Origin of the sequence: Gordonia sp. YY1, assembly GCF_009872315.1 — a bacterium.
Taxonomy (GTDB): domain Bacteria; phylum Actinomycetota; class Actinomycetes; order Mycobacteriales; family Mycobacteriaceae; genus Gordonia; species Gordonia amicalis.
The window spans coordinates 1-57544 of record NZ_WXYI01000011.1 but is presented as its reverse complement, the minus strand read 5'-3'; the positions used below and the strand labels follow the sequence as shown (position 1 = coordinate 57544).

Genomic DNA, 57544 nt, shown 5'->3' with positions numbered 1-57544 from the left:
GTGAAGAAGATCATGGACGACCGGGAGGCCGCACGCTGGACCACCTGCGCGTTCGAGGACTCGCCGAGCCGGTTCGACCAGCTCCCCGACCAGGTTCCCGACACCGTGCCGGCCGATCAGAAGCCGCAGTACCAGGCCGAACTCGACGAGCTGAAGGCGGCGGCGAAGAACGAGCGCAAGTCCCCCAAGCCCGACGACAAGGTCCTGAAGTCCGGCACCGAGCAGGCCACCTTCACGACCACCCAGGGTGTCCTGCCGGTCACACTGGAACGTGACAGCGCCCCGTGCAATGTCGCCGCGGTCACCTCGCTGATCGAGAACAAGTTCTACGACGACACGACCTGCCACCGCATGACCACCAGCGACAAGCTGAAGATCCTGCAGTGCGGCGACCCGACCGGCACCGGCATGAGCGGGCCCGGCTGGACCAGCCCCGACGAGCCACCGACCGACCTGAAGAAGGTCGGACAGCCCGACCCGATGAGCGGATCGCAGCCGGTGGTCTACCCGCGCGGCACGGTGGCGATCGCCAACAGCAGCCAGGGCGGGCAGAACCCGAACACCGGGTCCAGCCAGTTGTTCATCGTGATCAACGACAGCGAACTAGGTCCCGACTACTCCATCGTGGGCAAGGTCGACGAGCCCGGCCTCGCCGTGCTGGACAAGGTCTACGCCGGCGGCATCACCCCCGGCCCGGCCGGCAGCCAACCCGGCGACGGCAAGCCGAAGCTCCCGGTGACGATCGAGACCGCGGTCATCGACTAGCGAAACCGGCTCCGACGACACAGATCCCGTTGCGTTCTGGCCCGGCTACCGGGACAAGACGCAACGGGATCTGTGGTTTCGACACGGCTCCTCGCTGCGCTCGGTGCCGGCTCAACCAGCGGGAGGTTTCCTCGCTTCGCTCGGTGTCGGCTCAACCAGCGGGAGGGTTCCTCGCTTCGCTCGGTGCCGGCTCAACCAGCAGGGAGGTTCCTCGCTGCGCTCGGTGCCGGCTCAACCAGCAGGAGGGTTCCTCGCTGCGCTCGGTGCCGGCTCAACCAGCAGGAGGGTCCTCGCCGCGCTCGGTGCCGGCTCAGCCAGCGCCCCGCTGGCCGAGTAGCGTCGACCGAGCGTAGCGAGGACGCCGCGTATCGAGGTCACGCCGCCGAGGTGACGCGGTAGACGTCGTAGACGCCCTCCACGTTGCGGACCACGTTGAGCACGTGGCCGAGATGCTTGGGGTCGCCCATCTCGAAGGTGAACTTGCTGATGGCCACGCGGTCGCGGCTGGTGGTCACCGACGCCGAGAGGATGTTGACGCGTTCGTCGGCGAGCACCTTGGTGACGTCGGACAGCAGGCGGTGACGGTCGAGGGCCTCGACCTGGATGGCGACGAGGAAGACCGACTCCGGGGACGGCGCCCACGACACGTCGAGGATCCGTTCCGACTGCTGCTGGAGCGAGGTCGCATTGGTGCAGTCCGTGCGGTGCACGCTGATACCGCCGCCGCGGGTGACGAAGCCCATGATGTCGTCGCCTGGTACGGGCGTACAACATTTGGCGAGTTTGATCACCACGTTGTCGACGCCGTCGACGACCACGCCGGCATCCCCGCCCTGACGCGAGCGGGTCGGCATCGTCGACGGTGTGGACCGCTCGGCGAGCGCCTCCTCCGCGTCCTCGATACCACCCAGAGATGCCACGAGCCGGTTGACGACATGCCGTGCGGAGACATGATTCTCCCCCACCGCCGTGTACAGCGCGGTGACGTCGGTGTACCGCAGCTCCTTGGCGATCGCCGCCATCGACTCCGCCGACAGCAAGCGCTGCAACGGAAGTCCGCCGCGGCGGACCTCCTTGGCGATCGCATCCTTACCGGCTTCGAGGGCCTCCTCGCGGCGTTCCTTGGCGAACCACTGGCGGATCTTGGCCTTGGCCCGCGGCGACACCACGAAGGTCTGCCAGTCCTTCGACGGGCCGGCGGTGGGCGCCTTGGAGGTGAACACCTCCACCACCTCGCCGTTCTCGAGCTTGCGTTCGAGCGCGACCAGCCGGCCGTTGACGCGGGCACCGATACAGCGGTGACCGACCTCGGTGTGGACCGCGTAGGCGAAGTCGACCGGCGTCGAACCGGCCGGGAGGGTGACCACGTCGCCCTTCGGCGTGAAGACGAAGATCTCCCGGACCGCGAGGTCGTACCGCAACGATTCGAGGAACTCACCGGGGTCGGCGGCCTCACGCTGCCAGTCGAGCAGCTGGCGCATCCACGCCATGTCGTCGATCTCGGTGGTGTCGGACTTCTTGCCCGACTTCCGGTAGCCGTTCTCCTTGTAGCGCCAGTGCGCGGCGATGCCGAACTCGGCGGTCCGGTGCATCTCGTGCGTCCGGATCTGCACCTCGAGCGGCTTGCCCTCGGGCCCGATCACGGTGGTGTGCAACGACTGATAGACGCCGAAGCGCGGCTGGGCTATGTAGTCCTTGAAGCGTCCCGCCATGGGCTGCCACAGCGAGTGGACGACGCCGACCGCGGCGTAGCAGTCACGGTCCTCTTCGCACAGGATGCGCATGCCGACCAGGTCGTGGATGTCGTCGAAGTCGCGTCCCTTGACGATCATCTTCTGATAGATCGACCAGTAGTGCTTGGGACGCCCCTCGACCGTCGCGTGGATCCGCGCCGCGGACAACGCGTTGTTGATGTCGGCCCGCACCCGCGCGAGGTAGGTGTCACGCGACGGGGCGCGGTCGGCGACCAGACGCACGATCTCCTCGTAGCGCTTGGGATGCAGGATCGCGAACGAGAGGTCCTCGAGCTCCCACTTCACGGTCGCCATACCGAGCCGATGCGCAAGCGGCGCAATGACTTCCAACGTCTCGCGCGCCTTGCGCGCCTGCTTCTCCGGCGGGAGGAAGCGCATCGTCCGCATGTTGTGGAGCCGGTCGGCGACCTTGATCACGAGGACACGCGGGTCGCGGGCCATCGCGATGATCATCTTGCGGATGGTCTCGGCCTCGGCGGCACTGCCCAGCGCGACCTTGTCGAGTTTGGTCACGCCGTCGACGAGATGGGCGACCTCGGGGCCGAAGTCACGTTCGAGCGCCTGCAACGAGTAGCCGGTGTCCTCGACCGTGTCGTGCAGCAGTGCGGCGATCAGGGTGGTGGTGTCCATGCCGAGGTCGGCGAGGATCGTCGCGACCGCCAGCGGATGGGTGATGTACGGGTCGCCGGACTTGCGTTTCTGTCCGCTGTGGCGCTCCTCGGCGACGTCGTAGGCCCGCTGCAGCAGGGCGACGTCGGCCTTCGGGTAGATCTCGCGGTGCAGCGTGACCAGGGGCTCGAGGACCGGCCGGACCTGGCTGCGGGTGGCGGTCATGCGGCGGGCCAGACGGGCGCGCACGCGCCGCGAGGCGGATGGCGAGGTCGAGGTCGACGTCGCGGTGGGGACGCCGGGTCCGGTGCCCTCGCCGACCGGCGAGGCAGACGAGTCGGCCGCGGGAGTCACGGAGCGCTCAGCCGTGCCGGATTCATCGGGCATCGCTGGTCCTCCTCCGTATGGTCCGTGTCCTGTCGTGGTCTCAATCGAGTCTAGATCCTCGGTCACCCGCGACCGTCAGTCGAGCGCCACCGAGTGGACGGGCACCTCTGGGCCCAGCCCGCGAGCGATCGTGTCGCGCCCGCCGAGCCCGACGAGCTCCATGATCACCGCGACGCCGGTGACACTCGCCCCGGCCCGGCTGAGCAGACCCGCAGCGGCCACCGCGGTACCGCCGGTGGCCAGCACGTCGTCGACGAGAAGGACGCGCTGCCCGCTCAGGTCGAGACCGTTGGCGGGGATCTCCAGCGTCGCGCTGCCGTATTCGAGGCTGTAGCTGACCGCGTGCACCGGAGGCGGCAGCTTGCCGCCCTTGCGCACCGCGAGCACCCCGACCTCGAGTTCGCGGGCGACCGCACCACCGAGGAGGAAGCCGCGTGCGTCGATGCCGGCGACGAGGTCGATCGCGCCGCAGCCGTGGGTCAGGGCCGTGACGATCGCGGACAATCCCTCCGCGTCGGCCAGGACCGGTGTCAGGTCCTTGAAGGCGATCCCGGCGCTCGGGAAGTCGTCGACGAGGCGGGTGTGCCGGGCGATCGCCGCCTGGGCACGTGCCACCGCTTCCGCGGTCCGTTCGGGTACCACGCCACCCATCAGTTCTCCCCTACCGCTTGTCTGCACTGCCACTCGACCGTCATTTGCCGATCGTCCATCGATCCATGTTCCACCCGGTGCCTGCGCGACTGAGTCCGGCCGCGACGCCACCCACCTGATCCTTCCACTGCCGTATGCGCGGCGCGGCGAACAGGGGGATCGACGGCATCGACGACCAGCTCGCGTTCTCGATCGAGCGGACCAGACGGAGCCGGTCGGGTACGGACACGGTGACCGCGAACTGGTCGATCCCACGACTGACCTGAGGGCCCCCGGTGCCGGAGAGGTTGAGCGGGTCACCGCCGCGCAGCGTGTAGGCGTCCCGGCTCGGGTCCGCGGCGCCGGATGCGGCGAAGGAGTCTCCCCCGGCGGTGATCAGGGCATCGACATCCTTGCCCAGTGATTCTGGTTGCACGTCGGGCGTGGCGACATCCTCGACGACGAATCCGGCTTCCCGGCAGGACGCCGCGATGGCCGCCACCATCTGCTGCCACCGCAGGGTCGGCGCCACGTACCCGATGCGGACACGACGCGGCTGCAGACCCGAGGTCGTCGATGTCCCGTCCCCCGCGCCCTGACCGGTCGCGGCGCGCAGCAGCGTCCGTGCCCGTTCGAGATCCGGGCGCTGGTAGGCGCGGCCGAACTCGGTGTTCATCGGCCCGGCGAGGTTGTCGGCGGGTGCGAGCACGCGCAGATTCCACACCTGGGCGCCGCCGGAGAAGTCACGGGCGAGGTCGGCACGCGGAACGCAGGAGGCGAAGGCCTGCCGCATCCGCACGTCCCCGAAGACGCCTCGTCCCGCGAGCACGACCTGTTCCACGCCGAGCGCCCGGGCGGGTGAGGCCGGTCCGTCCGCGCCGGGTGTGCCGGCGATGTCACCCTCCACGATTCCCGCGGTGACGTCGACGATGTCGAACTTCCCGTCGGGAAGGCGGCGCGCCGAATCGGTGCCGCGGCCCCAGATCGCGATGCGCGAGGTCTCGGGCTTGTCGCCCCACCACGATTCGTTGGGGATCAGGACGAGTCCGCCCGACCGTGAGTAGCGGTCGATGCGGTAGGGCCCGGAGGCCGGGAACCGCGCATGGTCGACCGGACCGAAGGTCAGATCGAAGCCCGTGTTCCAGGCGGTGGCGATGCGGGCCAGCGCACCGCGGTCCATCGCCCGGATGGGGTCGACGACGTTGGCGACTCCGGCCTCGCGGGCCACCACGTGGGCGGGCAGCAACGTGCCCGCGCCGAACAGCGACAGCCAGTCGCGGTACTCACGTCCTGGCGCGAACGTCACCGTCGCCGACTTCGCGCCGGGCGCGCACTCCACCTTCTCGATGTCGCGGTACCCGGCCGTCGTCGCCGGCGTGAAACCGGGGAAGCGCCCACTCATCGCTGCCCACGCCAACACCAGGTCGTCGCAGTCGAGGGCGACGTCGTCGGTGAAGGCGGCCTCGGGGGTGAACTCGTACCGCAGCGCCGTGGCGCGTCCGGGGATCCGGGTCACGGTGCCGACGTCGCGGTCCGGGATGACCTGCCCCCGGGGTCCGAGCAGGCTGAAACTCGGCAGGAGGCGACTGGTCGCCATGATCACGCCGTCGGCGTTGCCGTCCACGGTGTTCGCGTTGTAGCTGGTCACGTGGGCGTCGACCACGTAGTCGAGGGTCGGTGGCCCGTCGTCCCCGCACGCCGTCAGGACGCCCGCGCCCGTGACGACCCCGACGAGCAGGCTCAGGACCCTGATGAACTCCCGGTGCCTGACGATCACGTCGGTGAGACTAGCGGTTGCGACGGCGTTTGCCGGTCGGTACCGCCCGGTCGGTGTCGTCCGTGTCGGCCGCGCCGCGGCGACGACGCACCGGCCGCTCGGTGTCGGTCGAGCCGGCGCCGGACGTGATCCCGGCACGACGGTTCATCACCTTCGTGGTGTGCCGGGCGACGTCCGGACGGCGTTCCTTCAACGTCACCAGCAGCGGCGCGGCGAGGAAGATCGACGAGTAGGCGCCGACCACGACGCCGACGAGCTGGATCAGGCCGAGGTCCTTCAGCGTGCCGACCCCGAGCAGCCACACCGCCACGACCATCAGGGCGATGATCGGCAGCACCGAGATGATCGTCGTGTTGATCGATCGCATCAGGGTCTGGTTGATGGCGAGGTTCGCCTGCTCGCCGTAGGTACGACGCGTCGTCTGCAGGACCGAGCGGGTGTTCTCGGCGACCTTGTCGAACACGACGACCGTGTCGTACAGCGAGAAGCCGAGGATGGTCAGCAGGCCGATCACCGTCGCCGGCGTCACCTCCCAGCCGACCAGCGAGTAGACACCCGCGGTGCACACGATGTCGAAGAACAGCGATGCCATGGCCGCGATCGACATCTCCCGGTCGAACCGGACGGCGATGTAGGCGAACACGATGACCAGGAACACCGCGAGCGCGAGAACCATCTTCTCGGTGATCTCACGGCCCCAGGTGGAACTGACGTCGGAGATGCTGACCTCGTTGGGTGCCAGCTCGGGACCGAACTCCGTGGCGAGCGCGCGCGTGACCGCCTCGGCCTGGGCGATGTCGAGGGTCTCGGTGCGCACCTGCACGGTGGCGCTGTCGCCGGCGCCCGCGGTCTGGACCGATTCGGGCTCTTCGCCGAGGGCCTCGGCGACGACCTTCTCGACCGAGTCCGCGGTGACCTCCGACGAGACGACGGGGACCGACATCTGGGTGCCGCCCTCGAAGTCGATGCCGAAGGTGAACCCGCGGATGGCGATGGACGCCAGGCAGATCAGCATGATCACGGCGGTGACGATGTACCAGGTCTTCCGCTTGCCCACGATCTCGAAGGCGCCGGTGCCGGTGTAGAGCCGGGCGAAGAACCCTCGCCGGGTGTCGGAGACGAAGTCGGCGTCGGTCCCGGTGGACGGCGCCGGCGGTTCGGCGACCGTGGTGCCGGTGGTCTCCCGCGCGTCCTTGTTCGGGTTGTCCGGACGGGTCATCGCACAGTCCCCTTCTCGCTGGTGGACGCGTCGACGCGGGCCGCTTCGGTGCCGGTGGCCTCGGCCTGGCGGCGGGCTGCGACCTTTCGCTCGCGGGCCACCTCGGTGACCGCGCCGAGGCCGTTGACGCTCGGCTTGGACAGGAACGCCGACCGGCTGGCGTAGACCACCAGTGGGTGGGTCACCAGGAAGACGACCATGACGTCGAGAATCGTGGTGAGGCCCAGCGTGAACGCGAAGCCGCGCACCTCGCCGATCGCGAGGATGTAGATCACCGCGGCGGCGATGAAGCTGACCGCGTTACCCGACCAGATGGTGCGGCGGGCGCTGGCCCAACCGCGTGGCACGGCCGAACGGAAACTCCGGCCCTCGCGCATCTCGTCCTTGATGCGTTCGAAGTAGACGACGAACGAGTCCGCGGTCATACCGATACCGATGATCAGACCGGCGATGCCGGCGAGGTCGAGCGTGAACCCGATCCAGCGTCCGAGCAGCACGATGATGCCGTAGACCATCGCACCGGCGAGCACCAGTGACAGCGTCGTCAGGAGGCCGAGCATCCGGTAGTAGGCCAGCGCGTAGATCAACACCGCGACGAGACCGATCGCGCCGGCGAGCAGACCTGCCTTCAGCGACGAGAGACCCAGTGTCGCCGAGACGGTTTCGGCATCGGAGGCATTGAACGACAGGGGCAGCGAGCCGTACTTCAGCACGTTCGCGAGCTCGTTCGACGACTTCTCGGTGAACGGGTCGGCGCTGCTGCCGCTGATGCGGGTCTGGCCACCGGGGATCGGCTCGTTGATCGCCGGCGCCGAGACGACCGCCGAGTCGAGGGTGAACGCGGTCTGCGTGCGGTTGGGGGCCTCCTGCGCGGTGTACTTGGGCCAGAAGTCCGCCGCCTTGCCCTTGAACTCGAGGGTGACGACCCACTCACCGGTCTGCGGATCGGTGCCGGCGGACGCGTCCTTGATGTCGCGACCGTCGATGATCTGCGGGCCGAGGAGGTAGACCTCCTTGCCGTCGGTGGAACAGGCCACCAGGTACTGGTCGGGCAGGTCGTTGCCCCGGAGGGGGTCGTTGGCGGTCGGCGAGCAGTCCATTTTCGCCATCTGCTCCTGCAGCGGCACCAGCTGTTCCTGCTTGGCGTCGCCGGGGGCCTGGCGGAGCTTGCGCTGTTCGGCGATCGCCGCCGCGGCCACCTCGGTGGGCATCGCGTCGGCCTGTTTCGCGGTCTGGTCCTCCGGCTTCGGCGGCTGCGGGGTCGCCGCGGTGGCGCCGACCACCGGCCGCACGTACAGCCGCGCGGTCTGACTCAGCGACTTGGCCTGCGCGCCGTCCTCGCCGGGCACCGTGATCACGAGGTTGTTGCCGGTGACGACGACCTCGGAGCCGGACACACCGAGCCCGTTCACACGCTGCTCGATGATCTGCTTGGCCTGGTCGAGCTGTTGCCGCGTCGGCTCCTTGCCGTCCTCGGTGCGCGCGGTGAGCGTCACCCGGGTTCCGCCCTGGAGGTCGATGCCCAGCTTGGGTTCGAGCGTCTGGGGACCGGTGAAGTAGATCAGCCCGTACACGACGGCGAGGAGCGCGAGGAAGGCCACGAGCGGACGCCACGGCGGGATCTCTCGACTCGGTCGCGACCGCTTGCCGGCGGGCTTGTCCGCCTTTGCAGTCGAACGAGGAGTAGTCACAGCTGTTCAGGTCTCCTTTGGGAACGTCAACCGGCCGAGGGTGCTGGGACCGCATCACCCACCGGCTCCGAAGGTCTGCGTGCGCGCGCCGAGATCACAGCGCGGCACGCAGACCTCAGCAGGACAGGCGTTGCGCGGGAGGTGGGCAGGAGGCGCCATGCCGTTGGACGGCGCGGCGCTGCGCGGGGATTACTTGTCGGTGTCGCGCGCGTCGTCGGACGACGGCTTGTCCAGGCTCACCGAGTCCGAGTGGTCGGCGTAGTCGTCGTACTCGACCTCGGGTGCAGTGTGGCCCGCGTAGGTGGCGGCGGCCTCGTCGGTGGGGATGACGCGCATGATCGCGAGGCGGTTCCAGCGGGTCATCACGCCGGTGGCGATCTCCACATCGACGAAATCCGACGACGTTGCGTCGATGACGGTGCCGTACAGGCCGGAGGTCAGCTGGATACGCGCACCCGTGGACACCGAGTTCTGCATGTCCTGCATCTCGGCCATGCGCTTCTTCTGCTTCCGCATCGACAAGAACATGAAGCCGGCGAGAAGGGCCAGCAAGAGGGGGAAGAGCAGAGCGTCCATGGGTGAGAGTCAGTCCTTTGTGTTTTCGGGGTGTACCGCGTGGACCACCGCCCCGCGCCGACGGGCGTGAGGCGGCAACGGCCACGCTGTGCTCCACACAGTGTGCCACGTCCGCCGGCAAGATCATCCCCGCAGGTGGTGCCCCGCGTCACATGCGCGGCATCACGCAGCGCGGGTGGGGGTCACAGCTCGTCGAACAGGGGGTCCGTTCCGATGTCGCGGGGCCGGGCGCCGAAGGACGCGTTCATCGCGCCGGCGGGCGGCGTCAGACCGAGGTGATGCCACGCCGCTGCGGTGGCGACCCGGCCACGCGGCGTGCGGGCGATCATCCCCGCGCGGACGAGGAAGGGCTCGCAGACCTCTTCCACGGTCGCGGGCTCCTCGCCCACCGCCACGGCGAGCGTCGACACCCCGACCGGTCCCCCGCCGAACGCCCGGATCAGAGCGTCGAGGACGGCCCGGTCGAGGCGGTCGAAGCCCAGCTCGTCCACGTCGTAGACCGCGAGCGCGGCCCGGGCGACGTCGACGGTGATCGAGCCGTCACCGCGGACCTCGGCGTAGTCACGGACACGGCGAAGCAGACGGTTGGCGATGCGGGGCGTGCCGCGCGAGCGGCGCGCGATCTCCTCCGAGGCGTCGGGACGCAGTCCCATGCCGAGGATTCCCGCGGAACGGTTCAGGACCTGGACGAGTTCGGCCGGGTCGTAGAACTCCATGTGCGCGGTGAACCCGAAGCGGTCGCGCAGCGGGCCGGTCAGCGAGCCCGAGCGGGTGGTGGCGCCGACCAGGGTGAACGGGGCGACGTCCAGCGGAATCGACGTGGCGCCCGGCCCCTTGCCGACCACCACGTCGACGCGGAAGTCCTCCATCGCGAGGTACAGCATCTCCTCGGCCGGCCGGGCGATGCGGTGGATCTCGTCGATGAACAGGACGTCACCCTCGACGAGATTCGACAGCATCGCGGCGAGGTCACCGGCGCGTTCGAGCGCCGGTCCCGACGTCACGCGGATCGCGGCGCCCATCTCCGAGGCGATGATCATGGCGAGCGAGGTCTTGCCGAGTCCCGGTGGGCCGGACAGCAGGATGTGGTCGGGGGTCCCGCCGCGTCCCTTCGCCCCGTGCAGGACGAGCTCGAGCTGTTCGCAGACGCGCGGTTGACCGATGAAGTCGGCCAGCGACCGGGGACGCAGGCCTGCGTCGAGGTCACCGTCGGAACGGACCGGTGTCGCGTTGACCTCGCGTTCCTCGAGGTCGTCGGGGTCGCCCGTCATCACGAGGCCTTGCCCAGCAGCGCCAACGAGCGGCGGAGCGCGGTGGAGGCGTCGGCGTCGGGATTCTCGGCGAGCACCGCGGTGACCGCCTTCTCGGCCGGGCCGGCGGTGAAGCCGAGGCCGACGAGCGCCTCGGCGACCTGTTCGCGGATTCCGCCGGCGACGACGGTGCCGGCCGACGTGTCGCCCGCCGGCCGGTCGACCTTGTCCCGGAGTTCGACGCAGAGTCGTTCGGCGACGCGCTTGCCGATGCCGGGCACCGACGTCAGCGCCTTGGTGTCGGAGTCGGCGAGTGCGCGACGTAACGCCTCCGGCTCGAGGACTGCGAGAGTCGCCATCGCCAGCCGCGGACCGACCCCGGTCACCGTCTGCAGCAGCGCGAACAGCGCGCGGGCGTCGGGTTCGGTGAACCCGTACAGCGTCATCGAGTCCTCGCGGACGATCATCGAGGTGAGAAGCGTCGCCTCGTCGCCGCGCCGCAGCCGCGACAACGTCACCGGGGTCGCGAGCACCCGGTAACCGACTCCGGCACAGTCGATCACGGCATGGTCGAGGGCGATCTCGAGAACCGGACCGCGGACTGACGCGATCATGCGCGACTCCCCTCTCGTGCCTGGGCGAGCCGCTGACGGTGCTTCGCGGCGGCCGCGTCGGCCTGTTTCTGCGCGGCGGCCATCCGCTCCATCATGGGCCCGCGCCAGCAGTGACAGATCGCGAGCGCGAGTGCGTCCGCGGCGTCGGCGGGTTTCGGCTTGGTCTGCATGCCGAGAATCCGGGTGACCATCGCGGTGACCTGCGCCTTGTCCGCGCGACCGCTGCCGGTGACGGCGGCCTTGACCTCCGACGGCGTGTGGAAGCGTACGGGTACGCCACGCTGGCTCGCCGCGAGCGCGATCACGCCGCCGGCCTGCGCGGTACCCATCGCGGTCGACACCTGGTTCTGCGCGAAGACCCGTTCGATGGCGACCACATCGGGCTGATGGACATCGAGCCAGTGACACGCCGAGGTGTAGACGGCCAGCAGACGCTCGGCCAGTTCCATGTCGCTCGGCGTGCGCACCACGTCCACGTCGAGTGCGGTCACCGACCTCCCACGACCCGACTCCACCAGTGCGATACCGCACCGGGTGAGACCCGGATCGACGCCCATGACGCGCACTCGTACCCTCCCAGGAATCCGAACAGTGTTACGAACAGTTGTTCGAGATCCTATCGGGGCGCGGGGACAACTCCGATGATCAACACGCCCTCGTGAAGGCGGTGGGCGATCAGTCGTTCTCGAGCTCGGCGAGGACCTCGTCGCTGATGTCGACGTTGCTGTAGACGTTCTGCACGTCGTCGGAGTCCTCGAGTGCGTCGATCAGCTTGAAGACCTTGCGCGCGCCGTCGGCATCGACGGCGACCTCCACCGATGCGCGGAAGCTGGCCTCGGCCGAGTCGTAGTCGATACCCGCGTCCTGCAGGGCGCTGCGCACCGCGACCAGGTCGGTCGGCTCGCTGACGATCTCGAAGGTGTCCCCGAGATCGGTGACCTCTTCGGCACCGGCGTCGAGCACGGCCATCAGGACGTCGTCCTCGGACTGGCCGTTCTTCTCGAGCGTGACGACGCCCTTACGGGTGAACAGGTACGACACCGAGCCCGGGTCGGCCATGTTGCCGCCGTTGCGGGTCATCGCGGTGCGGACCTCACCGGCGGCGCGGTTGCGGTTGTCGGTGAGGCACTCGATCAGGATCGCCACGCCGTTGGGGCCGTAGCCCTCGTACATGATGGTCTGCCAGTCGGCGCCGCCCGCCTCTTCACCACCGCCGCGCTTACGGGCGCGTTCGATGTTGTCGTTGGGCACCGAGGACTTCTTCGCCTTCTGGATGGCGTCGAAGAGAGTCGGGTTGCCGGCCGGGTCACCACCGCCGGTACGTGCCGCCACCTCGATGTTCTTGATGAGCTTGGCGAACATCTTGCCGCGCTTGGCATCGATGACCGCCTTCTTGTGCTTGGTGGTGGCCCATTTGGAATGGCCGCTCATGTCCGTCCTTTCCCGGTGCCGGTGCGCGGCGGGGGGGTGCCCGCGGCACGCTGCCGGGCCCACGAGCCCCACATCCGGCGTTCCTCTACCTGCCGACTCCTGCCGCAGGCGCTTGCACTATCGCTGGTTCGGCACGATCTTACCGACGCACCATCTCCACGAAGTATTCATGTACACGACGGTCGCCGGTCACTTCCGGATGGAACGACGTCGCGAGCACCTTCCCCTGGCGTACGGCGACGATCCTCCCCTCGGCCGGACCCCGTGGGACCCGGGCGAGAACCTCGACGTCGGGCGAGATCGACTCGACCCACGGCGCCCGGATGAAGACCGCGCGCATCGCCGGGGCGCCGACGCGATCGGTGATGCCGGCGAAGTCGAGATCGGTCTCGAAACTCTCCACCTGACGACCGAAGGCGTTGCGGCGCACCGTGATGTCGAGGGCGTCGAGGTGCCGCGCGTCGGGACGGGTGTCGAGGATGGTGGAGGCGAGCATGATCATGCCCGCGCAAGAACCGTAGGCCGGCAGTCCGTCGGAGAGGCGCTCGACGAGTGGATCGAAGAGATCGAAGATGCCGAGCAGCTTGCTCATCGTCGTCGACTCCCCGCCCGGGATGACGATGCCGTCGATCTCGTCGAGTTCGGCCCGCCTGCGGATGGGCAGGGCGTCGGCACCGCTGGCCTGCAGGGCGTGGACGTGCTCGCGCACGTCACCCTGTAGCGCGAGAACCCCGATCCGCGGTCGCGATCCGGCGCTCACCGATCGGTCCGGGCGTGCTGATCTTCGGGCATCTCGCGACCGGTGCGCGCGAGTCCCTCCTGCGTGACGGCCGCGACCATGCGTCCCTGCCGGTCGAAGATGCGGCCCTGCGTCAGGGCGCGGCCGCCGTCGGCAGACGGCGAGGTCTGGTCGTAGAGCAACCAGTCGTCGGCGCGGAACGGGCGCATGAACCACATCGCGTGGTCCAGGGAGGCGACCTGAGGGTTGACCTCGGGGTGGGGCACCCGCGACGACCCGAGGAGCGTCATGTCACTCATGTAGGCGAGCGTCCCCACGTGGAACACCGTGTCGGCGGGCAGCGGATGCCGATAACGGAACCAGACCCGTTGCTGCGCAGCGAAATAGGGCGAGGTCACCATTTTCTCGGGCGGCACGATGCGGAGGTCGAAGTTGCGCCACTCCTTGAACACCGCTCGCTCTTCCTCCGCGAGCTCGTCGAGGCGGTCGTTGAGTTCTTCGGGGTCCGGGACCGGTGGCATGCGGTCCTGGTGTTCATAGCCCTGGTCGGTGCGGACGTGGAAGGAGGCCGACATCGTGAAAATCGCCTCGCCGCGCTGGATTCCGGTGACCCGCCGGGTGACGAAGGAACGACCGTCGCGGACGCGGTCGACGAGGAACACGGCGGGAATGTCCGGGTCACCGGGCCGCAGGAAGTATCCGTGCAGCGAATGGACGTGGTGGTCGGCGTCGACCGTGCGCGTCGCGGACATCAGCGCCTGTCCGGCAACCTGTCCGCCGAAGGTGCGCTGGAGGTGACTCGGGAACGCACCACCCCGGTAGATGTCGGTCTCGATCCGCTCGACCTGGAGTATGTCCTCGATGGCTGCCACGCAGACCAGTATTCCGCACCGGGCGACCCGGCCGGAGGCCGGACCACAGAGTTCCCCGGTCCGGACGTCGGCGTCAGAGCTCGTCGAGCGTCATGATCCCGTCCTGGATGGCGCGGGCGACGAGCGACGCCTTGGTGGGTGCGGGACGACCGATCTCGGCGTACTTGGCGCGAATCCGGGTCAGATGGGTGTTGACCGTGCCCAGCGAGATGTAGAGCTCCTGGGCGACGGCGGGCTTGGAGTCGACGAGCATCCAGGTCCGGAGCACCTCGACCTCGCGGGAGGTGAGGTTCGGCTTGGCGCGACCGGTGGAGGTCTCCACCTTCACCGCGCTCTCCGCGACCGGCATCGGCGAGGCGACGCGGTGCAGGTGGGGGTGACCCGCGCGGTGGCCGAGTCCGGGCTGACTCTGGCGGGAGACCTGTCCGGGAAGCGGCATCCGGCGGGCTGCGAGACGGGCCAGAGCCTCCTGCCGGCGGGCCTGCGCCTCGGCGTCGCGTCGAGCGTTGATCTGGCGCAGGTGCTGGGGGGCCGGGTGGGCGATCGCAGTCATGTGTGCTTCCTCTTCACTCAATCGAACCGGATGGTCGGTGCCGGGTCGTTCCGGCGATGAGTTGAAGATTATGAGCGTTTCGCGTCCTGGTCGATGGGGAGAACTCCCCACCGCATGGGGAGAACTACCCATGCCATGACCGCAGGTCAGACGGTCGGCATCAGCCGGCGGCGTTCCTCGCCGCCTCGGCGTCGATGAGCGGGAGGTCTTCGCGGGTCACGATGCGCGAGGACACCGCGTACTCGACGAGCTTGGTCCGGCGGTTGCTGGCGAGTTTGCCACCACCGCCGCGCATTCCGCTGACGCCGAGCTGGTCGAGCTTGTCGCAGACGTTGTCGAGCTTGCGGTTGAACTTGGTCAGCGGCCAGCCCAGGCGCCGCGCCGCCTGTGCCGAGGACGGGATCGCCGAGGCGCCGGTCCCCTCGCGGCGCAGTATCTCCTCTGCCAGCACGACGATCAGCAGCTTCTGGCTCTCGGTCAGGGTCGGAACGCCCTGGGTGGTGTGGCCGCCGCTGAACTCCGGGCGCGTCACCGACTTCACCTGCGGCGCACGGGCGAACACGCTCAGCTCGTAGGTGGTGGGTCCGGCGGTGAACACGATGGTCGTCTCGCCGAACACGAGCGGCATCCGCGCGCCCGGGCCGAGCGTGGCCGAGAAGCCGACGTCGCCCGCGGAGACGCTCGCCGACAGGTGGGTGCCCAGATTGGTCAGCCACCACAGCCCGTTCTCGTTGTGCACCACCAGGAATCGGCGGTGGAGATACGGGTTGTCATCGATGGACAGATCGGCCTCGCGCCCGATGAAGAAGCGCCGCTCGGCATCGAGTGCGATCCGTTCGCCGCAGTACTCGACATAGGTTGCGCCGGCGTCCATCCCGGTGTCGGCGCCCTCGGAGGCACTCGGAGTCCCGGGGTGGTCGTGCACCGAGGGGTCGTGACCTGTATTCATCAGATCGCCGCGGTCACTCGGGGCCGGCGACCGTCGCCTCGCCGGTGGTCTCCCCGTCGAGAGCGGGCATCGTCAGGGTCGGGACCGACTCGTGCACGGTCACCACGATGACGGTGACGTTGTCGTGGGCGCCGAGCGCGAGCGCCGCGTCGACGAGACGTTCGGCGGCTTCGTCAGAGGTCGACGCGTTGGCGAGGATGTCGCCGATCTCCTCGTCGGGCAGTTCACCGGTGAGCCCGTCGGTACACAGGAGCAGGACGTCGCCCGGGAAGGCCGGCGTGTTGAAGAAGTCCGGGACAGGGTCGACCATCCCCGCACCGAGTGCGCGGGTGATGACGTTGCGGCGCGGGTCGGTTCGCGCCTCCTCCGGCGTCAGGAAGCCCGCGTCGATGAATTCCTGGACCTGCGAGTGGTCGGTCGTCAGCTGCTGCAGCGACCCGTTCTGGTACCGGTAGGTGCGCGAGTCGCCGATGTTCAGGACCAGCCAGTGCGGACTCTGTTCGTGGGTGACGAGCACGGCGCCGGTGGCGGTGGTACCCGCGCGGCGGTCGGTCTCGGTGTCGATCTCGCCGATGCGGCGCTGCGCGGCGACCAGCAGATCGTCGAGCTGGAGCCTGGTGGCGTTCAGTTCGCCGGCGCTCGTCGCCTCGGCGAGGGTGAGGAGCGCAGCCTCGCTGGCGAGTTCGCCGCTGTCGTGACCGCCCATGCCGTCGGCGATGAGGTACATGCCCGGAAGGGCGAGTGCGGCGTCCTCGTTGGTCTCGCGGACCCGTCCGACGTTGCACACCGCCGACCACTCGAGCCGCAAGTCACCCACGATGTGTGTGCCCGAGACCGAGGTGTCCCGAACGATGGTCGCCGCATCCATGATCAGCAGATCCTACCGCCGGAACACCCCCGGCTCGCTACGCATGTCGACTGTTCGGTCTCCGGCGTGTTGAACAGGGGTGTTCCGGCGGTCGGGGTCACCAGCCGCGCTCGGCCAGGCGGTGCGGCTGCGGGATGTCGTCGACGTTGATGCCGACCATGGCCTCGCCCAGACCGCGCGAGACCTTGGCCAGCACGTCGGGGTCGTCGTGGAAGGTGGTGGCCTGCACGATCGCGGCCGCACGCTGAGCCGGGTTGCCGGACTTGAAGATCCCCGAACCGACGAACACGCCCTCGGCGCCGAGCTGCATCATCATCGCCGCATCCGCCGGGGTGGCGATACCGCCGGCGGTGAACAGCGTCACCGGCAGCTTGCCGGCCTCGGCGACCTCGACCACCAGGTCGTAGGGAGCCTGCAGTTCCTTTGCCGCCACGTACAACTCGTCCTTCGGCAGCGACGTCAGGCGGCGGATCTCGTCGCGGATCTTGCGCATGTGCGTGGTGGCGTTGGACACGTCACCGGTACCGGCCTCACCCTTGGAACGGATCATCGCCGCACCCTCGGTGATACGACGCAGCGCCTCACCCAGGTTGGTCGCACCGCACACGAACGGCACGGTGAACGCCCACTTGTCGATGTGGTTGGAGTAGTCGGCCGGGGTAAGCACCTCGGACTCGTCGACGTAGTCCACGCCCAGACTCTGCAGGATCTGCGCCTCGACGAAATGCCCGATGCGCGCCTTGGCCATCACCGGGATCGACACCGCGGAGATGATCCCGTCGATCATGTCCGGGTCGCTCATCCGCGAGACCCCACCCTGGGCGCGGATGTCGGCGGGCACCCGCTCGAGAGCCATCACGGCCACCGCGCCGGCGTCCTCGGCGATCTTCGCCTGCTCGGGGGTGACCACATCCATGATCACGCCGCCCTTGAGCATCTCGGCCATCCCCCGCTTGACCCGGGCGGTGCCCTGACCGACCTCGGGAACGGTCGCGCCGTTGTGACTCACTGATTTCTCCTCATGTCGCTGTCTCGGCGTGCCGCAGCCGATCCGCTCCAGCGGACCCCGCGGCAGCGTGGAACCAGTCTAGGTCAGGCGGGCGAACGCGCTGGTACCAGGATCACTCGCCCTGACCCGGCGTGACGCGTTCGTTGATCTCGAAGTACGTCGGCGGCGACGCGCGGCCACCGAGACGCAGCCACCGGACCAGTCGCCGCTCGGCGAGCGCCCGGGTGTCGCGCACCGCATCGTTGTAGAAACGGCGGGCCATCATCACCCGCGTTTCGGCGTCGGCGAGCTCGATGACCAGGGCCGGAGACCGTCCGCGGCCGTCGGTGCGGGCCAGTGCCGCCGACACCGCGTTCTCCGCGTCCTCACGCGCCTCGGGAGCGGATCGTTCGGCACGGTCGGCCAGTGCGGCCAGCTCTCGGGCCGATGCGGACGGGCCGCCCGCCTCGGCGGCAGCCAGTTCGGCGGCGATGGCGCGGACGACGACGGCGCGACGGTCGAGACTCGCATAGAGGGACTGCCGGGCGAGGTCGACCCGTACGTTGAGGCGGTCGAGCCGGTTGGCGGTGTGATAAGCCCAGCCGACGACCAGCAGGACCAGGACGATCCCGATGACGATCCAGGTGGCCATCAGTCCGACACCACCACCGGTCCGGCACCGACCGTCACGGTGTCGTAGACGCGCAGGATCTGGTCGGCCACCCGCGACCAGTCGTATTTGTCCGCCCGGACGCGACCCGCGGCCACCAGTTGCTCACGCGCCTCGTCGTCGGAGAGCAGCGAGATGATCCCCGCGGCCAGCTCATCCGGCGACCCGGTGTCGACGAGCTTGCCCGCCCGGCCGTCGTCGAGGACGCGCCGGAAGGCGTTCAGCGAGCTGGCGATCACTGCGGCACCGGCGGCCATCGCCTCGACGAGGACGATGCCGAAGCTCTCGCCGCCGAGGTTGGGTGCGCAGTAGACGTCGGCCGATGCGAGCGCGCGCGCCTTGGTGGCGTCGTCGACCTGACCGAGGAACACGAGGTGGCCGGCGAGGGTCCCGGCCCGCCGGCGCAATGCGGCCTGGTTGCCGCCACCGACGACGAGGACGCGCACGTCGGGGAACCGGGCGACGACCGCCGGCAACGCGCGCATCAGGATGTCGATGCCCTTGCGCGGTTCGTCGAAGCGACCGAGGAACAGGATCGTGCCGCCCGCATGCGGATAGCCGTCGAGCGGTCTGGCGTTGGCGAAGCTGCCGACATCGATGCCGTTGGGGATCTCCACGGCATCCGACCCCAGCGACTCCATCTGCCAGCGCCGGGCGAGTTCGGAGACGGCGATCTTACCGGCGATGCGTTCGTGGTACGGACGTAGGATTCCCTGGAAAGCACTGAGCCACAGCGACTTCGATGTCGCGGTGTGGAAGGTCGTGACGATCGGGCCGGAGGCGACCATCAGCGAGAGCATGGAGATCGACGGCGAATTGGGCTCGTGGACGTGGAGGACGTCGAAGCCGTTCTCCGCGATCCAACGACGCAGTCGTAGATAGCCTTTCGGACTGAAGTTCACCCGCGACACCGACCCGTTGTACGGGATCGCCAGCGACGGGCCCGCACGCACGACGTACTCGGGCAGTTCGGTACGACGCGATGCCGGGGCGAGGACGCTGACCTCGTGGCCGCGGTCGATGAAGACGTGGGCGAGTTCGGTGACGTGCGCCTGCACACCTCCGGGAACGTCGAAGGAGTAGGGGCAGATCATCCCGATTCTCATGTCGCTCCCCCGGTGTCGGCCAGCCGCGCCTTCTGCTTGTCGGTCCAGTCGGCTTCCCAGAGCGGCTGCAGCATGTGCCAGTCGGCGGGATGCGCGGCGATGTTCACCGCGAATGCGTCGGCGAGCGCCTGGGTTGCCGCCTCGACACCGCCGGAGACGTCGATCTCCTCACCACAGGACATCGCGGAGTACGGCGCCTCCTCGAACCAGTGATGGACGGGGATCAGCGCTGCCCCGGTCTCGATGGCCAGGCGCGCCGACCCGGCCGGCATCCGAGTGCGTTCACCGAAGAAGGTGACCGGGACGCCCTGACGGGCGATGTCCCGCTCCCCCAGCAGACACACGATGCCGCCGGCGCGCAGCCGTTCGGCGAGTGCGCCGAACGGCGGCTGCTCACCGCCGCTGAGCGGGAAGATCTCGAAGCCCAGCGACTCGCGGTACTCGACGAACTGGGTGAACAGCGACTCCGGCTTCAGCCGCTCGGCGACCGTCGCGAACTTGCCGTAGTGATGGACGAGCCACACCCCGGCCATGTCCCAGTTGCCGGTGTGCGGCAACGCCAGCACGACGCCCTTGCCGCGGGCGACCGCGGCGTCGAGGCGGGCGTGGTCGGGGTCCGGCAGCGTGGCAGTCGACGCCGCCGTGGCCCGGTCCTGGGTGGGCAGGCGGAAGGCCTCGCACCAGTACCGGGCGTAGGACCGCACGGCGTCGGCGACGAGGTCGTCGGGGACGTTCGCCGGCTCGGTGCCGATCACGCGGGCCAGGTTGCGGCGCAGCTGTTCCGGGCCGCCGTTGCGGCGACCGGCGAACTCTCCGGCACGGTCGAAGACGGCGCGTGCGGCGCGTTCCGGCGCCCTCCGCACCGCGGCCCAGCCGGCCCGGTATCCGAGGTCGGCGGCGAGAGCGGCGACGTCGGTCATCGCGCTCCGTCGGGGGGAGTCGATCCGTTCGCGTCGTTCCCGGTGTCGTCGTTCCCGGTGTCGTCGTTCCCGGTGTCGTCGTCGGGGTCTGGCTTCAGCGGGATCAGGTCGCGGGCACCGGGCGAGTTCGAGATCGACCACATGCGCTGGCCGACGGTGATCACGCTGCCGACGGCGAGCAGCCACATCGCCACGTGGACCGCCCAGGGCAGACCCAGGCCGGTGAGGCCGGTACCGACGAGCACGATGATGAGCCGGTCGGGACGCTCGATGAGCCCTCCGTCGCCGTAGAGCCCGCTGGCCTCGGCCCGGGCCTTCGCGTACGAGATGACCTGAGAGGTGACCAGGCAGATCAGGGTCGCGACCAGGAGCAGGTGGTGCGGTTCGGTGACGGTGCACCACCACACGAGTCCGGCGAAGATCGCGCCGTCGGCGATGCGGTCACACGTGGCGTCGAGGACGGCGCCGAACCGTGTCCCGCCACCACGGGCACGCGCCATCGCGCCGTCGAGCATGTCGAACATGACGAACAGCCAGATCACCAGGGTGCCCAGGAAGAGGTACCCCATGGGGAACAGCGTGAGGGCGGCGGCCACGGTCGCGACCGTTCCGATGACGGTCATGATGTCCGGGGTCAGACCGGTCCGCAGCAGCGCCCGCCCCATCGGCAGCGTCACCTTGGAGACCGACGCCCGACCCAGAATGCTCAGCATCCGCGAGCTCCCTCCCCCTCAGTCATCGAAGCGCTGCCACGCCTCGGCGAGCAGCAACCGGGTGTCGCGCAGCAACTGCGGCATCACCTTCGTCTCGCCGACGATGGTGATGAAGTTCGCGTCGCCCATCCAGCGAGGCACGATGTGCTGATGCAAGTGCTCGGACAGCGAGCCCCCCGCGGCATAACCCAGGTTGAGTCCCACGTTGAAGGCGTTCGGGTTCGAGACCGCCTTGATCGTGCGGATCATCCGCTGCGTGAACGCCATCAGCTCGGCCGACTCGGCGGGTGTCAGGTCCTCGAGGTCGGCGACCTGGCGGTACGGGACCACCATCGTGTGACCGGGGTTGTACGGGTAGAGGTTGAGCACCGCGTACACGGCTTCGCCGCGCGCGACGATCAGACCGTCCTCGTCGGACATCGTCGGGATGTCGAGGAAGGGGTGACCGGTCTTCGCCGCCGGCTGCGGGTCGGCGATGTAGGTCATCCGGTGCGGACTCCACAGCCGCTCCAGACGATCACCGACACCGACGCCCTCGTCGCGGATCTCGCCGGATGCCTCAGCCATCGACCGCCCCCACCGGGCCGAGCTTCGCCTCCAGGAGTTCCCCGGTCGGCGACTCGTTGCGCCGGCTCGCCACCCAGTCGGTGATCGCGGCGATCGCGGGACCCACCGGGACACCGTTGATCTGGGACCCGTCGCGGAACCGGAAGCTCACCGCATGCGCTTCGACGTCGCGCTCGCCCGCGAGCAGCATGAAGGGAACCTTGCCGGTGGTGTGGTTGCGGATCTTCTTCTGCATGCGGTCGTCGGAGTGGTCGACCTCGGCACGGACACCGGCGGCCCGCAGCGCGTCGACGACGCCCTGCAGGTGGTCGGCGAACGCCTCGGCGACCGGGATGCCCATGACCTGGACCGGGGACAGCCACGCCGGAAAAGCGCCCGCGTAGTGCTCGGTGAGCACGCCGAAGAACCGCTCGATGGAACCGAACAGCGCGCGGTGGATCATCACCGGCCGCTGCTTGGTCCCGTCCGACGCGGTGTATTCGAGACCGAACAGCTCCGGCAGGTTGAAGTCGAGCTGGATCGTCGACATCTGCCAGGTGCGACCGAGCGCATCCTTGGCCTGCACCGAGATCTTCGGGCCGTAGAACGCGGCACCACCCGGATCGGGCACCAGATCCAGACCGGAGGCCTGTGCCACCTCGGCGAGCGTGTTCGTCGCCGCCTCCCACACCTCGTCGGAGCCGACGAACTTCTTCGGGTCCTTCGTCGACAGTTCGAGGTAGAAGTCGTCGAGACCGTAGTCCTTGAGCAGCCCCAGGACGAAGGTGAGGATCGACGTCAGCTCGTCGCGCATCTGGTCTTGCGTGCAGTAGATGTGCGCGTCGTCCTGCGTCATACCGCGCACTCGGGTCAGCCCGTGGATCACGCCGGACTTCTCGTACCGGTACACCGACCCGAACTCGAACATGCGCAGCGGCAGTTCCCGGTACGAACGTCCCCGACCCCGGAAGATCAGGTTGTGCATCGGGCAGTTCATCGGCTTCAGGTAGTAGTCCTGGCCGGGCTTGCGCAGCTCGCCGTTCTCGTCGTACTCGGCGTCGACGTGCATGGGCGGGAACATCCCGTCGCGGTACCAGTCGAGGTGACCGGAGACCTCGTAGAGGTGCGACTTGGTGATGTGCGGGGTGTTGACGAACTCATACCCCGCGGCGACGTGACGCGCCCGTGAGTAGTCCTCCATCTCCTTGCGGATGATGCCGCCCTTGGGGTGGAAGACCGGCAGTCCCGAGCCGAGTTCGTCGGGGAAGCTGAACAGGTCGAGTTCGGCACCCAGCTTGCGGTGGTCGCGCTTCTCCGCTTCCGCGAGCAGTTCGAGATGGGCGTCGAGCGCCTCCGCCGACTCCCATGCGGTGCCGTACACGCGCTGCAGGTCGGCGTTGTCCTGGTCACCGCGCCAGTAGGCGGCCGACGACCGGGTCAGCTTGAAGGCCGCGATGTATTTGGTGGTCGGCACGTGCGGACCGCGGCACAGATCGCACCAGATCCGTTCGCCGGTGCGCGGATTGAGGTTGTCGTAGACGGACAGCTCACCGCCGCCGACCTCCATGACCTCGGCATCGTCGGCGGCGCCCTTGTCGTCTATCAGCTCGAGCTTGAACGGCTCGTTCGCCAACTCGACGCGCGCCTCGTCCTTCGAGTCGTAGACGCGGCGCGAGAAGCGCTGGCCGGACTTGATGATCTGCTTCATCTTCTTCTCGAGGGCCTTGAGGTCCTCGGGTGTGAACGGCTCGGCGACATCGAAGTCGTAGTAGAAGCCGTCCTTGATGGGCGGTCCGATACCCAGCTTGGCCTCGGGGAACAGATCCTGGACCGCCTGCGCGAGCACGTGGGCACACGAGTGCCGGATGACGCTGCGTCCGGTCTCGGTGTCGGCCGCAACGGGTTCGACCTCGGCGTCCTCGGCCGGCGCCCAGGACAGGTCACGAAGGTCGCCGTGCGCGTCGCGGACGACGACGATCGCATCCGGCCCCTTGTTGGGGAGGTCGTGATCACGAAGTGCGGTGCCCGCGGTCGTTCCAGCCGGCACACGGATCGTGGCTGGGCTGGTCACCTGGACGTCGTCGGGCACGGGGACGCTCCTCGAATAGGTTCGGACACGCGAAGGGCGCGTCCGTGGGGGACGTTTGCGACTCTGATGGTATCCGCGTGTCATCCCGCCCGACCGAACCCCTCCTCTGCGGCGCGGCTCGGGTGAGCGATCAGGAGAAAATGGGACTCGCGAGCCACTCGTAGTGGAGGTTCACCCAACCGGCCGCCGTCTGCAGGGCCCCGAGGAGCCAGAGGGTGCCCACGACGATCGCGCAGGTACCGATCCAGAAGACGGACTGCACCGACCAGTGTTGCCGGCCGATCCATTCCATCCAGGCGTCGTACTTCGCGCGTGCGAACTTCAGCAGGCGATGAGCCCAGTCGAACTCCGACGCCAGGATTCCCAGTCCGAGGAAGACGATGAGCCAGCCGGGACCCGGGTACGGGATGGTGACGAGCCCGCACAGCAGGACGACGGTGCCGACGACGGCGACCGCGATGCGGTAGATCCGATGCCAGCGGGGATTGGAGCGAACCACGTACCGGCGATGACGCGCCCGGATCCGCAGTCGCTTCCACCACGACTCCGTCATGTCTCCCCTACTCCGCCGTCGCCCAAGCCGTGTTCAGGCTACCGGCATCTCGGCGACCATCGCCGACGCGGACATGAGGCCCGCCGCCGCGATACCTTTACCAGAAGTTCGCCCGATCACCCGGCGCCCGGGGCATGCTGGAACGATGGCGACCACGGCGGCCCCGACACGACCGGTGACGATCGACGCGCGTCTGCACGACGGCGTGATCGTCGGCTTCGGCCACCCGACCACTGAGGCGCACCCGCGGGCGATCGAGTCGACCGCCGGTCTCGTCCAGCGTCTCCGCGGGTTCGGAATCGTCTGCGGGGCCCGCTCGGTCGGGCGCACCTTGGGCCCCGAACTCGACGGCCTGTTCGCCGCGAACATGACCGACACCCCGCCCGAACAGCTCGAGGGCACCGCTCACCCCGACCCGGCCGGGTTGCTCGACATCGCCCGGCGCCTCGGCGTGTCACCTCTGCGATGCGCTGTCGTCGAATACACCCCGGAAGGCGTGGCCGCAGCTCGACGGGGCGGATTCGCGCTGGTCGTGGCGATCGGGACACCGGCGCGGGCCGAGGAACTCCGCCGTCTCGGCGCCGACGCCGTGGTCGGTGATCCCGCCGACATCCGGGTACGCCTCGGCGGCGCCCGGATCTCGACGATGCCCGACGCACTGACCTACCTCGAGCACCTGCACGCCATCGCCGCATCTCGACGCCCCGTGGTCTTCCTCGATTTCGACGGGACCCTGTCGGACATCGTCGACGATCCGTCCGCTGCGGTCCTCGTCGAGGGTGCCGCCGAGGCGCTGACCCGGTTGGCGAAGTTGTGTCCGGTCGCCGTCATCAGCGGCCGCGACCTCGACGACATCCGCGAGCGCGTGGGGCTTCCCGGCCTCTGGTACGCCGGGTGTCACGGCCTCGAACTCCTCGGACCGGGGGGCGAGCACCTCGTCAACGAGGTGGCCCGCACGTCCACGCCGACGATCGCGGCGGCATCCGAGGAACTTCGGCAGCGGTTTGCCGCTGTCGACGGAGTCCTGGTCGAGCCCAAACATTTCAGTGTCGCCGTCCACTTCCGCAACGCCTCCCCCGACGATGTCGAGGACATCATCGTGGCGGCGCGCGAGATCGGTATGCGCCAGGGATTGCGAGCCCTCCCCGGTCGCATGGTCCTCGAACTGAAACCCGACGTCGACTGGGACAAGGGGCAGGCGCTGGAGTGGGTCCGCCACCAGGTGGGCGCCGTCGACCGGGGGTGGATCACGATCTACTTCGGCGACGACCTCACCGACGAGGACGCCTTCGACCGGATCGCCACCGACGGGATCGGGATCGTGGTGCGCGCCGAGGAGAACCGCGACCGCCGCACGGCCGCCCAGTTCGCCGTGGAGTCACCCGCGGCGATCCCGGCACTGCTGGCCCAGATCGCCGATCACGTCGAGCAGGCGAGCGAGCCCCCGTCGGACTGGTCACTGACCTACGACGCCTACGATCCGCCCGCGGAGAAGCTCCGCGAAGCCCTGTGCACCGTCGGCAACGGCTACTTCGCGACGCGTGGGGCGGCCCCGGAGTGCGATGCCGGACCGGTGCACTACCCGGGCACCTACGCCGCCGGCGTGTACAACCGGCTCACCGACCGACTGCCCGCCGGGGAGGTGGAGAACGAGAGCCTGGTCAACCTGCCGAACTGGTTGCCGCTGACCTTCCGGATCGACAGCGGTGACTGGTTCAGCATCGACGATGTCGAGGTGTTGTCGTTCCGTCAGACGCTCGACCTGCGGCGCGCGATGCTGACCCGCGACCTCCGCTACCGCGATGCGCACGGCCGCACCACCACCGTCCGGCAACGCCGATTCGTGTCGATGGACCAACGTCATGTCGGCGCCCTGGACACCAGAATCCTGGCCGAGGACTGGTCGGGCAGGATCGAGGTCTCCTCGATGATCGACGGCACCGTCACCAATTCCGGGGTGGAGCGTTACCGGGAGCTGGCGAGCAGGCATCTCACCGTCCCGGAGGGGACGGCGGATTCGACAGATTCGGTTCTGTTGCGGGTGCAGACCAACCAGTCCCGCGTCATCATCGCGGTGGGCGCTCGGACCACGGTGTGGCGCGGGAACGAACAGCTGCCCGCCCACTACGACCTGATCTCCGATCAGGGTCGGATCGGGCACCGGATCGGTGTCGACATCGCCGCGGGTGAAGAGGTCATCGTGGAGAAGGTCGCGACGCTGTACACCTCACGCGACAACGGGATCTCCGAACCCGGTGTCGCCGCGTCGCGCACCCTTGCCCGGCTCGGACGGTTCCACGACCTGCTCACCGATCACGCCAGGGCGTGCGTGCGCATGTGGGATCTGTGCCGCACCGACCTCGAAGGGCACCCCGACGCGCAACGGGCGCTCCGGTTCCACATGCTCCACATTCTGCAGGTGGTCTCACCGAACACCATCGACATGGACGTCGGAATCCCGGCGCGGGGCCTGCACGGTGAGGCTTATCGCGGCCACATCTTCTGGGACGAGGTCTTCGTCCTGCCCGTGCTCACCCCCCGGCTCCCCAAACTCGCCAAGGCACTGCTCCGCTATCGGTTCCGGCGTCTCGGGGAAGCGCGGGTCGCCGCCCGCGAAGCCGGCCACCGGGGTGCGATGTACCCCTGGCAGTCCGGAAGCGACGGCCGGGAGGAGAGCCAGAAGCTGCACCTCAACCCGCGCTCGGGACGGTGGAACCCGGACCCCAGCGCCCGCCAGCACCACATCGGCCTGGCTGTGGCCTACAACGTGTGGCAGTACTTCCAGGTGACGCACGACCTCGACTTCCTCATCGAGTCCGGCGCGGAACTGCTCGTCGAGATCGCCCGGTTCTGGGCCGACATCACGACCTACGACCCGCGCCACGACCGGTACGCGATCCGGGGCGTCATCGGGCCCGACGAGTTCCACTCCGGCTACCCCGAGGCACCCTACGACGGGATCGACAACAACGCGTTCACGAATGTGATGGCGGTGTGGGTCATCCGGCGCGCTCTTGATGCCCTGGCGACCATCCCGCAGCGTGATCGGGTCAATCTGCTCGACGAGATCGGCTTGCGCGAACCAGAACTCGAGCTGTGGCGGACACTGACCTGCCGGATGTTCGTCCCCTTCCACGACGGCACGATCAGCCAGTTCGAGGGATATGACGAACTGGTCGAACTGGATTGGGACGCCTACCGCGCCGAGTACGGGAACATCCAGCGGCTGGACCGCATCCTGGAGGCCGAGAACGACGACGTGAACCGGTACAAGGTGTCCAAGCAGGCCGACGTTCTCATGCTCTTCTATCTTCTTTCTGCGGAAGAGTTGCGAGAGTTGCTGGAACGCCTGGGCTATGGGCTGCCGCCCGAGATGATCCCGCACACCATCGACTACTACATGTCCCGGACCTCGCACGGGTCGACATTGAGTTCGGTCGTCCACGCGTGGGTGCTCGCCCGCGGCGATCGCGAACACGCGGTGTCGTTCTTCGAGAGAGTCCTCGACTCCGATATCACCGACATCCAGGGCGGTACGACGTCGGAGGGTATCCACCTCGCGGCCATGTCCGGGAGCATCGACCTGTTGCAGCGCTGTTTCACGGGCCTCGAGCTCCGCGACGACCGCCTGATCCTCAACCCGCGGTGGCCGCGATCCCTGGGCGTCTTGTCCTTCCGCGTCTACTACCGTCGGCACCGTCTGCAATTGCGGGTCAGCGGCAGCGGCGTCGAGGTCACGTCTGAGAAACGCGACGTCGCTCCGATCGATGTGCAGTGTCGCGAGAAACTGGTCCAGTTGGCGCCCGGGACAACGGTCCGCTTCCGATGACTCCCCCGGACGGACGAACCAGCAGGGGGTGGGCCGGAGGCCTGATCGCCGGTGGCGCCCTGGCATCGGTCGCCGGGGTGCTCGGCATCGCCTATGTCCGACACCTCGTCGCAGCACGGAAGCGGGTCGGGGCGGTCACCCGCCATGTGATGGAATCCCGCTGTGGCGCTGTCGAATACGCGGCACACGGCGCGGGTGAGTCGGTCCTGGTGAGCCACGGCATCTTCCAGGGCTGCGACGGTGGACTGCTGTCGGTGCGCGACCTGCTGCCAGACCGAAGGATCATCGTCCCGTCCCGCTTCGGATATCTGGGATCGGTGATGCCCGCCGAGCCCTCGGTCGCCGCCCAGTCCGACGTCTTCGCCGAACTGCTCGATCACCTCGGCCACCACGAGGTCGACGTCATCGGGATCTCCGCGGGCACGAGCGCAGCGGTCCAGTTCACGCTGCGCCATCCCCGCCGGGTTCGGCACCTGATCATCCTCTCCGGGAACTTTCCGGGGAGCCGCACGGCACGCATACCACCCCGGTGGGCACGGTGGTTCTATTCCGATCACGCCCTGTGGCCCCTGAAAGCCTTCGCCCACCCGACGTTCCTCCGCCTCCTCGGTGTGCCGCCGGGGTTCCCTCGTTCGGCCGATGAGCGCCGTGTCGCCGAGGAGATCTCGGAGAGCATCTTCCCCGTCGCCTGGCGTCGGCGGGGCGCGGTGTTCGACGCCTATGTCGCCGACCCAGAGATCGGCACCTACGACCTCGAGGCGATCGAGGCGCCGACTCTGATCGTGCACGCCGCTGATGATCCGCTGGCGTCCTACGACGCGGCACGTGACGCGGCGTCGAGGATCCCCGGCGCACGACTGCTCGGCCTCGATTCCGGCGGACATCTCCTCCTCGGTCAGCGCGACCGGGTGAAGGAGGTGATCGCCGATTTCGTGGAATCCCGACCCGGATGAGGCGGTCGCCGGCCATGAAGCGAAAGTTCGCGCCGCGGAGTGGCAAACGGGTCCTTCGCGCCACGAGCGCGAGTAACGTGCGCCCACACGGCCGCGCATGGACCGAGGGCGCGACGACACCGGTTCGAGGTGATATCGAATGCCGAACCCCCATGTGGACACCGGATCGCAGACGCCAGACCACTCCCGAGCGTCGACGCTGACACCCGAGACCACCGCCGAGGTCGATGCCGTGGTCGAGAGGGCCGCGGCCGCAGCGACCGAGTTCCGCACACTCGACCAGCAACGGGTCGACGCGATCGTCGCGGCCATGGCGCGGGCCGGGGTGCGGGCCGCCGCCGAACTCGCCGCGGTGGCGATCGAGGAAACCGGTTTCGGGGTCTTCGAGGACAAGGTCGTCAAGAACTATGTCGCGACGGAGTTCCTCCACGACCACCTCAAGGACAAGAAGTCGGTGGGCGTGATCGGGGAGGACCACGAACGCGGTGTCGTGCGGGTGGCCGAGCCCATCGGCGTCGTGCTCGCGATCACTCCGGTCACCAATCCCACGTCGACGGTGCTGTACAAGGCGATCGTCGCGGCGAAGACGCGCAATGCCATCGTCTTCCGCCCCTCGCCGGTGGCGGCGCGTTCCTGTGAACGGACGGTGGCAATCCTGCGTGAGGCCGCCGAGGCGGCCGGGATGCCCCCCGGCGCTCTGCAGGTGATCCCCGACGCCGCCCACGAGGTGACCCATTATCTGTTCCGGCACCGGCTCGTCGACTTCATCTGGGTCACCGGCGGGCGGAAGATCGTCGCGCTCGCCAACGCGGCCGGCAAACCCGGACTCAGCGTCGGACCCGGCAACGCGCCGATCTACCTGCACCGGACCGCCGACATCGAAGCCGCTGTCGTCGACATCCTGATCTCCAAGACCTTCGACGCCTCCGTCATCTGCCCCGCGGAACAGACCTGCATCGTCGACGACGCGATCTACGACGCCACGGTCGAGGAGTTCCGCCGGATGGGCGCACACCTGCTCACCGACGAGCAGTCCGCGGCCATCGCCGACTTCGCGTTCGGCGACGGCGACAAGGTCAATCTCGGCGCACTCGGCCAGCCGGCTCCGGAACTGGCCGCCCGCGCCGGTTTCACCCTGGACCCTTCGGTGAAGGTGCTGCTGGCGCCGCTGCCGTCGGATCTCGACGAGCTCGCGGCACACCCGCTCGTGCAGGAGAAGCTGATGCCCGTCCTCGGACTCGTCCGCGCCCGCGACGTGCATCACGGGATCGACGCCGCGGTCCTGGTCGCCGAACACGGCGGTCTCGGCCACACCTCTGCCGTCTATGCCAACGATCAGTCGGTCGTCGACGCCTACAGTGCCGCAGTACGTACCGGACGGATCCTCGTCAACGCACCCACCGCAGTCGGAGCCCTGGGCGGGATCTACAACGATCTCCCGCCCACCTTCTCGCTGGGCTGCGGGACCTGGGGCGGGTCGAGCACCACCGAGAACGTGAACTATCTCCAGCTGCTGAACATCAAGACCGTCGCTCATCGACGTACCCCGTCCCAGTGGTTCCGCGTGCCCGCGAACACGTTCTTCAACGCCGGCGCACTGGACAATCTCCGCGACGTCCCGTGCACGGATGTCGTGGTCGTCACCGACGCCCTGAGCGCCGAACGCGGAGTGGTCGACGAAGTGCGTGCCCACTTGCACGCCCAACACGTCCGGGTCTTCGCCGAGGTCGAGCCGGAACCGGACGAGGCGACGATCCGTCGTGGCGTCGCCGTGCTGGAGGGTCAGCCGCCGGATCTGCTCATCGCCGTCGGAGGCGGGTCGGTGATCGACGCCGCCAAGGCGATCCGGCTCTTCCACGAGCACCCCGACACCGACCTGGCCGAGCTGACCCTGCCGTTCCTCGATCCCCGCAAGCGGTTGGCGGAGTACCCGCAGGACCCGCACACCCTGCGGCTGGTGGCGATTCCCACCACCGCGGGCACCGGGTCCGAGGTGTCACCGGCCGCGGTACTGACCGTCGCGGGCCGCAAGGAGACCCTCGTCGACTACTCCCTCGTCCCGGACATGGCAATCGTGGATCCGACGCTGACCCTCTCCATGCCCCGCGCACTGACCGTCGACACCGGCGTCGACGCGCTCACCCACGCATTGGAAGCCGTCGCCTCGATCTTCGCCTCCCCGTACACCGACGCGTTCTGCGTCCAGGCCGCACGACTCATCTTCGACGCGTTGCCCCGTGCGTACGACGATCCGACCGACCTCGCGGCCCGCACCGACATGGCCAACGCCGCCACTCTCGCGGGGCTCGCCTTCTCGAACGCGTTCGTGGGGACCAATCACGCGCTCGCCCACGCCGTCGGCGCTGCATTCGGTATCGCGCACGGTCGGGTGAACGGCGTGTTCCTGCCTCACACGCTGCGCTACAACGCCGCGGTGCCGACGAAGTTCATGCCCGCGCCGGGATACTCGGCGTACGTCGCGCCGGAGAAGTACGCACAGCTGGGACGGGTCATCTTCGGCGGACGCGAGCCCGACGAGAGCCGACGCCGGCTGTTCGCAGGTGTCGACGGTCTGCTGCGCCGGTTGGCAATCCCCCAGACCCTCAAGGAGATCGGCGTGGCCGAGGACGAGTTCCTCGAAGCGTTGCCCGAACTCGCGATGAATGCGTTCCAGGACCTGAGCAACCGCACCAACCCGCGGATGCCGCTCATCAGCGAGATCACCGACCTGCTCAAACTCGGCTACTACGGTGAGGATGATCATGCCCACTGACCGCGCTTCCCAGACCGTCGAGGTCGACGCCCCGCTCGAGACCGTGCTCGCGACGCTGCGCGACCTCGAGAGCCAGCCCGAGTGGATTCCGGAGATCCTCGAGGCGGAGGTACTCGAGACCGACCCGAAGACCGGACTTCCCCGCACGGCCAGGTTCAAGGCGTCCGCGACCGTCGGGACAGACAGTTACACGCTCACCTATGAGCACCGCGACGACGGCATGAGCTGGTCGATGCTCGAAGGGCGCATGCAGACCGGCCAGGAAGGCCGCTACCAACTCGACGCGACGGGCCCTGACACGACCTCGGTCACCTATGAGCTCACGATCCATCACAATCTGCCGCTGCCCGGGTTCGTGCGCAAAAGGGTGATCAAGGGACTCGTGGACAGCACACTGACCGGTTTGACGAAACGTTTCGCCAAGTGAGATCCGAACCCGCACCGACACGACGCGAAGGAGACCAGGCATGACAGATCCGTCCACCGAACCCCAGATCGTCGAGCTGACCCCGGCGCGGGTCGCGGTACATCGCGAGAAGGTCCCGATGACCGGCCTTCCCCAATTCTTCGATCGTTCGTTCCACGCGGTGGACGACGCGATGCGGAACGCGGGAGCAAGCGTTGTCGGACCGCCGCTGGGCCTCTACTACGGCATGCCCACGGACACTGTGGATGTGGCGGCCGGGTTTCCCACCGACCGCGACGTCTCGGTGGACGGAGAAGTCACTACCGAAACCCTTCCGGGCGGTCGCGCCGCGCAGATCCTGCACATCGGCTCCTACGATGCGATGGAGCAGACCTACGGCCGGCTGATGCAGTGGATGCAGGCCCAGAATCTGAGGCCGGCCGGGGTGATGTGGGAGAGCTACCTGACCGAGCCCGACGAGAACGATCTGTCGTCGATGCAGACCCTGATCGTGTGGCCGTTGGAGGACTAGACGACGCTCAGCGGGTTCCGAGAGCGATCGGCTCTCGTGAGGAGACAACAAAGGCCTCGTCGTCACGATGAGGCCTTTGTCTCTGTGGTCCCGGCTGGGATCGAACCAGCGACCTTCCCGGTGTGAACGGGACGCTCTTCCACTGAGCCACGGGACCGTGTCGGGCGCCTGATGTCGGTGACAGGGGCGCCTGCGCACGAGCCAGAAGATTACACGGGTTCCGCAGAGTTCCCAAATCACGGACGTGCGCCACGTCACAGTCATCGGTTTTGCCGGTCCGGAGTAATCACACGCTGGGAATTCGTCTTTCTCCAGCCCTCTGACCAGACGATTTGTAAAGTTCGGAATCCATCGCGTAAGTTTCTCTTCGCACCGCGAGCAGCAAGATCCACAAGATCGCTCGTGGGCATGCGGATGTAGCGCAGCTGGTAGCGCATCACCTTGCCAAGGTGAGGGTCGCGGGTTCGAATCCCGTCATCCGCTCGGCGCGAGTCGACTCGCATCTGGTGGTGTGGCCGAGTGGTGAGGCAACGGCCTGCAAAGCCGTGTACACGGGTTCGATTCCCGTCGCCACCTCCACACCACAATTTCATATCCCCGCGCGATTAGCTCAGTGGGAGAGCGCTTCCCTGACACGGAAGAGGTCACAAGTTCAATCCTTGTATCGCGCACCATTGTTAGTGCAGGTCAGCCCCGGTTTACGCCGGGGCTTTCTTGTTTCGTGCGACTAGCGTGCAATTACGGTTGGCCACTCCCCCTATATCGAGAGGCCCGACGTGATACCAGACAGAACTGCATGGATTGACCGCTGCTGCGACGCGCTCAACCGGCTGCACACTGACGACATGTCGACCGAGCAGATTGCCGCGCTGACGGTCATGCTGGAGAACATCAACGCTCTGCATCAGGCAACCGCGGCGCCGGTGCTGCGCTTGGTGTAGGTGGTCGGCCACCACCCTTTCGGTGACGCCGACGAAAAGGTCTGCACCGCTAACCGACAACAGCGAAACGACCCCGGTCCTCCACCATGCCCAGAGGAGAACCGGGGTCGTTCTGTGTGTCCTGTCCACCATTCAGGACACGTCGAGGGACACCACCTCGACAGTTCGGGCGCCCACCTGATCTGAGCGGGCGATGACCGGGCGGACGCTACCGTCAGGCAACGTGACGATGTCGCCGACGTCGGGCAGGTTCTCGCCGGGCTGCACATAGATCGTCGCGGCGGCGACGAGATCCTCACCGTTGGCGTTGCGGACCGCCTTGGCGGTGAACTGCACCCGCGCCGGAATGGTGACCGGGTCGTCGTAGATCGGGCCGAAACTGCCCCGACCGACGATCGGCCGGTAGGTCAGCCGTTGAGGGAGCAGCCGTTTCGGGATCATCGGGCACGCCGACGGTAGCGGCCGAGGATCGCCAGCTCGGGCAGCGTCCACCCGTCGATGACCTGACGCTGTACCTCGTAGTCGCCGATCTTCTCGGCGCGCAGGTTCTCAGGATTGGCGGCCAGGCGTGCGGTCGAGGTGAGGATGACCGTCTCGACGTCGGGCGCCGGCTGGTCGCCGGAGAATCCACGACCGCGGGTGTAGGCGCGCACCTGGGCGGTGACGATCGGTAGTGCCCGTTCGGCCACGGCGGCGAGTTCGGTGTCGCCGTCGCGGCCGAGCAGGGCCACCACCTGAGAGGACTCGATCACGGCGTGGCGGTGAGGATGGTGACGGCCTTGGGCTGCAGCAGTGCCAGGTCGTAGCGGGCGACGACACGCAGAGCCACTTCGTCGGTGTCGAAGTAGCGGGAGCTGTCGACGGTGACGCTCGGGCTCATGTCGCGGGCGATCGCCACCATGCTCATATCGGCCAGTGCTGCCTTGCCGGTGGGCATCTGAGCGGTCACGGTCACCGGCACACCGAACAGCACCTCTTGGCCGGCCTGGGTGAGATCAGGCTGCAGGATGTAGCGACCATCGGCGTCCTTGACCTTGCGGATCGACAGGTAATCGGCGGGGCTGAGGAACCAGCGGTTGGGCTTGACCTCGTTGGCGCGGGCGATGCCGATGCCGTCGAGCAGGCTGTCAGGCTCGTCGGCATCGAGGGTGCCGGTGGCCACGCCGCTCTGATTGAGCAGACCGCGGATGGTGTTGGAGGTGCCGGTGCCGGTGAACAGCGCGACGTCGAGCGCCTTCGCGGTATCAGTTACCAAGCGCTGCTTGAGGATTGCGTCGAGTGCCTGGGCCGACGAGCGGAGCACCTCGGAGGTGACGCGGCTGATGACCTTGAGGCTCTTGAGCGTCGAGGGCAGCATCGAGACTTCGTCGAGGCCGACGGAGCTTTCGGGGATCGCAGCACCTTCGGCGACGAATCCGACGGTCAGGCCGGAGGCGATACGCGGGATGCGGATCGGGCCGTTGGTGTCGATGACCTTCGGCCCCGACGCGAGGAACACGCTCTCGGATTCGAGGGGCTGGACGAGCAGCTGCTGGATTTGCGTGGCCTGCAGCTGGGACAGGGTTGCGGTGGTCTGGGTGGCCATAGGGGGCTCCTACGTGAGTGTTGGGGATTCACGTCGAGCGCCCGGCTCGCAACGTCTCTTAGACAGGCATCTGGCCTGCACCCATGATGACAGGATGCAGGCCAGATGACAACGGTTGTCGTTAGGCGGTGCCGCGCATGATGCCGAGCAGGTCGACACCGGTGGTGGTGCCGGACTCACCCTGCCCTACCGCACCGACAATGCGGCGGGCCTTGAGGTGCGGTTTGACGGAAAGCAACTGATCGATGGACGCGGTCAGCTTGTCGGGGTCCTCGAGGTGCTCGGCGTCGAACGGCATGTCGGTCGGGTCGGCGAGTTTGCCGGTGGCGCGGACCAGTTCGGTGTGCAGCCGCTTGGCGAGGTCGTCGGCGGCCTTGGCGCGGTTGCGGTAGTCGGCGTTCTCCTGACGAAGCTGCTGGACGTAGGCCCTCGGGAAGACGTCGGGCTCAGGCTCCGGCGTCGGCTCGTTCTCGGTTGGCTCGTCGGGTGCCGGTGTCTCGAGCGTCTCGGTCTCGGTCACGGTTGGCTCGTCGGGTTGCTGCTGCTCGTCGGGCTGCTGCGGATCGTTGGGCATCTGCGTTCTCCTTCTCGGTGGGGGTGGCTGGCTGCTGAGTGCAGGCACAACCGGTGTGGTGCCACATCGGGGTGTCGATGGGCAGGACGGTGCCGGCCAGGTTTTGGCAGGCCGGACAGGCACCGGAGTTCGGTACGCGCTTCCAGAACTTGACCTCGTGGCGGTGTAGCCCGGAGGCGTAGCACTCGCGCGCGGTCTCGAGGGTGCGGCCGCGGGCGGCGGTGTCTAGTTTGGTCCGCGGGTCGACGTCGTCGAGCGCTTCGCGAATGAGGTTGTGTAGCAGTGATTTCGGCGGGGACGGTGCCGGGACGCCGACGGGTAGCGCTACGGCGCCGAGTTGTGCGGTGAGGATGGCGGCCACGCCGACGTCGGCCAGAGTCGCCGCCCGGTGATCGTTGACCGTGAGGGCGGTGGTGGCCAGCTCGACAAACAGTTCCTCGGTCAGCTCACCGGCCAGGTATCGGTCGTAGAGCGCCTGTACCGACTCGCTGGTGGACTGAGCCAGCGTAGCCACGCGGTCGGCGTAGGCGTTCACCGCGGGGCCTCGGCGCCGGGTAGCAGGCTGGTCACGTCAGCGCCTGCGGAGTCCATCGCCTCGAGCCTTGTGGCGGTGCGGATTTCGACGACGTCGGTGTCGCTGTAACCGAGTCGCTTGAGGGCGTAGGTCGCCGGCAGTAGACCGGCCTGATGGAGCTTGACGACGGCGTCCGCCTCCTGGGCGATCGACCGGGTGCTGGGGTCGGCCCATTGCACCGACGCCTCGACCTCGGCCGGGTTGATGCCCTCACGCACCGCGACGATCAGCCGTGCCACCTGCTCCCAACTCCGACCGAACAGTGCCTGTTTGGCTTCGGCGCGCGCGGTCAGCGCGGCCTCGGCGGCACGCATGGCGTCAGCGGAGGCGGGATTCGAGCTTGTGATGCCGACGTAATGCCCCGGCAGCGCTGAGACGGCCATGATCTGCGTCAGCAACGCGTCGATGCTCGACGAGTACGCCGTCAGGCCGGACGCCTCGAGCTGACCGAACTTCGCCTCGGCCTGCTCGGCGAGCATCATCCTGTTGGTCTCTGGATACGGCGATGCCTCTTCGATGACCGGGAGTCCGTCGTCGTCGAGCACCGGGTTGCCGTTGTCGTCGAGCACGGGTTCCTCGACGAGCTCGACGCCGGTGGCCCAACGGCGCGGACGGGCGTAGAACTCCGAGCCGACCATCATGTCGGACAGAACCTTGTTCAGAGCATCGCTGAGCGGGATCAGGTCGGCGATCTCGGAGACCGGGTCGCCGAGGATGCGGTCGGTGTTGGCCAGCCGCACCACCGGCACCACGCCGAGCGGATTGTCTAGCACCTCGACGGTCTCGAATCCTGCAGTCGTCGCACCGGTGTTGTTGGCACGCAGCCGGGTCACCTTGTCGGCCTCGAAAATCGTTGCCTCGGTAGTGGTGTCAGTAGTCCACCGTTTACAGGCGGCGACGATCTGCCGGGTACCGGGGTCGACCTTGACCGACATCTGATGCGCCGACTCGATGGACACCTGCGGGCGGCCCTGGGCGTCGGCCCACACCAGGACGTAGGTGGCGCCGAGCAGCAGCGCTTCACGGTGAGCGACCGGGGCGAGCTGGTCGAGGTCGTTGCGCAGCCAGTCTCCCCAGACGTCGGCGCCGGTGAATCCGGTGACCCGCAACCGTTCGGCGATCGAGGTCACCGACAGGCGGCAGAGGTTCGATGCGATGCGACCGAACCTGTCCCCCAACGCTTTACGCGCCTCCGGGGCGAGAAACGCCAGCGGTTGTTCGCCGGCGTAGTAGCGGTCCAGCACCGCGTAGCGGGCCTGCGGGGCGTCGATGCGTTGCAGTAGATCGGTGTGCAGAGCATTGGTCATGATGGGAAACTCCTTGCCCTCTTGCGAGGTTTGTTGGTGTGAAACGCGGCCCGGTCCAGAGCCACGATTGCCGCGACCGCGGCGTCGATCTTGTTCTTGCTGCCCTTCTTGTCTTTGCTGACCAGGTCGCCCGCCGGCGTCGACTTGGCCACGCAGTTGCCCAGATGCTGGGCCAGACGCTCGTCGGCGTCGTGGGACACAGTCTTGTCGACCACCGCCTGATAGAGGCGATCGGTCGCCGGGGCCATGCGGGCGGCGTTAGCGGTGTTCCATTCCAGGACCCGACGCTGACCGTGCCGGGTGGCCCATGCCTCGATCTCCGAGCGCCACCCCCACGGGTCCGCGGCCAACTCGACCACGTCGTACCGGTCGAACGCGCGGGCCACCGCGACATCGACCTCACCGCGCGGCACACGCCACCGCGGATCGCCGGGGTTCTCCCACATGCCGACGGTGAACAGAAACGGCTTAGGGCCGATCGTGCAGCCAACGAGCGCTGTCGAGTCCCCCGAGGCCGACCCGTCGAACGCCAGCACCACCTTGTCGCGTCGGCCCACCGTGCGTTTCGCGTCGGCCAGCGGCTCCCACGCACCCCACGGCAACCACCTGTCCACCTGCCCCACCCACTGGCCGAGTCGGAGCTGACGAAACACCGGCTCACGCAACGTGCGTCGCGCCGCGGCCATACCGTCCTCGGCGAGAAACAACCCCATCGCCGGGTTCGCGATGCGCCACGCCTCGCGGTCGTCGATGTCGCACCCCTCCGGCGCCGCGAACTCTCGCAGATAGAACGCCGGGTCGTCGTTGGTGCGACCGTGCTGCACCAACCGCCACATCACCGACTCGATACTGGTCGCCGGCGTCGAGATGGCCAGCGTCGTCGACACCGGCCGCTTGCCGACCATCGAGGTGACCGCCTCCCACACTTCCTCAGTCACCACATGCAACTCGTCGACGATCAACAGCGTCGGGTCCCAACCATGCAGCGCAGCCGGATCGGCCGGCAACGGCTGCAACAGGCCTCCGTTGTGCGGGGTCTGGAGCTTGTCGGCGTAAATGTGACAACGCTCTGAGAGCGCCGGACTCATCTCCACCATGCGGCGTGCCACCCGCAACGTGATGTTGGCCTGACGCTGATCTGAGGCCACCACAAGCACCTCGGGAGACTCACCACCGACGAACAGCTCGGCCACACCCACCATCGCGGCCAAGCCGGTCTTACCGTTGGCGCGGGCGATGCTCACCAACGCCTGACGGATACCGTCAGCGAATGCGCCGTCGATGATCTCGCGCTGAAAATCCGGTAGGCATACCGGCTCACCGGCACCCACACCCTTCGGGATCACCAGGAACTCCTCGATGAACCGAGCGATACGGGCCGCCCGATCGGTGGGGTAGTCGCTCAGATCGAGCGGGTCCACCGTGATCTGCTGCTTGACGCCGGCCTTCATGCCGCACCACCCGCCATTGGGTACCCCCCGGGGGTGTGAGAGCGACATCCCGACTCCCCCCGTCGGCTCCCACCCCCCGGCGCAGGGGGCACCCCCCTGGGGTCTGAGCGGGCCGCTGACGGCCTCGCGGGGCCTCTGCGGGAGTTGCATCGGCGGCACACGACGTCGATGTCACAGAGCCGTACAGGCTTGCCGGCATCGTGGCGGCGCCATGCCTCGGGCGAATGGTCGGCGGTCAAGTCGTCGCGCGTACCGCAGTCGGAACAGAACGGTTGCAGACGTCGGGCTCGCTTGGAGAGCCGGTCCCACGCCGTCGTATAGCCCGCGCGCCGCGACGGACGGGATTCGGGCGTACGGGTGACCGCGCGGTGGCTGACGGTGTGCTCGGCGCAGCGGGTGTCCTCGGCGGGTTCGCCGCACTCGACGCACGGCCGCATGAGGCCCATCACTGGGCGCCGTCCTCGTCGGCGAGCGCCATGAGGCGCAACCACGCCGGAAGCTCCACCGGCACCTTGTGGAAGCGGCGGCAGTCGTCGGCAAAGGCGATGGTGATGGAGCAGCCTGCGAGCCACATGTCGATGCGTTCGACGTCGGTCAGGCTCTTCATGTAGGCGAATGCGTCGAGGCGTCGGCCTTCGCCGACGAGGGCACACAACGCGAGGTAGTGGTTGATCGAGTCGCGGTGGTCGAGGTCGTCGAGGTTGGTCGGCTCAGTCATCGGTCATCCCCTTGATGGCGTGGTTGTAGTGGTCGAGTACCGCAGTGAGGTAGGCGAGTTGGGCGTCGTTGAGTCGGTCGTGGTTGATGCGCGCGGCCAGGCCGTAGAGCCGGGACACCAGGCGTCGGCGGGTGCGGGGCCGTGACTCGGTCATGAGCTGCCCCTCTCGCAGCGCCGGGTGTACTCCGACTCCGACTCGGTGATGTGGTCGAGGCGGTCGCGAGTTTCGGGTGCGAGGTCGTCACGCTCGTCACGGAGGTAGATGACTGCGGTGAGGCCGTAGGGCAGGCGACGGGTCTCGATCACGATGCACACCCCCCGCACGTATCGACGAGGTCGGAGGGCAACGAAATGCCACAGACCGAACAAGTGCCTAAAAGGGTGGTGTTGTATCCGTTGTATGTGTTGAAAGTGGAGGGGTTCTGAGGCTCCGAATTCAACAATTCAACAGATACAACACCCCTATAGGTGCCCCTCTTCGGTTTCGTCAGTCGTCCCGACTCGTAGAGGCGGCTCAGGATCACCCCGGCGTGCTTGTTGTCCACGCCGAACTCCGCTGCCACCTCAGCTGGCGTTGTGGCGCCGCGCCCGTTGACGTACTCGAGCACGTCGATGCTTAGATCGCCGAGCCGCTGACGGTCCTTCCGCGTCTCGCCTTGGCTTTCGGCGGCTTCGATGCTGTCGCCGTCTAAGCGCCAACGCCCGTCCTCGGTCACCAACGCCACTTCGCGTTCGACGATGTCGCGCCCGGTCACTGCGAGGGTGGCCTCGTTGCTCTTGCGTGGTCGTTGCAGCACCAGGACGAAGTCGGCGGCACCGGCGATGCCTTGCGTACCGCTGACGCTGTCGACGAAGTCCTCACCGCTACTCTTGCGGGTGTGGTGGACGGCCAACAAGCACGCGCCCGGCACGACGTCGACAAGCGCCTTGAGCTCTGAGCCCGTCTGGTAGTCCGCCAGGTAGGCATCCTCACCCGAACGACGCTGTTTGCGCGCCTTGCCGAGGGTGTCGAGGATGACCAGTGGCTCGTCACCGCGGTGTTGATCGAGCCACGCTGCGATCGTGGGGATCACCTGACCGGGCACCACACTGGTCAGGATGTCGAGTGCCTTCGGTAGCGGGTCGGTGCCGTTGATCGCACGCAGTCGGTATTGCAGGCGCCTGTGCCCGTCCTCCAGCGCGAGGTACAGGACCGGCCGCTGCTCGACCTCGATGGTGCCGAGCGCACGACCACCGGACGCACACGCGAGCGCGATATTGCCCATCAGCCACGACTTGCCGGCCTTCGGTGGGCCGACAATGAGTCCCGATCCTTCGGTGATGATGCCGGGTACGTGCTCGACGAGGTCGGCGAAGGTCTTGCAGTCCAGCTCGGCGGCAGAGATCAAGCCCGCCAACAGGTCTGGGCCTTCCTCGACCGGCACCAGCTCGGCTACGGTGTGACCGCTTTGGATATGGTCGGTGAAGTCTTTGCCTTCGGCGGCCTGGACGATGACCACAGACGTCGCGATGGGCTCGAGGAGATCACCGACGCGGCGGGCGTGTTCGAGGCCCTTCTCGTCGCGATCAGCCACCACCACGACGGGTCGATGCTTGAGCGGTGACCAGTCGTAGCGTTCTGGCCGAGTGCTCGCGCCCTGCCGCGGCGAGACGGCCACGACCCCGTCGAGGTCCATTGCGGTGTTGGCGTCCTTTTCACCTTCAACCACGTAGACCGTTTGCGCGTGATCCTCGGGTAGATACTCGACACGGTAGAGCGACCGGTCTGCCTTGTTGCCACTCTGCGAGAAGCGTTTTCCCGATCGACGATGCACCACCGCACCGCCGGCATAGCGGTACTCGACATCGTCGTCGTAGAGGTCGTGCATATTCATTCCGAGAGCCTCGACAACCTCGGCGCGGGCACACCCGGCGAAGCAGTGGATTACCGCCCGGTCACCGGCCCGTCCGACCGACACCCTCAGCGAGGGGTTGCGGTCGTCGTGAGCGGGGCATTGCGCCATTGCATCGTTTCGACCGCGGTCCTCGACCCTGCTGCCGTTGGCTCGAAGAGCATCGATGACACGCTCGTATGCGCTGCTCATTCGCCACCACCGCCGATAGACTGTGTGGTGTCGGCTTGCTTGGTGGCGACTGACTTGGAGAGGTCCTCGTGTGGCGCGGGGGCCTCTTCGCTGTTCGGGGGCCTCAAGCTGCACCGCCGAATGGCTGCATCGAGGCGTCAACCTCGTTCAGGTCCAGACGTACGAACTTGCCGTTGCGGTAACCACGCAGGCGCCCATCGGCGATCATCTGCCTGACGGTGCGGTCGGTGACGCCGAGATAGTCGGCAGTGTGTTTGATTGTCGCCCACTGGCGACGAACAGAGGACATCGGGAAGAGACTCCAGACACAAGACAGCCATCATCGACGGCTTGTAGGTGTCCTTTTCGCCCCCGTCGGGGACCCGGCGTTTATGAACAGAACCGATCGGCGGTTGCTGCCTTCCGCGCTCAGATCGTCCTCGGCGTCCTACGGCGTACTCCGGTCTGAGTCTCTTCGAAACATGACTCTACACGGCACTTCCGCACTCTTCCCTAGAGCGACACAGCCTATCCGTCAACGAGTCTCGAGAGCATGGCCGCGATCTCGCGGTCTCGGCCGTCGATCACGTGCTGATAGCGCAGCGCCGCCGTCGGCGTCGAGTGCCCTAGTCGGTTCATCAGCTCGGCCAGCGTGGCGCCGGTCGAGGCGGCGAGCACCGCGCCGGTGTGCCGCAGGTCGTGGAATCGGAGGTCGTCACGGCCAGCCGCAGAGCGCGCCGGGTAGTAGTGCCGGTAGAACGTGCTCGGTGCGAGGTAGCCGCCGTGGTCGGCCGGGAACAGCAGCGCACCGGCACCGGAGTCGACATGCTCGGCCAGGTGCGCCTCGATGGTCGGGAGCAGGTGCGGCGGTATCGACACCGCACGCTCCCCCGCCTCTGACTTCGTCGTGTCCATTTTGCGCTCACCGGACACCCTCACCGCACCCTTGCTCACGTCCAGCTCCCCCGCGATCAGCACACCGTCGGGATCACGGACGAGCACGACGTCGCCGCGGGTGAGCGCGGTCAGCTCGCCGAAGCGCAGCGCGCACCATGCGGCGAGCAACACCATGACCTTGAACCGCTCGGGCATTGCCTCGACGATGGCCGCGAGCTGCTCGAGAGACGCCGGCCGAATCTTCTTGACCCGCTTGGAGTACCCGGCGCCGGTGATGATGCAGGGGTTGGATGGGATCACAGAGTCGCGTACCGCCGTGGCCATGATCGTCGACAGCAGGCTGTACGCCTGGGCGGTGTAGGACGGCGTCGCCGATCCTTCGTCAGCGTGCCAACGCTTCACGTCCTCGGCGGTGATCGATCCGACCGGCAGCGCCCCGAACGTCGGGAGCAGGCGGTGGGACAGCAGTGCCTCGTAGTGCTCGCGGGTGCGGGCCTTGAGCGGCCGGCCATTCACCAGACGGTGTGCGAGCCACTCGGCCGAGTACTCCGAGAACGTCGTCGACCTCGCGACCGGCGCGTCTGGCCGCGGCGGTGACCACAGCTCGCGGTCGATCTCGCGCCGCCGATCCGTCAGCCACGCCTCGGCGTCGATCTTCGCCGCGAAGGTGGACGGCGCCGCATAGACACGACCGTCTGGGCCGCTGTAGGAGGCTTGGTACCGACCGCTCGGGAGCTTGCGCAACCGGCCGAACGACCGCCGGGTGCGCGCCTTCTGTCGTGCCATAGTGACCCCCTCGTGCAACATACGTGCAATAAGAACCTACCAAAGGTTCCGCTTGCTTCCGCACCCTTCACGCGATACTGTCTCGAATACCAGCAGCTCAGAGCACCGCGCCGCTGGTCAGGGGCCACACCGCAAATGCACCATGATTCAAGTTCAATCCTTGTATCGCGCACCATCGTCATTCAGCCCCGATCTGTAGGTCGGGGCTGAATTCGTTGCGTGGCCACCCCCCAGGGCGAGTGAACAACTCCACTCCCCAATAAGTCGAGTGCTAAGTTATTTTGCATGCGAGTACTTAGGGGATGCGCGCCCGCCCACCGTCGGACGGAGCGATCATGACCTCGATCGGATTGACGCTCCCCCAGCTCGGTCCAGCCGTGTCCGCGTCACTCGTCCGCGACTTCGTCCAGCAGGCGGACGACATGGGTTTCGACTCGCTCTGGGTGCAGGACCACTTCTTGTACTCACTGAAGCAGGCCGGCGAGTACGGCGGCAGCGCCCAGTCGCAACCCGACGTCTACCGCTCGGTCTGGGCCCCGACCGAGCTGCTGGCCGCGGCGGCCACCTGGACGACTCGCATGGAGCTGGGCACGAGCATCCTGGTGGGCGGAAATCACTGGCCCGCCCAACTCGCCAATCGCCTGGCCACGATCGACCAGCTCAGCGCCGGACGGTTGACCGTCGTCGGGCTGAGTGTGGGCTGGTCGGTGGAAGAGCATGTGGCCATGGGTGTCGACCCCCGAACCCGCGGCCGGCGCATGGACGATTTCGTTCCAGCCCTGCGAGCCTGCTGGGGCGAGGATCCGGTCGAGCATCACGGGGAGTTCTTCGAGATCGGACCCGCAGTGATGCGTCCGAAACCGGTGTCCACACCCAAACTGATGTCCGGCATGTACTCCGAGCAGGGACTCGCAAGGACGGCAAGGGATTTCGACCTCTGGAATCCCGGTTCCGCCCCGATCGCCACGGTCGTGGACACCCTGGGACAGATGAACAGCCGGCGTCCGGCCTCGATGGCGCCACTCGACGCCATCTATCGCGTCGCCCAGCAATCCACGGCGGGCGTACGGCTCGACGTGGCACAGATGACCACACGCGTCAGCGAATGCGTTGCCGCCGGCCTGGAAGGCGTCATCGTCGAGACCAACTTCTGCTCGGAGATCACCGAAGCCGCCGACTGGCTCGGAGTCCTCGCGAACCTGGCCCCGCTCGTCGACGCCGCACGGGGCTGACCGGGCCGACCGCGGATCGTGGCGGCCGGCCCGGAACGCCTCAGCCCACGAGCCCGCTGTCGACGACCGAGCGTTCCAGCGCGTCGAGGAACATCGCGACGTCGTCGTCGGTCATCGGGGACGTCACCGTCCCGAGTGCCGATTTGAACATCAGGATCCCCTGGTTGTAGAGGCTGGTGGTGAGCAGGTTGGTCACCGCCTTGTCCGAGGTGAGAGCCGTCTCCAGGTCGACGACCGGCGTCGGGGTCCAGTGGATGCCGAAGACGTGGGCGAAGCCGGTGACCTGGAGCGGCGCGTGACGCCGGCGACCGATGTCGCGGACACCCTGCCGGAGCTGTTCGCCGAGCCGGTTGAGATGGTCGTGTACCTCGGGTGTCAGCGCGCGGACCTGCGCCAGCCCCGCGGCGAGGGTCGCCGGTATCCCGCCGAGAGTGGTCGCGTGCCGCATCTGCGTCATCGGATCGAGAACCGGATCGACCAGCGACATGATGTCGGCGCGGCCACCGTAGGCGGCCAGCGGCAGGCCGCCGCCGATGGCCTTGCCCAGGGTGGTCAGGTCGGGTTCGATCCCGAAATGCCCCTGCGCCCCGTGGACACCCATCGGGAACGAGACGACCTCGTCGAGGATGAGGAGCATTCCGTGCCGCCTCGTGACCTCGCGGAGTCTGGCCAGGAACTCCGGGGTCGCCGGGATCATCCCGGTTCCACCGAGGATCGGCTCGACGATGACCGCGGCGATCTCGTCGGCATGCCGGTCCAGGATCTGCTCGGACTCATCGGAGTGGTTGTACGGCAACAGCACCACGGCATCCTCGACGCCGGGGATGAGGCCGGGCGGGATCGCGCCCGGATCCGCGAAGCGGCCGTTGGCGACGAGCGACAGGTCGTGGGTGCCGTGGTAGCCACCGCGCATCTTGGCGATCTTCGGCCGGCCGGTGAAAGCACGCGCCAGACGTAGCGCCGTCATCGTCGCCTCGGTACCGGACGCGGTGAACCTGATCTGCTCCATCGACGGGAGACGACGATGGAGTTCGGCCGCCAGGTCGGCACCCAGCGATACGTGCGGCGAGCAATAGGTGGTGCCCCGCCGCAACTGAGTGATGGTCGCGTCCAACACATCCGGGTGACAGTGCCCGAGCGGCAGCAACCAGTCGCCGGACATCACATCCAGATACTTGTTGCCGTCGGCGTCCCACGCGTAGGCGCCGTCGGCGCGCTCGAAGTAGACCGGATGGGGACTCATGAAGCCGAGACCGCCGGGAACCCCGCCCGGAATGTGCTCGCGTGCCCGAGCGAACGCCTCGCGCGATGTCGCGGTCCGGGACTCGAAGACGGCCTCGACCTCCGCGCGCCACCGTTCCAAGCGGTCGGCGTCGGCGCCGGCGCCGTCCAGGTCGACGCGGTTCATCTCCACGCCCGATTCCGTTACGCCGCCTACTGTTTCGGTCATCCCGATCCCTCCTGACGCGCTGTTATATCGTGTTTTCATTAATTGAGTTATAGACTACTTACTTGTAGGCTACGTCACAATCGCCGAGGACGAAGGAGCCGTGTTGATCGAGTTGCCCCGCCCCGTCGCGGAATTCTTCGACGCCGTCAACTCCCGCGACTTCGACGCCCTCGCCTGCTGTCTCGCCGAGGACATCTCGTACCACCTGGCCGTGCCCCACCCACCGGTGACGGGCCGCACCGCCGTCGTGGATGCGTTACGTGTCTCCTTGACGGCCGCCGACCGAGTCAGCTGGGAACCGATAAGTCACCTCGCCGATCACGATCGGACATTCGTCGAGCGCGTCGACCGGTTCTGGTTCGGAGCTCACGAAGCAGCGATCGAGGTCACCGGAGTCTTCGAACTCGCCGGCGACACGATCGGTGCCATCCGCGACTACGCCGACCTCGACACCTGGCGGCAGCGAAAGGCCGCTGCACTCAACGCCGCTCGGCCGACAGACGAAGGAGACCGATGACCGTCGCCGACCGGTCCGATGGAGGCCGACTTCTCCCGCAGGCAAGGTGAGATACTGGGCCGGTGACTGCGCGTCCGAGCGGCAACCTCCCGGTGGAACTGACGAGCTTCGTCGGCCGGCGTGACGATCTGACCAGAGCACGATCCCTGCTCGGAACCGCACGACTGCTGACGCTGACCGGCGTCGGCGGAGTCGGGAAGACCCGTCTGGCCCTCGCCGTCGCCGCCAGCGTACGACGCGAGTTCCCCGACGGCGTCTGGCTCGTCGAACTCGCCGACCTCCGGCAGACCGGTCTGCTGACACAGACCCTGTGCGGACTCTTCGGCCTCCCGAGTGATTCCTCCGACGCGTTCGGCACGTTGGCCGAGCACCTGCGCGCGAAGAAGCTCCTCCTGGTGCTCGACAACTGTGAGCATCTCATCGACGCGTGCGCCGAGGTGGTCGGCCGATTGCTGTCGGTGGCCCCAGCCGTGAAGATCCTCGCGACCAGCCGCCAGGTACTCGGCGTCGAGGGCGAACAGCTGTTCCCCGTCAGTCCGCTGACCCTGGGATCGCCGGGAGGCCTGGGCGAGGCGATGCAACTGTTCGAAGAACGCGCCTCGGCCGCACAGCCCCATTTCCGTGTCACCGAGGACAATCGCGCCGCGGTCGAGGAGATCTGCCGACGACTCGAGGGACTGCCGCTGGCGATCGAACTGGCCGCCGCCAATATCAGGGTCTTCGGGCCCGCCGAGATAGCAGCGCGACTGGGCGACTCCGCGATGATGATGTCGAGCGAACGGAACCGGTCGGCACGCCACCGGACCCTGGAGTCCGTGGTGGACTGGAGTTATCAGCTGTGTTCACCACGCGAACGTCAAGTGTGGGAACAGCTCTCGGTCTTCGCAGGCGGTTTCACCGCGGAGACCGCCGATGGCGTCTGCCTACCCTCCGAGACGGGCGCAGGGGTGCTGCGGGAACTGATCGGGCTCCTCGACAAGTCGATGATCGTGCGCGTCGACGAGGACCACGAGCCGCAGGGACGCTATCGATTGTTGGAACCGATGCGCCAGTACGCCCTCGCGAAGCTCGAGTCGTCCTCCGATGCGACTGCGGTGCGAATGCGCCATCGCGACCATTTCCTACGCCTGGCCCAGACCTCGGACACCGACTACTGCAGTCCGGACGACGTCGAGTGGTTCCGGCGCACCCGCGCCGAACACGCGAACATCCGCGAGGCACTGGCGTTCAGCCTCGAGACGGGAGACGGGGCCGCGGCGGCCGAGATGGTGCGCACCCTTCGCCCGTACTGGTCGCAGTCGGGGACCCTGCGGGAAGGATTCGAGTGGGCGAACCGGGCGGTCGACCTGCTCGGCGAGCCGACGGTCGATCGGGCGAATGCACTGCTCGTCGGCAGTGTCCTCGGTTTCCTCGTCGGTGAGGTCGAGCGAGCACACACGTATCTCGCCGAGTACACCGAACTCGCCGAACGAGTGGCCGCGACCGACGAGCTCGTCTTCAGCGCGCGGTTCGCGGCAGGATTGGAAGCGTCGTTGCGTCACGACGCACCCCGGGCCTTCGACCTCGCCGAGGAAGCGATCGCGGGGAGGTCAGACCGGGTGAACGTCGGGTTCGTCGCGGATTGTCTGGCACTGTCCGCGCTGTATGCCTTCATCACCGAAGACGAGAACGCAGACCAGTACACGACTCGCTACCTCGACTATGCCGATCAGCACGGCACGCACTTGGTGAAGGCCATCGCACTGGGTCCGATGGGCATTCTTCGCTGGCACCAGGGAGACATCACCGCCGCAAAGGCGTTGATGGCCGAAGCGATCGAATTGTATCGGGCCTTCGACTATCCCGGCATGGTTGCCGTGTGCATCGAGGTCAGCGGGTGGTGTGCCGCCGGCACCGACCACGAACGGGCGGCGACACTCTTGGGATCGGCGCAGACCGTGTGGCACCAACACAGTCACATGACTCTCGCCCAGGCCGCGATCAACCCGGTGACGACCACCGTCGAGAAGAAGTTGCGCGCGGAGCTGGGCGACGAGGGCTTCGAGAAGTCCTATGCGATGGGGCGAGAGTCGACTCTCGAGGTCGCGGTCCAGCTCGTCTCCGGCCGGACGACCGCGACCCAGGGACGCTCGGGGACCGCATCTCTACGCTCCTCCCTCACCCGCCGCGAGAACGAGGTGGCGACGTTGGTCGCCGACGGCCTCACGAACAAGGAGATCGCCACCAAACTGACGATCTCCGCCCGTACCGTCGACGCCCACGTCGACCACATCCTGACCAAGCTCGGGTTCCGGTCGCGCACGCAGATCGCGCGGTGGGTCAGCGCCGACGAGAGCCACTGATCCTTCTCAAGCCACCGACGCAAGGTAGGCCAGCGCCTCGACACCGGCGGGCGTGACCCGGATTCGCGGCCGGCCGTTCGGATCCGCGTCATCGTCGACGAGACCCAATTCGACGAGCCTGCGCACGGCCGAGGTGTCCGTCTCGGCGACGCACGTGCGCGGGGCCGACATCACCACGTCACGCGACCCGACGATGTGCGCTGCCAATTGATCGACAGCCACTCGCTCCAGTACGTCCAGCTGCATAGCGTTCATGACCAGGCCTCCTTTTGCCACCTCCCACCTTGGTCGGCGCGGACACCCGAATCCATTCGCAAAAGTACCTAGGTACCTACCTATGAACTAGCTCACACTCGGATTCGACCGTGAAGTGAGACATAACCGTCACGAAGCCTCGCTCCCCTGCCGGTCGGATGGACGGTCAGTCAACAGTCAACTCACCGGCTGTGCCGAGCGAACGCGAGGAAGCACCTTGTCGACCAGCAATTCGAGGCTGCGCCAGGACAATTCGGGTGAGAGACCACCGAGTAGCGAATGCACCCGCAACTCGTAGCCGTCGTCGAGTTCGGAGAGCCGTCGTACCGCTTCATCCGGACTCACGATCCACATCGAGGGATCGTTCCGGATGGAGTCGAGATCGCTCTTCTGGGCCCAGTACCCATTCGTGGTGGCGTTCGCCCGCTCGCCTGCCCAGGAGGCGTACATGTTGCTGGCATAGATGACGTGCGGTGCCACCTGCTCCAGGGCCTGTTCCGGATCCTCGGCCACGTAAAGGAACGCCGGACCGTGCCGCGGGAACGGTTCGGGTTCGGGATGCCCGAGCCTGGCACACTCCTCCACGTAGAAGCGGTAGAGGTCCTCGGTGGCCGGCCGGTAACCCAGGCCCATCCGTGCCGCTCGCCGGGCGGACGGTTTGGCGTTTCCCCCGATGTACAGAGTCGGCCCACCCGGGGTTCCCGGGACCGGTGTGACGCGGACGCGGGAGCCTCGGTAGTCGAATTCCGCACCGCGCCACGCGGCGCGGAGGACTTCGAGCTTGTCCTCGAAGACCTTGCCACGATTGGGGAAATCGACGCCGAACATGTCGAATTCCTCCGGGCGATAACCGATTCCGGCGGTGACCAACACCCGGCCGGGACCTGCGATGAGGTCGAGCACAGCGAGGTCCTCGGCGAGTCGCAGGGGGTCGTGCATCGTGACGCACAGTGCGGAGAAGTGCAGTTCTATCTGTTCGGTGGCTCCGGCGATCGCGGCCGCCAGGATCAGCGGCGACGGACAGTAGTTGTCCTCTGCCCCATGATGTTCGGCCAAATAGACGGTGTTGAAGCCCTTCTTGTCGGCCCAGAGGCATTGCTCGACGGCGGCCCGGTACAGGTCGCGCGGGCTCGCCGACCCCGGACCGAGATCGGGCGCTCGCATGTCGTACCGCAAGCCGATCTTCATGAGTTCTCCTTGTCCCTGGGGTCCAGCCAGATCCGGGGCGAGATGGTCGCGGATGATCAGCGCCCGGCATGCAACCCAATAGTCTTTATCGAGACTATTGACTACTAGACTTTACTGATAGTGGGACACTACCGGGCCTCGACCGGGTTCGTGGCAGATCGCCTGAACAGGTTGATTCAGATGCTTCGCCCGACCGTCGCCCCGTCCAGGACGGCAGTGCGCAGCCGGCCCGGCACCGACGCGTCACCGATGACGTGGACCTCACCTTCGAAGACCTCGGTGATCACCTCGGCCACTTCACGATTGGGTTCCCGCGCCCCAACCATCACGACCGTGTCGGCGACGACCCGGCGGGTGCGACCGGAGCCGAGGAACTCGACCCCTACTCCGTCCTCCCCGATATCGGTCAGCACCGCGTCCGCGATGAGTTCGAAGCCCGGATGGCCCGCGATCCGGTCGCGCGCGGCCTGCGCGGTGGACGCCGGCTCCGGCAGACCCACCCCGAACGTGGGATGCCGGGTCACCAGGATGACGTCGCACGCCCGGTCGAGCAGGCTCTCCACCACGGAGATGGCCTCGAAGTCGCCGTCGTCGTCGTAGACCACCACCCTCGACGCGCGGTCGATCCGCCCACCGAAACCCAGTACCTCCCACGATGTCCGGACCCGGCGGCGGGCCGCCGTCGACAACCGGAAGGCCGGCCGGGCCGCGGTGAACCCGTCCGTCCGCGGTGAGGCACCGACCGCGACGATCACCACATCCGGCGCCAGACTGCTCACGATGTCCGGCTCCAGTGGCACGCCCAGGCGAATCCTCACCCCCAATCGGGTGAGCTCGTCGGCCAGCCAACGGACATGCGCCCCGTAGTCCGACCGGTGGGGTGCCGCCGCGCCGATCGCGACCTGCCCGCCGAGCTGCTGCGTCATCTCCAGCAGCTCGACGTCATGGCCGCGCAGCGCAGCGGCGCGGGCCGCCTCCATCCCCGCGGGACCGCCCCCACCCACCAGCACACGTTTCGTTCGCGGCGCCGGCGACGGATCAGCTGTCCACGTGACCTCTTTGCCGGCAACGGGATTCACCACGCAGCCGAAGGTTCCACGACGGCCCGCGACGCACCCCTCGTTGGTGCCGATGCACGGCCGGATCTCGGCCTCCCGACCGTCGACCGTCTTGCGGACGATCTCCGGATCGGCGATCAGTGCCCGGACCATGCTCACCATGTCCGCCTGGCCGGAGGCCAGGACACGCTCCGCGTCGTCGAGTGTCATGATCCGGCCGGTGACGATCGTGGGAACGGCCAGTCCACGCGTCACCTGCTCCGAGGCGGGCAGCTCATAGCCGAGGGGATAGCCGTCTCCTGTCGCCATCATCCGCACGAAGCGGTAGTACCCGCCGAACGAGGCATCGACGAAATCGACCGAGTCCCCGAGCGCCTCGGCGATCCTCCGGGCGTCGGCCGGAGTGTTGCCACCGGGGACGTCCTCGTCGCTGGACAATCGCACACCGATCGGGAAATCGGCACCGGTCTCCTGCCGGATCGCGGCAACGATCTCGCGCAGGAACCGCAACCGGTTCTCCTCGCACCCCCCGTAGTCATCGGTCCGGTTGTTGGTCACCGGCGACAGGAACTGCGAGACCAGGTAGTTGTGTCCGGCGTGGATCTCCACACCGTGCAGCCCGCCTTCCCGGACATGACGAGCCGAGACGGCGAATCCCTCGACGACATCGTCGATCATGGTCTGCGTCATCGGGATCGGCACGAGACCCCGGACGGGGTTGGGAACATCGCCGGCCGACCACATCGGCCCGCCCAGCGCATTCGCATGGGCCGCGGATCCCGGGTGCCACAACTGCTGCATGAGTCTCATCGGATACCGCTCTATCCGCGCCATCAGTCGGCTGTATGCCGGGACTGTCGCGGGATCGTAGGGCGCCAGTTCCATGGCCGCGGACGGGTGCACCGAGGCGGCACCCAGGATCGACAGACCGACGCCGCCGCGGGCACGTTCGAGGTGGTACTCGGCCAGTCCGCCACCCGGGGTCAGCGGCTGGTGCGTCCTGTGCGCGGTTCTGACGATCCGGTTCGGTATCGTCACCGAGCCGAGCTGCAACGGCTCGAACACGTGCGGGTACCGATGGCGAACCGACTCTGCTGGTATCCCCGCGACCTTCGTCATCGTGGTCCTCTCATGCACTGGAAGAACGGCACCCGACCGCCACATACTCTATCAGTGAATGGTTCATCAATAGACTTTATCGCGGTCCTCCCCCGCGACACGCCACCCGAGCGACGCCTCCGCTCCGCCACTTCCCGATCCGGACGCCCGACCCGCGATCAGATGACTTTCGACCCCACGACCAAAACGCCCGAAGCGTTCTAATCTGAGATCGTGGCCGCGATCACGATCCAGAACCTGACCAAGTCGTTCGGCCATGTCAAGGCCCTCGACGGATTCGACCTGACCGTCGACGACGGCGAGGTCCACGGCTTCCTGGGACCGAACGGCTCCGGCAAGACGACCACGATCCGGATTCTGCTCGGGCTGCTGCGGGCGGATTCGGGTGTCGTACGCGTTCTGGACCGCGATCCGTGGCGGGACGACGTGAACCTGCACGGACGCATCGCCTATGTGCCCGGTGAGGTGAATCTGTGGCCGGGCGTCACCGGCGGCGAGGTCATCGATCTCCTGTGCAATCTCCGCGGCGACCGGAACCGGCGTCGTCGCGACGAACTGATCGAGCGCTTCGAACTCGACCCGCGCAAGAAGTCCCGCACGTACTCGAAGGGCAATCGGCAGAAGGTCGCGCTGATCGCCGCGCTCGCCTCCGATGCCGAACTCCTCCTCCTCGACGAGCCGACGGCCGGGTTGGACCCGCTCAAGGAAGCCGAGTTCCAGCGGTGCATCGAGGAGGAGCGCCGGCGTGGACGCACCGTGTTGCTGTCGAGCCACATCCTGGCCCAGGTCGAAGCCCTCTGCGATCGGGTCACCCTCGTCCGGGCGGGCCGGACGGTGGACAGCGGCTCGCTGACCGAACTCCGCCACCTCGGCCGCCTCGAGATCAGTGCCGAGACCGCCCACAATCCCGCGCCACTCGACGAGGTTCCCGGCGTGCACGACCTGATCCGTGACGGGCATCGCATCCGCTGCACCGTCGACGCCAACGCACTGGACACGGTGGTCCGCGAACTCGCGACCCTGGGCGTCCGCGACCTGACCAGTGCTCCACCGACCTTGGAGGACATCTTCCTCCGGCACTACGGGGGCTGAGACCGGATGGCGGAGATCGAGATGACGCAGGTCGCCGAGCCGCGATCGGTGGGCAGCGCGGGGCGGAAGGCGGACGCCACCGGTCTCGGCACCCTGCTCCGGTTCTACCTGCGACGCGAACGAGCCGCCCTCCTCGCGTGGATCGGCGGAACCGCAGCCCTGGTGGGCTTCCAAGCCGTCGGCAGCCAGAACCTCTACGACACCCCCGCCAAACTGGCCGCCCTGCGCGAGACCCTCGGCGGAAGTCCTGCAGTCGTCGCACTCGCCGGACCCAAAGAACTGCTCGCCAGCATCGGCGGCGAGGTCGTGTTCGAGATATCCGGCTATGCCGCAATCGTTCTCGGACTCATGTCGATGTTTCTCGTCGGTCGCCACACACGCACCGACGAGGAGAACGGCCGCGCCGAACTCCTCCGGTCGACGCGTGTGGGCCGCGATGCACCGGTCGCCACCGCACTGGCCCTCGCCGCCCTCGCGAACCTAGCCGCCGGGGTCGCCGTCGCAGTCACCGCCGCGGCCACCGGGCTCCCGCTCGGCGGGTCGGTGCTCTTCGGAGCGGCACTGGCAGGTGTGGGTCTCACCTTCGCGACGCTCACGGCGCTGGCCGCGCAGATCTTCGAGAACCCCCGCAGTGTGTACGGATCGATCACGGCCATGCTCGGGCTGGCGTATGTGCTGCGGGCAATCGGTGATGTCGGCAACGGAGCGGCGTCGTGGCTCTCGCCGATCGGTTGGGGCCAGCGCACGCTTCCCTACTCCACCGACCGATGGTGGCCTCTCCTCCTGCCACTGGTCGCGTCGTTGCTCACCCTCGCAGCCGCAGTGGCCGTCTCCGAACACCGCGATTTCGGCGCCGGGATCTTCGGCAACCGCGCCGGGCGTGCGGAGGCATCGCGACTGTCGCAGACGACGACAGGGATGGCGTGGCGTCTGCACCGCGGATCCATCGCCGCCTGGGTGGCCGGCGTGTTCGTCCTGTCGGCCGCATACGGATCGTTCGGCGACGCGATCACCGACTTCATCGCGGACAACCCGCAGATCGCGGAGTTCCTGCCCGGCGGCGCCGCGGACGCCGTCGATGCCTACCTCGCGCTCACGCTCACGATCGCCGCCCTGCTGTCGGCGGGATACGGGGTGAACAGTGCCCTGCGGGCGCGCCGAGAGGAGACCGCCGGACGGGCGGAGCCGATCATCGCGGCGAACACCAACCGGATCGCCTGGCTCGCCGGCCATATCGCGATGGCACTCGCGGGCAGCACCGTCGTCCTGGCTGCCGGCGCGGTCGGCGAAGGGTTGGCCTATGGCCTCACCATCGGTGATCTCGGCCAGATCCCACGCCTGCTCGCCGCGGCCGCGGTGTACGTCCCGGCCGTCTGGCTGATCGTCACGGTCGCCGTGGCCGGCGTCGGTTGCCTGCCCCGGACCGCCGCGATCCTCGCCTGGACGTACTTCGCGTACTGCCTCGTCGCCGAGATACTGGCCGAGTCCTTCCAGCTACCCGAGTGGACACGCGTGGCGTCGCCGTTCCATCATCTGCCGCAGGCTCCCCTCGACACCGTGACGGCGGGCGGAGTTCTCGGCGTCACCGCACTGGCAGCCGTCGCCGTGGCCCTCGGCGTCGCCGGATTCAGCAAGCGCGACGTGGGTTAGCCGCACCCCGGTCTCGCTAGCTGTAGCCCCCAAGTCCCTGTCGACGACCCAGCGTTCCCACGTGTCGACCGACACGTGGGTGCCGGGTAGCCACCGAGAATCTTGGCGATCCCGGGATACCTGTTGCCGTCGGAGTCAGTGGAACTCGTCGTCCCGGTTCATGGCGAGCAGGACATGTTCCGACGGGATGACGTAGTCATGCGCGGTCTCGGTGTGCTCCCGGACGCGCGCGATGAGGTCGCCCTCGTCGTCACTCTCCACGATCGCCCCGCATGCCGGACACAGGACGGTGTTCATTCACACCGCGCCCGTCGCCGCAGACATCACCGCGCCATCGGCCACCGGGGTCGGCCTCGATGACCAACGCCGCCGGGCCGAGTGGAGTGCCGAAGGGCGCGTTCCAGTCGGCACGCGCAACCCGCCACCGGGGCAGACCGTCGAGCATGTTGTTGAGCCACGTCTCGATCTCGAGTTGTGCCAGCGACTTGCCGAGGCACATGTGGGACCCGGAGCCGAAGCCGAGATTCCGCAAGTACTCTCTCGTGATGTCGAACTTGTGCGGGTCATCCCAGCGGCTCGGGTCCCGGTTGGCCGCACCCACCAGGCACAGCACTGTCGAGCCCGCCGGAATCGACACGCCGGCGACCTCCGCACCCTCGTCGGCGACCCGCCAGTTTGTCTGACCGACACTCCACCAGCGGTTGACCTCCTCGATCGCGTGGGGGACGAGTGATCGATCCTGTTTGAGCAGTTCCCACTGCTCCGGATGCCGGCCCAATGCCCACAGCGTCGTCGCCATCAGGTTCGAGCTCGTGTCATTGCCGCCGAAGACCAGAAGCGACACCGACGCCACCATCTCCTCGACGGACATGGACACGTCGCTCCGCACCATGTCCCCGATCAGGTCCGGGGCGTCGTCGTGCGCTCCGGACCGGAGACGGCCTGCCACATAGTCGTTGAGCGAGGCAACTCCTTGCGCACCGTGCATCTGGAGCTCGGCCTTGCGCTCCCCCGTCGCTGCCTCCGACTCGAAAATCGCCACCAACTGATCGCTCCAACGGATGAAGTCGCTCTTGTCCTCGCGCGGCACACCCGTCATCTCGGCGATGACGTCGGAAGGGATCTGGCGGGTCAGATTCCTGACGACCTCCACCTGTTCGCCGGCAGCGACCCGGCGACACACGTCGTCGACGCGCCTACGGACGGCCTCCTCGACCATTCCCTCGCATCGGGACCGCACTTCGGCACGGGTGAAAGCCGACGACCAGATACTCCGAAGCTCCTTGTGCCGCTTGCCTTCCACGCTCGTCATCGTCGGAGCACCGAACAGGGTCTCGTACATCACCGCGGGCTGCCGGAAGGACCTCGCGTCACCCAGCACCCGGGCGCAGTCGTAGTAGGTGGTGACCACATACGAGCTGCTGGGCTCGTGATAGACGACCGGTCCCAGTTCGGCGATACCCAGGATTGCCGGGTACGGAGCGATCCCGCCCTCCGCCGTCGTCAGCTCCAGGTCGGTTGTCGGAATGGTGGCTGCCACAGTATGTCTCCAATCGATCAGGGTGTGGTCACCATCACAAAGATTTGGTCGCCTGTCAATCAATTGAGACATATTTAGTTTGTGACTAGCGTTTTCCGCGTCTAGGTGCGCAGGTCCTTGCGCAGGATCTTGCCCGACGCCGACTTCGGGATCGCCTCGATGAACTCCACCGCACGAACCTTCTTGTGCGGAGCCACCTTCGACGCCACGAACCCCATCACCTCATCAGCGGTGAGCTGCGCATCCGGCTGCCGCACCACAAACGCCTTGGGGATCTCCTCCCCCGACTCCGCATCGATGACGCCGATCACCGCCGAGTCAGCGATCTTCTCGTGGGTCAGGAGCAGCGCCTCCAACTCGGCCGGGGGCACCTGGTAGCCCTTGTACTTGATGAGCTCCTTGAGGCGGTCGACGATGTACACGCAACCGGTCGGGTCGACCTG

General features: G+C 67.6%; 54 protein-coding genes and 4 tRNA genes (1 of these 58 cut by a window edge). 14 read left to right on the top strand and 44 right to left on the bottom strand.

Annotated features, from left to right (window positions below; all coding sequences use genetic code 11):
* Positions 1-765, top strand: partial view of a peptidylprolyl isomerase gene (locus BPODLACK_RS15190; protein WP_024497164.1) — the 3' portion only. 156 nt of this gene lie to the left of the window's left edge; only the last 765 of its 921 coding nucleotides appear in the window; its start codon lies beyond the left edge, outside the window; the stop codon is at positions 763-765.
* A 374-nt stretch (positions 766-1139) separates the two neighbouring features.
* Here the strand turns inward: BPODLACK_RS15190 and BPODLACK_RS15185 are convergent, their stop codons facing one another.
* The 23 genes from BPODLACK_RS15185 to BPODLACK_RS15075 all read right to left on the bottom strand — a co-directional run bounded on the left by BPODLACK_RS15185 (position 1140) and on the right by BPODLACK_RS15075 (position 24269).
* Positions 1140-3515 carry a RelA/SpoT family protein gene (locus tag BPODLACK_RS15185; protein WP_024497165.1) on the bottom strand — a complete coding sequence of 792 codons (2376 nt, stop codon included), beginning with the start codon at positions 3513-3515 and terminating at the stop codon, positions 1140-1142.
* 75 nt (positions 3516-3590) lie between these two features.
* Positions 3591-4166, bottom strand: a complete 576-nt coding sequence (locus BPODLACK_RS15180) for an adenine phosphoribosyltransferase (RefSeq protein WP_024497166.1) — start codon at positions 4164-4166, stop codon at positions 3591-3593.
* 40 nt (positions 4167-4206) lie between these two features.
* Positions 4207-5922, bottom strand: a complete 1716-nt coding sequence (locus BPODLACK_RS15175) for an ABC transporter substrate-binding protein (RefSeq protein WP_159405575.1) — start codon at positions 5920-5922, stop codon at positions 4207-4209.
* 10 nt (positions 5923-5932) lie between these two features.
* A complete protein-coding gene (gene secF / locus BPODLACK_RS15170) occupies positions 5933-7141 on the bottom strand; it encodes a protein translocase subunit SecF (protein ID WP_024497168.1) in 1209 nt (402 codons plus the stop codon).
* Positions 7138-8832: a protein translocase subunit SecD gene (secD, locus tag BPODLACK_RS15165; protein WP_024497169.1), complete on the bottom strand. Its 1695-nt coding sequence runs from the start codon at positions 8830-8832 to the stop codon at positions 7138-7140. The genes secF and secD overlap by 4 nt, the downstream gene beginning before the upstream one ends.
* A 189-nt stretch (positions 8833-9021) precedes the next feature.
* Entirely contained in the window at positions 9022-9408 is a 387-nt protein-coding gene (gene yajC, locus BPODLACK_RS15160; protein ID WP_024497170.1) for a preprotein translocase subunit YajC, read from the bottom strand.
* A gap of 182 nt (positions 9409-9590) precedes the next feature.
* A complete protein-coding gene (ruvB, locus tag BPODLACK_RS15155; protein WP_024497171.1) occupies positions 9591-10679 on the bottom strand; it encodes a Holliday junction branch migration DNA helicase RuvB in 1089 nt (362 codons plus the stop codon).
* A complete protein-coding gene (ruvA, locus tag BPODLACK_RS15150) occupies positions 10679-11272 on the bottom strand; it encodes a Holliday junction branch migration protein RuvA (protein ID WP_024497172.1) in 594 nt (197 codons plus the stop codon). Before ruvA ends, ruvB begins: the two co-directional genes overlap by 1 nt.
* Entirely contained in the window at positions 11269-11838 is a 570-nt protein-coding gene (ruvC, locus tag BPODLACK_RS15145) for a crossover junction endodeoxyribonuclease RuvC (RefSeq protein WP_006436340.1), read from the bottom strand. Before ruvC ends, ruvA begins: the two co-directional genes overlap by 4 nt.
* 109 nt (positions 11839-11947) lie before the next feature.
* Positions 11948-12703 (bottom strand): YebC/PmpR family DNA-binding transcriptional regulator, encoded by a 756-nt coding sequence (locus BPODLACK_RS15140; protein WP_006436341.1) that lies wholly within the window; start codon positions 12701-12703, stop codon positions 11948-11950.
* A 139-nt stretch (positions 12704-12842) separates the two neighbouring features.
* Positions 12843-13463, bottom strand: a complete 621-nt coding sequence (pdxT, locus tag BPODLACK_RS15135) for a pyridoxal 5'-phosphate synthase glutaminase subunit PdxT (RefSeq protein WP_024497173.1) — start codon at positions 13461-13463, stop codon at positions 12843-12845.
* Positions 13460-14314 carry an acyl-CoA thioesterase gene (locus BPODLACK_RS15130; protein ID WP_024497174.1) on the bottom strand — a complete coding sequence of 285 codons (855 nt, stop codon included), beginning with the start codon at positions 14312-14314 and terminating at the stop codon, positions 13460-13462. The genes pdxT and BPODLACK_RS15130 overlap by 4 nt, the downstream gene beginning before the upstream one ends.
* 73 nt (positions 14315-14387) lie before the next feature.
* Entirely contained in the window at positions 14388-14867 is a 480-nt protein-coding gene (locus BPODLACK_RS15125) for a helix-turn-helix transcriptional regulator (protein ID WP_006436344.1), read from the bottom strand.
* A 160-nt stretch (positions 14868-15027) separates the two neighbouring features.
* Complete coding sequence (locus BPODLACK_RS15120) at positions 15028-15816, bottom strand: hypothetical protein (RefSeq protein WP_024497175.1); 789 nt, start codon at positions 15814-15816, stop codon at positions 15028-15030.
* A gap of 13 nt (positions 15817-15829) precedes the next feature.
* Positions 15830-16684 (bottom strand): PP2C family protein-serine/threonine phosphatase, encoded by an 855-nt coding sequence (locus tag BPODLACK_RS15115; protein ID WP_159405574.1) that lies wholly within the window; start codon positions 16682-16684, stop codon positions 15830-15832.
* A 97-nt stretch (positions 16685-16781) separates the two neighbouring features.
* A complete protein-coding gene (gene pdxS / locus BPODLACK_RS15110) occupies positions 16782-17693 on the bottom strand; it encodes a pyridoxal 5'-phosphate synthase lyase subunit PdxS (protein WP_006436347.1) in 912 nt (303 codons plus the stop codon).
* Positions 17694-17805: 112 nt separating this feature from the next.
* Complete coding sequence (locus BPODLACK_RS15105; RefSeq protein ID WP_006436348.1) at positions 17806-18324, bottom strand: hypothetical protein; 519 nt, start codon at positions 18322-18324, stop codon at positions 17806-17808.
* Positions 18324-19448, bottom strand: coding sequence for a glycosyltransferase family 4 protein (locus tag BPODLACK_RS15100; protein WP_024497177.1), 1125 nt, complete (start codon positions 19446-19448; stop codon positions 18324-18326). The genes BPODLACK_RS15105 and BPODLACK_RS15100 overlap by 1 nt, the downstream gene beginning before the upstream one ends.
* Positions 19445-20368, bottom strand: a complete 924-nt coding sequence (locus BPODLACK_RS15095; protein WP_159405573.1) for a phosphatidylinositol mannoside acyltransferase — start codon at positions 20366-20368, stop codon at positions 19445-19447. Before BPODLACK_RS15095 ends, BPODLACK_RS15100 begins: the two co-directional genes overlap by 4 nt.
* Positions 20365-21081, bottom strand: a complete 717-nt coding sequence (pgsA, locus tag BPODLACK_RS15090) for a phosphatidylinositol phosphate synthase (RefSeq protein WP_159405572.1) — start codon at positions 21079-21081, stop codon at positions 20365-20367. Before pgsA ends, BPODLACK_RS15095 begins: the two co-directional genes overlap by 4 nt.
* Positions 21082-21099: 18 nt before the next feature.
* A complete protein-coding gene (locus BPODLACK_RS15085) occupies positions 21100-21648 on the bottom strand; it encodes an HIT family protein (protein ID WP_006436352.1) in 549 nt (182 codons plus the stop codon).
* The gene (thrS, locus tag BPODLACK_RS15080; RefSeq protein ID WP_159405571.1) at positions 21641-23716 is read right to left on the bottom strand and encodes a threonine--tRNA ligase; all 2076 of its coding nucleotides are present in this window, start codon (positions 23714-23716) and stop codon (positions 21641-21643) included. Before thrS ends, BPODLACK_RS15085 begins: the two co-directional genes overlap by 8 nt.
* Positions 23717-23846: 130 nt before the next feature.
* A complete protein-coding gene (locus BPODLACK_RS15075) occupies positions 23847-24269 on the bottom strand; it encodes a TIGR02611 family protein (protein ID WP_159405570.1) in 423 nt (140 codons plus the stop codon).
* A 145-nt stretch (positions 24270-24414) separates the two neighbouring features.
* Between BPODLACK_RS15075 and otsB the strand changes: the two genes are divergently transcribed.
* From otsB to BPODLACK_RS15050, 5 genes are all read left to right on the top strand, one after another.
* Complete coding sequence (gene otsB, locus BPODLACK_RS15070; RefSeq protein WP_159405569.1) at positions 24415-28098, top strand: trehalose-phosphatase; 3684 nt, start codon at positions 24415-24417, stop codon at positions 28096-28098.
* On the top strand, positions 28095-29051 hold the full coding sequence (locus BPODLACK_RS15065) for an alpha/beta fold hydrolase (protein ID WP_159405568.1): 957 nt from the start codon (positions 28095-28097) through the stop codon (positions 29049-29051). Before otsB ends, BPODLACK_RS15065 begins: the two co-directional genes overlap by 4 nt.
* A gap of 139 nt (positions 29052-29190) precedes the next feature.
* Complete coding sequence (adhE, locus tag BPODLACK_RS15060; protein WP_159405567.1) at positions 29191-31824, top strand: bifunctional acetaldehyde-CoA/alcohol dehydrogenase; 2634 nt, start codon at positions 29191-29193, stop codon at positions 31822-31824.
* On the top strand, positions 31814-32251 hold the full coding sequence (locus BPODLACK_RS15055) for an SRPBCC family protein (RefSeq protein WP_159405566.1): 438 nt from the start codon (positions 31814-31816) through the stop codon (positions 32249-32251). Before adhE ends, BPODLACK_RS15055 begins: the two co-directional genes overlap by 11 nt.
* A 40-nt stretch (positions 32252-32291) precedes the next feature.
* Positions 32292-32762, top strand: a complete 471-nt coding sequence (locus tag BPODLACK_RS15050; RefSeq protein WP_159405565.1) for a GyrI-like domain-containing protein — start codon at positions 32292-32294, stop codon at positions 32760-32762.
* 85 nt (positions 32763-32847) lie between these two features.
* Here BPODLACK_RS15050 and BPODLACK_RS15045 read toward each other — a convergent pair.
* A tRNA-Val gene (locus BPODLACK_RS15045) sits at positions 32848-32919 on the bottom strand.
* Between the two features lie 253 nt (positions 32920-33172).
* On the opposite strand from BPODLACK_RS15045, the gene BPODLACK_RS15040 reads away from it, so the two are divergent.
* From BPODLACK_RS15040 to BPODLACK_RS15030, 3 genes are all read left to right on the top strand, one after another.
* Positions 33173-33245, top strand: a tRNA-Gly gene (locus BPODLACK_RS15040).
* A 22-nt stretch (positions 33246-33267) separates the two neighbouring features.
* Positions 33268-33341: transfer RNA gene (locus tag BPODLACK_RS15035), tRNA-Cys, on the top strand.
* Between the two features lie 20 nt (positions 33342-33361).
* Positions 33362-33436 (top strand) — tRNA-Val (locus BPODLACK_RS15030).
* 399 nt (positions 33437-33835) lie between these two features.
* On the opposite strand, the gene BPODLACK_RS15025 is transcribed toward BPODLACK_RS15030, so the two are convergent.
* From BPODLACK_RS15025 to BPODLACK_RS14970, 13 genes are all read right to left on the bottom strand, one after another.
* The gene (locus BPODLACK_RS15025; protein WP_159405564.1) at positions 33836-34144 is read right to left on the bottom strand and encodes a hypothetical protein; all 309 of its coding nucleotides are present in this window, start codon (positions 34142-34144) and stop codon (positions 33836-33838) included.
* The gene (locus tag BPODLACK_RS15020) at positions 34141-34455 is read right to left on the bottom strand and encodes a hypothetical protein (RefSeq protein WP_024497268.1); all 315 of its coding nucleotides are present in this window, start codon (positions 34453-34455) and stop codon (positions 34141-34143) included. Before BPODLACK_RS15020 ends, BPODLACK_RS15025 begins: the two co-directional genes overlap by 4 nt.
* Entirely contained in the window at positions 34452-35288 is an 837-nt protein-coding gene (locus BPODLACK_RS15015; RefSeq protein WP_159405563.1) for a phage major capsid protein, read from the bottom strand. Before BPODLACK_RS15015 ends, BPODLACK_RS15020 begins: the two co-directional genes overlap by 4 nt.
* 121 nt (positions 35289-35409) lie before the next feature.
* Complete coding sequence (locus BPODLACK_RS15010; RefSeq protein WP_236577687.1) at positions 35410-35808, bottom strand: hypothetical protein; 399 nt, start codon at positions 35806-35808, stop codon at positions 35410-35412.
* Positions 35735-36376, bottom strand: a complete 642-nt coding sequence (locus BPODLACK_RS23590; RefSeq protein ID WP_236577686.1) for a hypothetical protein — start codon at positions 36374-36376, stop codon at positions 35735-35737. Before BPODLACK_RS23590 ends, BPODLACK_RS15010 begins: the two co-directional genes overlap by 74 nt.
* 17 nt (positions 36377-36393) lie before the next feature.
* Positions 36394-37743 carry a phage portal protein gene (locus BPODLACK_RS15005; RefSeq protein WP_159405561.1) on the bottom strand — a complete coding sequence of 450 codons (1350 nt, stop codon included), beginning with the start codon at positions 37741-37743 and terminating at the stop codon, positions 36394-36396.
* Positions 37740-39194: a terminase large subunit domain-containing protein gene (locus BPODLACK_RS15000; RefSeq protein ID WP_159405560.1), complete on the bottom strand. Its 1455-nt coding sequence runs from the start codon at positions 39192-39194 to the stop codon at positions 37740-37742. The genes BPODLACK_RS15005 and BPODLACK_RS15000 overlap by 4 nt, the downstream gene beginning before the upstream one ends.
* Before the next feature lie 445 nt (positions 39195-39639).
* Complete coding sequence (locus tag BPODLACK_RS14995) at positions 39640-39912, bottom strand: hypothetical protein (RefSeq protein ID WP_024497263.1); 273 nt, start codon at positions 39910-39912, stop codon at positions 39640-39642.
* On the bottom strand, positions 39905-40066 hold the full coding sequence (locus tag BPODLACK_RS14990) for a hypothetical protein (protein WP_157753379.1): 162 nt from the start codon (positions 40064-40066) through the stop codon (positions 39905-39907). Before BPODLACK_RS14990 ends, BPODLACK_RS14995 begins: the two co-directional genes overlap by 8 nt.
* Positions 40063-40218 carry a hypothetical protein gene (locus BPODLACK_RS14985; protein ID WP_157753378.1) on the bottom strand — a complete coding sequence of 52 codons (156 nt, stop codon included), beginning with the start codon at positions 40216-40218 and terminating at the stop codon, positions 40063-40065. The genes BPODLACK_RS14990 and BPODLACK_RS14985 overlap by 4 nt, the downstream gene beginning before the upstream one ends.
* Complete coding sequence (locus tag BPODLACK_RS14980; protein ID WP_075862723.1) at positions 40215-41996, bottom strand: AAA family ATPase; 1782 nt, start codon at positions 41994-41996, stop codon at positions 40215-40217. Before BPODLACK_RS14980 ends, BPODLACK_RS14985 begins: the two co-directional genes overlap by 4 nt.
* A gap of 103 nt (positions 41997-42099) precedes the next feature.
* Positions 42100-42285 carry an excisionase family DNA-binding protein gene (locus BPODLACK_RS14975; protein ID WP_159405559.1) on the bottom strand — a complete coding sequence of 62 codons (186 nt, stop codon included), beginning with the start codon at positions 42283-42285 and terminating at the stop codon, positions 42100-42102.
* Between the two features lie 218 nt (positions 42286-42503).
* Positions 42504-43658, bottom strand: a complete 1155-nt coding sequence (locus BPODLACK_RS14970; protein WP_159405558.1) for a tyrosine-type recombinase/integrase — start codon at positions 43656-43658, stop codon at positions 42504-42506.
* 335 nt (positions 43659-43993) lie between these two features.
* On the opposite strand from BPODLACK_RS14970, the gene BPODLACK_RS14965 reads away from it, so the two are divergent.
* Positions 43994-44890, top strand: coding sequence for a TIGR03619 family F420-dependent LLM class oxidoreductase (locus tag BPODLACK_RS14965; RefSeq protein ID WP_159405557.1), 897 nt, complete (start codon positions 43994-43996; stop codon positions 44888-44890).
* A 40-nt stretch (positions 44891-44930) separates the two neighbouring features.
* Here BPODLACK_RS14965 and BPODLACK_RS14960 read toward each other — a convergent pair whose 3' ends face one another.
* Entirely contained in the window at positions 44931-46340 is a 1410-nt protein-coding gene (locus BPODLACK_RS14960) for an aspartate aminotransferase family protein (RefSeq protein ID WP_159405556.1), read from the bottom strand.
* A gap of 103 nt (positions 46341-46443) precedes the next feature.
* Between BPODLACK_RS14960 and BPODLACK_RS14955 the strand changes: the two genes are divergently transcribed.
* The gene (locus BPODLACK_RS14955; protein WP_159405555.1) at positions 46444-46857 is read left to right on the top strand and encodes a limonene-1,2-epoxide hydrolase family protein; all 414 of its coding nucleotides are present in this window, start codon (positions 46444-46446) and stop codon (positions 46855-46857) included.
* 62 nt (positions 46858-46919) lie between these two features.
* On the top strand, positions 46920-49199 hold the full coding sequence (locus tag BPODLACK_RS14950; protein ID WP_159405554.1) for an ATP-binding protein: 2280 nt from the start codon (positions 46920-46922) through the stop codon (positions 49197-49199).
* 6 nt (positions 49200-49205) lie between these two features.
* Here the strand turns inward: BPODLACK_RS14950 and BPODLACK_RS14945 are convergent, their stop codons facing one another.
* From BPODLACK_RS14945 to BPODLACK_RS14935, 3 genes are all read right to left on the bottom strand, one after another.
* Entirely contained in the window at positions 49206-49454 is a 249-nt protein-coding gene (locus BPODLACK_RS14945) for a hypothetical protein (protein WP_159405553.1), read from the bottom strand.
* A gap of 177 nt (positions 49455-49631) precedes the next feature.
* Entirely contained in the window at positions 49632-50642 is a 1011-nt protein-coding gene (locus BPODLACK_RS14940) for an LLM class flavin-dependent oxidoreductase (RefSeq protein WP_159405552.1), read from the bottom strand.
* 176 nt (positions 50643-50818) lie between these two features.
* Positions 50819-52819 (bottom strand): oxidoreductase, encoded by a 2001-nt coding sequence (locus tag BPODLACK_RS14935; protein ID WP_159405551.1) that lies wholly within the window; start codon positions 52817-52819, stop codon positions 50819-50821.
* A gap of 213 nt (positions 52820-53032) precedes the next feature.
* Here BPODLACK_RS14935 and BPODLACK_RS14930 point away from each other — a divergent pair, with 213 nt between their 5' ends.
* Positions 53033-53911, top strand: coding sequence for an ABC transporter ATP-binding protein (locus BPODLACK_RS14930; RefSeq protein ID WP_024498548.1), 879 nt, complete (start codon positions 53033-53035; stop codon positions 53909-53911).
* Between the two features lie 6 nt (positions 53912-53917).
* Positions 53918-55561 (top strand): ABC transporter permease, encoded by a 1644-nt coding sequence (locus BPODLACK_RS14925; RefSeq protein WP_159405550.1) that lies wholly within the window; start codon positions 53918-53920, stop codon positions 55559-55561.
* Between the two features lie 135 nt (positions 55562-55696).
* Here the strand turns inward: BPODLACK_RS14925 and BPODLACK_RS23785 are convergent, their stop codons facing one another.
* The 3 genes from BPODLACK_RS23785 to BPODLACK_RS14915 all read right to left on the bottom strand — a co-directional run.
* Positions 55697-55822, bottom strand: coding sequence for a hypothetical protein (locus BPODLACK_RS23785; RefSeq protein ID WP_258324036.1), 126 nt, complete (start codon positions 55820-55822; stop codon positions 55697-55699).
* Positions 55812-57101, bottom strand: a complete 1290-nt coding sequence (locus BPODLACK_RS14920) for a cytochrome P450 (RefSeq protein ID WP_159405549.1) — start codon at positions 57099-57101, stop codon at positions 55812-55814. Before BPODLACK_RS14920 ends, BPODLACK_RS23785 begins: the two co-directional genes overlap by 11 nt.
* A 101-nt stretch (positions 57102-57202) precedes the next feature.
* On the bottom strand, positions 57203-57544 hold a 342-nt coding region (locus tag BPODLACK_RS14915), incomplete at its 5' end, for an AMP-binding enzyme (protein WP_442903274.1).

Coding starts and splice junctions, on each gene's coding strand:
- yajC (WP_024497170.1), bottom strand. CDS start 9,408: ATGGACGCTCTGCTCTTCCCCCTCTTGCTGGCCCTTCTCGCCGGCTTC.
- BPODLACK_RS14975 (WP_159405559.1), bottom strand. CDS start 42,285: ATGTCCTCTGTTCGTCGCCAGTGGGCGACAATCAAACACACTGCCGAC.
- ruvB (WP_024497171.1), bottom strand. CDS start 10,679: ATGACGGGCGACCCCGACGACCTCGAGGAACGCGAGGTCAACGCGACA.
- BPODLACK_RS14960 (WP_159405556.1), bottom strand. CDS start 46,340: ATGACCGAAACAGTAGGCGGCGTAACGGAATCGGGCGTGGAGATGAAC.
- BPODLACK_RS15140 (WP_006436341.1), bottom strand. CDS start 12,703: ATGAGCGGCCATTCCAAATGGGCCACCACCAAGCACAAGAAGGCGGTC.
- BPODLACK_RS15050 (WP_159405565.1), top strand. CDS start 32,292: ATGACAGATCCGTCCACCGAACCCCAGATCGTCGAGCTGACCCCGGCG.
- BPODLACK_RS15100 (WP_024497177.1), bottom strand. CDS start 19,448: ATGAGAATCGGGATGATCTGCCCCTACTCCTTCGACGTTCCCGGAGGT.
- BPODLACK_RS15000 (WP_159405560.1), bottom strand. CDS start 39,194: ATGAAGGCCGGCGTCAAGCAGCAGATCACGGTGGACCCGCTCGATCTG.
- BPODLACK_RS15055 (WP_159405566.1), top strand. CDS start 31,814: ATGCCCACTGACCGCGCTTCCCAGACCGTCGAGGTCGACGCCCCGCTC.
- BPODLACK_RS14995 (WP_024497263.1), bottom strand. CDS start 39,912: ATGACTGAGCCGACCAACCTCGACGACCTCGACCACCGCGACTCGATC.
- BPODLACK_RS15095 (WP_159405573.1), bottom strand. CDS start 20,368: ATGACCGACGTCGCCGCTCTCGCCGCCGACCTCGGATACCGGGCCGGC.
- otsB (WP_159405569.1), top strand. CDS start 24,415: ATGGCGACCACGGCGGCCCCGACACGACCGGTGACGATCGACGCGCGT.
- BPODLACK_RS15015 (WP_159405563.1), bottom strand. CDS start 35,288: ATGGCCACCCAGACCACCGCAACCCTGTCCCAGCTGCAGGCCACGCAA.
- BPODLACK_RS14945 (WP_159405553.1), bottom strand. CDS start 49,454: ATGAACGCTATGCAGCTGGACGTACTGGAGCGAGTGGCTGTCGATCAA.
- BPODLACK_RS15125 (WP_006436344.1), bottom strand. CDS start 14,867: ATGACTGCGATCGCCCACCCGGCCCCCCAGCACCTGCGCCAGATCAAC.
- BPODLACK_RS15185 (WP_024497165.1), bottom strand. CDS start 3,515: ATGCCCGATGAATCCGGCACGGCTGAGCGCTCCGTGACTCCCGCGGCC.
- BPODLACK_RS15115 (WP_159405574.1), bottom strand. CDS start 16,684: ATGGATGCGGCGACCATCGTTCGGGACACCTCGGTCTCGGGCACACAC.
- BPODLACK_RS15180 (WP_024497166.1), bottom strand. CDS start 4,166: ATGGGTGGCGTGGTACCCGAACGGACCGCGGAAGCGGTGGCACGTGCC.
- pgsA (WP_159405572.1), bottom strand. CDS start 21,081: ATGCTGAGCATTCTGGGTCGGGCGTCGGTCTCCAAGGTGACGCTGCCG.
- adhE (WP_159405567.1), top strand. CDS start 29,191: ATGCCGAACCCCCATGTGGACACCGGATCGCAGACGCCAGACCACTCC.
- BPODLACK_RS14965 (WP_159405557.1), top strand. CDS start 43,994: ATGACCTCGATCGGATTGACGCTCCCCCAGCTCGGTCCAGCCGTGTCC.
- BPODLACK_RS15005 (WP_159405561.1), bottom strand. CDS start 37,743: ATGACCAATGCTCTGCACACCGATCTACTGCAACGCATCGACGCCCCG.
- BPODLACK_RS14970 (WP_159405558.1), bottom strand. CDS start 43,658: ATGGCACGACAGAAGGCGCGCACCCGGCGGTCGTTCGGCCGGTTGCGC.
- BPODLACK_RS14980 (WP_075862723.1), bottom strand. CDS start 41,996: ATGAGCAGCGCATACGAGCGTGTCATCGATGCTCTTCGAGCCAACGGC.
- BPODLACK_RS15105 (WP_006436348.1), bottom strand. CDS start 18,324: ATGGCCACCTGGATCGTCATCGGGATCGTCCTGGTCCTGCTGGTCGTC.
- BPODLACK_RS15065 (WP_159405568.1), top strand. CDS start 28,095: ATGACTCCCCCGGACGGACGAACCAGCAGGGGGTGGGCCGGAGGCCTG.
- secF (WP_024497168.1), bottom strand. CDS start 7,141: ATGACCCGTCCGGACAACCCGAACAAGGACGCGCGGGAGACCACCGGC.
- BPODLACK_RS14940 (WP_159405552.1), bottom strand. CDS start 50,642: ATGAAGATCGGCTTGCGGTACGACATGCGAGCGCCCGATCTCGGTCCG.
- ruvA (WP_024497172.1), bottom strand. CDS start 11,272: ATGATCGCGTCAGTCCGCGGTCCGGTTCTCGAGATCGCCCTCGACCAT.
- BPODLACK_RS14925 (WP_159405550.1), top strand. CDS start 53,918: ATGGCGGAGATCGAGATGACGCAGGTCGCCGAGCCGCGATCGGTGGGC.
- BPODLACK_RS15075 (WP_159405570.1), bottom strand. CDS start 24,269: ATGACGGAGTCGTGGTGGAAGCGACTGCGGATCCGGGCGCGTCATCGC.
- BPODLACK_RS15025 (WP_159405564.1), bottom strand. CDS start 34,144: ATGATCCCGAAACGGCTGCTCCCTCAACGGCTGACCTACCGGCCGATC.
- BPODLACK_RS15085 (WP_006436352.1), bottom strand. CDS start 21,648: ATGGCTGAGGCATCCGGCGAGATCCGCGACGAGGGCGTCGGTGTCGGT.
- BPODLACK_RS15120 (WP_024497175.1), bottom strand. CDS start 15,816: ATGAATACAGGTCACGACCCCTCGGTGCACGACCACCCCGGGACTCCG.
- BPODLACK_RS14990 (WP_157753379.1), bottom strand. CDS start 40,066: ATGACCGAGTCACGGCCCCGCACCCGCCGACGCCTGGTGTCCCGGCTC.
- BPODLACK_RS14935 (WP_159405551.1), bottom strand. CDS start 52,819: ATGACGAAGGTCGCGGGGATACCAGCAGAGTCGGTTCGCCATCGGTAC.